Annotated in this window: 47 protein-coding genes (2 of these 47 cut by a window edge); 25 read left to right on the plus strand and 22 right to left on the minus strand. The window is 38.5% G+C overall.

Annotated features, from left to right (window positions below; all coding sequences use genetic code 11):
• Both C1A06_RS05050 and C1A06_RS05055 read left to right on the plus strand, forming a co-directional pair.
• Nucleotides 1-147, plus strand: partial view of a beta-ketoacyl-ACP synthase III gene (locus C1A06_RS05050; protein WP_101689156.1) — the 3' portion only. Its footprint begins 837 nt before the window's first position; only the last 147 of its 984 coding nucleotides appear in the window; its start codon lies off the left edge, out of view; the stop codon is at nucleotides 145-147.
• A 103-nt stretch (nucleotides 148-250) separates the two neighbouring features.
• A complete protein-coding gene (locus C1A06_RS05055) occupies nucleotides 251-916 on the plus strand; it encodes a hypothetical protein (RefSeq protein ID WP_145996344.1) in 666 nt (221 codons plus the stop codon).
• Nucleotides 917-943: 27 nt separating this feature from the next.
• Here C1A06_RS05055 and C1A06_RS05060 read toward each other — a convergent pair whose 3' ends face one another.
• The gene (locus C1A06_RS05060) at nucleotides 944-2983 is read right to left on the minus strand and encodes a DNA topoisomerase 3 (RefSeq protein ID WP_101689158.1); all 2040 of its coding nucleotides are present in this window, start codon (nucleotides 2981-2983) and stop codon (nucleotides 944-946) included.
• A gap of 276 nt (nucleotides 2984-3259) precedes the next feature.
• On the minus strand, nucleotides 3260-4078 hold the full coding sequence (gene panB / locus C1A06_RS05065) for a 3-methyl-2-oxobutanoate hydroxymethyltransferase (protein WP_101689159.1): 819 nt from the start codon (nucleotides 4076-4078) through the stop codon (nucleotides 3260-3262).
• 157 nt (nucleotides 4079-4235) lie between these two features.
• On the opposite strand from panB, the gene mfd reads away from it, so the two are divergent.
• Nucleotides 4236-7580 (plus strand): transcription-repair coupling factor, encoded by a 3345-nt coding sequence (gene mfd, locus C1A06_RS05070; protein WP_370738361.1) that lies wholly within the window; start codon nucleotides 4236-4238, stop codon nucleotides 7578-7580.
• A gap of 32 nt (nucleotides 7581-7612) precedes the next feature.
• Here the strand turns inward: mfd and C1A06_RS05075 are convergent, their stop codons facing one another.
• The 4 genes from C1A06_RS05075 to C1A06_RS05090 are packed head-to-tail and all read right to left on the minus strand — an operon-like array spanning nucleotide 7613 to nucleotide 11223.
• Entirely contained in the window at nucleotides 7613-8332 is a 720-nt protein-coding gene (locus C1A06_RS05075) for an SGNH/GDSL hydrolase family protein (RefSeq protein ID WP_101689160.1), read from the minus strand.
• 27 nt (nucleotides 8333-8359) lie between these two features.
• Entirely contained in the window at nucleotides 8360-9616 is a 1257-nt protein-coding gene (locus tag C1A06_RS05080; RefSeq protein WP_101689161.1) for a nucleoside permease, read from the minus strand.
• A gap of 18 nt (nucleotides 9617-9634) precedes the next feature.
• Nucleotides 9635-10450 carry a bifunctional metallophosphatase/5'-nucleotidase gene (locus C1A06_RS05085; protein WP_101689162.1) on the minus strand — a complete coding sequence of 272 codons (816 nt, stop codon included), beginning with the start codon at nucleotides 10448-10450 and terminating at the stop codon, nucleotides 9635-9637.
• 8 nt (nucleotides 10451-10458) lie between these two features.
• Complete coding sequence (locus C1A06_RS05090; RefSeq protein WP_145996345.1) at nucleotides 10459-11223, minus strand: 5'-nucleotidase C-terminal domain-containing protein; 765 nt, start codon at nucleotides 11221-11223, stop codon at nucleotides 10459-10461.
• A gap of 133 nt (nucleotides 11224-11356) precedes the next feature.
• Here C1A06_RS05090 and C1A06_RS05095 point away from each other — a divergent pair, with 133 nt between their 5' ends.
• Nucleotides 11357-11983 carry a ribonuclease H1 domain-containing protein gene (locus C1A06_RS05095; protein WP_101689353.1) on the plus strand — a complete coding sequence of 209 codons (627 nt, stop codon included), beginning with the start codon at nucleotides 11357-11359 and terminating at the stop codon, nucleotides 11981-11983.
• A 72-nt stretch (nucleotides 11984-12055) separates the two neighbouring features.
• Here the strand turns inward: C1A06_RS05095 and gntK are convergent, their stop codons facing one another.
• The 6 genes from gntK to ilvD form a co-directional block, all read right to left on the minus strand.
• A complete protein-coding gene (gene gntK, locus C1A06_RS05100) occupies nucleotides 12056-12583 on the minus strand; it encodes a gluconokinase (protein ID WP_101689164.1) in 528 nt (175 codons plus the stop codon).
• Nucleotides 12584-12604: 21 nt separating this feature from the next.
• Nucleotides 12605-14254, minus strand: a complete 1650-nt coding sequence (susR, locus tag C1A06_RS05105) for a SusR family glycan utilization regulator (protein ID WP_101689165.1) — start codon at nucleotides 14252-14254, stop codon at nucleotides 12605-12607.
• 100 nt (nucleotides 14255-14354) lie between these two features.
• A complete protein-coding gene (locus C1A06_RS05110; protein ID WP_101689166.1) occupies nucleotides 14355-15659 on the minus strand; it encodes an OprO/OprP family phosphate-selective porin in 1305 nt (434 codons plus the stop codon).
• A 10-nt stretch (nucleotides 15660-15669) separates the two neighbouring features.
• On the minus strand, nucleotides 15670-16992 hold the full coding sequence (locus tag C1A06_RS05115; protein ID WP_101689167.1) for a gluconate:H+ symporter: 1323 nt from the start codon (nucleotides 16990-16992) through the stop codon (nucleotides 15670-15672).
• A 230-nt stretch (nucleotides 16993-17222) separates the two neighbouring features.
• Nucleotides 17223-18122: a phosphogluconate dehydrogenase (NAD(+)-dependent, decarboxylating) gene (gene gnd / locus C1A06_RS05120; protein WP_101689168.1), complete on the minus strand. Its 900-nt coding sequence runs from the start codon at nucleotides 18120-18122 to the stop codon at nucleotides 17223-17225.
• Between the two features lie 37 nt (nucleotides 18123-18159).
• Nucleotides 18160-19884, minus strand: a complete 1725-nt coding sequence (gene ilvD / locus C1A06_RS05125; protein ID WP_101689169.1) for a dihydroxy-acid dehydratase — start codon at nucleotides 19882-19884, stop codon at nucleotides 18160-18162.
• 267 nt (nucleotides 19885-20151) lie between these two features.
• Here ilvD and C1A06_RS05130 point away from each other — a divergent pair, with 267 nt between their 5' ends.
• Nucleotides 20152-21936 (plus strand): ABC transporter ATP-binding protein, encoded by a 1785-nt coding sequence (locus C1A06_RS05130; protein ID WP_101689170.1) that lies wholly within the window; start codon nucleotides 20152-20154, stop codon nucleotides 21934-21936.
• A 146-nt stretch (nucleotides 21937-22082) separates the two neighbouring features.
• Here the strand turns inward: C1A06_RS05130 and C1A06_RS05135 are convergent, their stop codons facing one another.
• From C1A06_RS05135 to C1A06_RS05160, 6 genes are all read right to left on the minus strand, one after another.
• A complete protein-coding gene (locus C1A06_RS05135; protein WP_101689171.1) occupies nucleotides 22083-23306 on the minus strand; it encodes an LL-diaminopimelate aminotransferase in 1224 nt (407 codons plus the stop codon).
• Between the two features lies 1 nt (nucleotide 23307).
• Complete coding sequence (dapF, locus tag C1A06_RS05140) at nucleotides 23308-24150, minus strand: diaminopimelate epimerase (protein ID WP_101689172.1); 843 nt, start codon at nucleotides 24148-24150, stop codon at nucleotides 23308-23310.
• Between the two features lie 8 nt (nucleotides 24151-24158).
• The gene (gene lysA / locus C1A06_RS05145) at nucleotides 24159-25475 is read right to left on the minus strand and encodes a diaminopimelate decarboxylase (RefSeq protein WP_145996347.1); all 1317 of its coding nucleotides are present in this window, start codon (nucleotides 25473-25475) and stop codon (nucleotides 24159-24161) included.
• 155 nt (nucleotides 25476-25630) lie between these two features.
• On the minus strand, nucleotides 25631-26239 hold the full coding sequence (locus C1A06_RS05150) for a response regulator transcription factor (RefSeq protein ID WP_101689174.1): 609 nt from the start codon (nucleotides 26237-26239) through the stop codon (nucleotides 25631-25633).
• Nucleotides 26240-26242: 3 nt separating this feature from the next.
• Nucleotides 26243-26908, minus strand: coding sequence for a hemerythrin domain-containing protein (locus C1A06_RS05155; RefSeq protein ID WP_145996348.1), 666 nt, complete (start codon nucleotides 26906-26908; stop codon nucleotides 26243-26245).
• Between the two features lie 147 nt (nucleotides 26909-27055).
• Complete coding sequence (locus C1A06_RS05160) at nucleotides 27056-28378, minus strand: KamA family radical SAM protein (protein WP_101689176.1); 1323 nt, start codon at nucleotides 28376-28378, stop codon at nucleotides 27056-27058.
• 446 nt (nucleotides 28379-28824) lie between these two features.
• On the opposite strand from C1A06_RS05160, the gene C1A06_RS05165 reads away from it, so the two are divergent.
• From C1A06_RS05165 to C1A06_RS05235, 15 genes are all read left to right on the plus strand, one after another.
• Nucleotides 28825-30393: an L-lactate permease gene (locus tag C1A06_RS05165; protein ID WP_101689177.1), complete on the plus strand. Its 1569-nt coding sequence runs from the start codon at nucleotides 28825-28827 to the stop codon at nucleotides 30391-30393.
• 42 nt (nucleotides 30394-30435) lie between these two features.
• On the plus strand, nucleotides 30436-31176 hold the full coding sequence (locus C1A06_RS05170; RefSeq protein ID WP_101689178.1) for a (Fe-S)-binding protein: 741 nt from the start codon (nucleotides 30436-30438) through the stop codon (nucleotides 31174-31176).
• A complete protein-coding gene (locus C1A06_RS05175) occupies nucleotides 31173-32549 on the plus strand; it encodes a lactate utilization protein B (RefSeq protein WP_101689179.1) in 1377 nt (458 codons plus the stop codon). Before C1A06_RS05170 ends, C1A06_RS05175 begins: the two co-directional genes overlap by 4 nt.
• A gap of 11 nt (nucleotides 32550-32560) precedes the next feature.
• The gene (locus C1A06_RS05180; RefSeq protein ID WP_101689180.1) at nucleotides 32561-33139 is read left to right on the plus strand and encodes a LutC/YkgG family protein; all 579 of its coding nucleotides are present in this window, start codon (nucleotides 32561-32563) and stop codon (nucleotides 33137-33139) included.
• A 296-nt stretch (nucleotides 33140-33435) separates the two neighbouring features.
• On the plus strand, nucleotides 33436-34125 hold the full coding sequence (locus tag C1A06_RS05185) for an NUDIX hydrolase (RefSeq protein WP_101689181.1): 690 nt from the start codon (nucleotides 33436-33438) through the stop codon (nucleotides 34123-34125).
• A gap of 162 nt (nucleotides 34126-34287) precedes the next feature.
• A complete protein-coding gene (locus C1A06_RS05190) occupies nucleotides 34288-35430 on the plus strand; it encodes an aldose epimerase family protein (protein WP_101689182.1) in 1143 nt (380 codons plus the stop codon).
• A gap of 2 nt (nucleotides 35431-35432) precedes the next feature.
• Nucleotides 35433-36113 carry an L-ribulose-5-phosphate 4-epimerase gene (locus C1A06_RS05195; RefSeq protein WP_185116815.1) on the plus strand — a complete coding sequence of 227 codons (681 nt, stop codon included), beginning with the start codon at nucleotides 35433-35435 and terminating at the stop codon, nucleotides 36111-36113.
• A 47-nt stretch (nucleotides 36114-36160) separates the two neighbouring features.
• Nucleotides 36161-37666 (plus strand): L-arabinose isomerase, encoded by a 1506-nt coding sequence (araA, locus tag C1A06_RS05200; protein WP_101689184.1) that lies wholly within the window; start codon nucleotides 36161-36163, stop codon nucleotides 37664-37666.
• Between the two features lie 88 nt (nucleotides 37667-37754).
• On the plus strand, nucleotides 37755-39422 hold the full coding sequence (locus tag C1A06_RS05205; protein WP_101689185.1) for a ribulokinase: 1668 nt from the start codon (nucleotides 37755-37757) through the stop codon (nucleotides 39420-39422).
• A 15-nt stretch (nucleotides 39423-39437) separates the two neighbouring features.
• The gene (locus C1A06_RS05210) at nucleotides 39438-41183 is read left to right on the plus strand and encodes a sodium:solute symporter (protein WP_101689186.1); all 1746 of its coding nucleotides are present in this window, start codon (nucleotides 39438-39440) and stop codon (nucleotides 41181-41183) included.
• A 242-nt stretch (nucleotides 41184-41425) separates the two neighbouring features.
• Nucleotides 41426-42859, plus strand: a complete 1434-nt coding sequence (locus tag C1A06_RS05215; RefSeq protein ID WP_245872005.1) for a purple acid phosphatase family protein — start codon at nucleotides 41426-41428, stop codon at nucleotides 42857-42859.
• Nucleotides 42860-42883: 24 nt separating this feature from the next.
• Complete coding sequence (locus C1A06_RS05220) at nucleotides 42884-44821, plus strand: LTA synthase family protein (protein WP_101689187.1); 1938 nt, start codon at nucleotides 42884-42886, stop codon at nucleotides 44819-44821.
• A 79-nt stretch (nucleotides 44822-44900) separates the two neighbouring features.
• Nucleotides 44901-46517, plus strand: a complete 1617-nt coding sequence (locus tag C1A06_RS05225) for an ABC-F family ATP-binding cassette domain-containing protein (RefSeq protein WP_101689188.1) — start codon at nucleotides 44901-44903, stop codon at nucleotides 46515-46517.
• A 92-nt stretch (nucleotides 46518-46609) separates the two neighbouring features.
• On the plus strand, nucleotides 46610-47236 hold the full coding sequence (locus tag C1A06_RS05230) for a nitroreductase family protein (protein WP_101689189.1): 627 nt from the start codon (nucleotides 46610-46612) through the stop codon (nucleotides 47234-47236).
• Nucleotides 47237-47322: 86 nt separating this feature from the next.
• Entirely contained in the window at nucleotides 47323-47925 is a 603-nt protein-coding gene (locus C1A06_RS05235) for an SRPBCC family protein (protein WP_145996349.1), read from the plus strand.
• Here C1A06_RS05235 and C1A06_RS05240 read toward each other — a convergent pair.
• Nucleotides 47922-48503, minus strand: coding sequence for a DUF2284 domain-containing protein (locus C1A06_RS05240; protein ID WP_101689191.1), 582 nt, complete (start codon nucleotides 48501-48503; stop codon nucleotides 47922-47924). The two genes, C1A06_RS05235 and C1A06_RS05240, sit on opposite strands and share 4 nt — an antisense overlap.
• Before the next feature lie 13 nt (nucleotides 48504-48516).
• On the minus strand, nucleotides 48517-48939 hold the full coding sequence (locus C1A06_RS05245) for a C-GCAxxG-C-C family protein (protein ID WP_159461382.1): 423 nt from the start codon (nucleotides 48937-48939) through the stop codon (nucleotides 48517-48519).
• 260 nt (nucleotides 48940-49199) lie between these two features.
• Here C1A06_RS05245 and C1A06_RS05250 point away from each other — a divergent pair, with 260 nt between their 5' ends.
• The 3 genes from C1A06_RS05250 to C1A06_RS05260 all read left to right on the plus strand — a co-directional run bounded on the left by C1A06_RS05250 (nucleotide 49200) and on the right by C1A06_RS05260 (nucleotide 53992).
• On the plus strand, nucleotides 49200-51719 hold the full coding sequence (locus C1A06_RS05250) for an ATP-dependent Clp protease ATP-binding subunit (RefSeq protein WP_101689193.1): 2520 nt from the start codon (nucleotides 49200-49202) through the stop codon (nucleotides 51717-51719).
• A gap of 218 nt (nucleotides 51720-51937) precedes the next feature.
• Nucleotides 51938-53008 (plus strand): 3-phosphoserine/phosphohydroxythreonine transaminase, encoded by a 1071-nt coding sequence (gene serC, locus C1A06_RS05255; RefSeq protein WP_101689355.1) that lies wholly within the window; start codon nucleotides 51938-51940, stop codon nucleotides 53006-53008.
• A 63-nt stretch (nucleotides 53009-53071) separates the two neighbouring features.
• Nucleotides 53072-53992, plus strand: coding sequence for a 3-phosphoglycerate dehydrogenase (locus tag C1A06_RS05260; protein WP_101689194.1), 921 nt, complete (start codon nucleotides 53072-53074; stop codon nucleotides 53990-53992).
• A gap of 126 nt (nucleotides 53993-54118) precedes the next feature.
• Here C1A06_RS05260 and C1A06_RS05265 read toward each other — a convergent pair whose 3' ends face one another.
• Both C1A06_RS05265 and recO read right to left on the minus strand, forming a co-directional pair.
• Nucleotides 54119-55909: a MutS family DNA mismatch repair protein gene (locus tag C1A06_RS05265; RefSeq protein ID WP_101689195.1), complete on the minus strand. Its 1791-nt coding sequence runs from the start codon at nucleotides 55907-55909 to the stop codon at nucleotides 54119-54121.
• A 12-nt stretch (nucleotides 55910-55921) separates the two neighbouring features.
• Nucleotides 55922-56644, minus strand: coding sequence for a DNA repair protein RecO (gene recO / locus C1A06_RS05270; protein ID WP_101689196.1), 723 nt, complete (start codon nucleotides 56642-56644; stop codon nucleotides 55922-55924).
• Between the two features lie 121 nt (nucleotides 56645-56765).
• Between recO and C1A06_RS05275 the strand changes: the two genes are divergently transcribed.
• Both C1A06_RS05275 and ribF read left to right on the plus strand, forming a co-directional pair.
• Complete coding sequence (locus C1A06_RS05275) at nucleotides 56766-57395, plus strand: HAD family hydrolase (protein WP_101689197.1); 630 nt, start codon at nucleotides 56766-56768, stop codon at nucleotides 57393-57395.
• A gap of 23 nt (nucleotides 57396-57418) precedes the next feature.
• Nucleotides 57419-57671 carry the 5' end (the start) of a riboflavin biosynthesis protein RibF gene (ribF, locus tag C1A06_RS05280; RefSeq protein WP_101689198.1) on the plus strand. The gene runs 674 nt beyond the window's last position, so the window shows 253 of its 927 coding nt (coding positions 1-253); the start codon lies at nucleotides 57419-57421; its stop codon lies beyond the right edge, outside the window.

Genomic DNA, 57671 nt, shown 5'->3' on the forward strand with positions numbered 1-57671 from the left:
GAAAAGTATGGAAATACAAGTGCTGCAACTATCCCAGTATGTTTATGGGAGAACGAATCTAAATTGAAAAAAGGTGATAATATCATCCTGACTGCTTTTGGAGCTGGGTTCACATGGGGATCTGTCTACCTAAAATGGGCATATTGATAGATATTAGCTAAAAAATATTATGAAGAGAGCATTAGATAGATGCTCTCTTTTCGTTTTCGCAAATAAGACTTATCTTTAGAGCAGATTAATAAATAGCTATATGAAAATACTTAAATATATATTATTAGCTGTACTGATTTTGCCATTCGCTTACAGTTGTATGAGTGATAGTGAAAATCGTCTAGTACGTTTTTCTAAAAGTGATTTATCTGACCTAGCGATCTATTACGGATCAAAGGAAGGGGTGAAAACTGTTAATATCGGTGGAGATTCAATTCAAAATATGGATAGTTTGAAACTAGCAATAATGAATAGATATTTTAGAAGTCAGTTTAATGCCGATAAAGATCGCTTCGAAGGAGGAGCTATCAGTTATGAATTTTCTGATAACCATGTGACATATATCAATACGAAAGATACTATTGGACAGCTTGTTACAGAGTATGAGTTCCGAAATGACTCACTCTTTATTGATATTAACGATAATGGAAGCAAAAAACAGTTTTTTGCAGGTTTGGGAACATCGCCGTCAGATATTCATTATCATAGCGGATTTGCATACTATTACTTCTATGAAGATTCGATTATTCTTGCCCCTAAAAAGGATACAGTTAAAGTCCTTAGAGATAGTACTATATTTACAAAAGATAAATTGTTGACTAATAGTCTAATTGCTGAAAAATTCGGCTTTGCTGAAGATTTGAGTGATATGGCAGCTAAGGATACAATTGTATGGTGTAATGTCATATATCGCTTTAGTAAGTAATCTGGTCCTGAATATTTAGTCTGATGTTTAAGACTTCAGACCAACTAGTAGATTGCTTAACTCTTCGTCTGTAAGTTCAGCTTTAGCTTCATCATAAGAGAGACGGAATTGACATCCATTTTTCCACTCTGAGCAGCCATAAGCGGCTTTACCCCTTAATATAGTTCCTTTACCACATATAGGACAAGTCAAATCTATTTTAGGTTTGGCTTTTTTTGTTGTTTTAGTTGCAGGCTTTTTCTTCGGAGCTTTCTTAACCTCTTCTACTACCTGCTCTTGAATACTGATACTTCCTTCTCTATCTAGTTTGACGTTATTCACTATTTGGATAAGCATTTCCTTCAACTCATCAATGAATTGACGAGGTTCGTACTCATTACGCTCTATCTGACGAAGTTTCTTCTCCCAAATACCAGTTAACTCAGCTGATTTGAGTAATTCTTCCTTAATTGTAATAATCAGTTCAACACCGGTTGGTGTTGCATGCAGATTCTTACGTTCCTTGCGGATATAATTACGTTTGAATAGTGTTTCGATAATAGCTGCACGGGTAGAAGGGCGACCAATGCCATTCTCTTTCAGAGCGTCGCGGAGTTCATCGTCGTCGACAAGCTTGCCTGCTGTTTCCATAGCACGAAGCAGCGTTGCTTCGGTATAGTATTTTGGCGGTTGTGTCCACTTTTCTTGAAGGCTGGGATCATGTGGTCCCGATTCTCCTTTTTCGAAAGATGGAAGAACCTTGTCATCATCGTCAACATTTTCGTCTTCTTGAGCAGTTGTATTCTTTTCGAATACAACACGCCATCCAGCATCCAATATTTGTTTACCCGTAGCCTTGAAACCTACTTTGTTTACATCTCCCAATACTGTAGTTGTAGATATCTGGCAGTTGGGATAAAAGGCAGCAATAAAACGGCGTGTTACCAAATCATACACACGGCGTTCGGCTTCGGTTATATTGTTGGCGCGAACTCCCGTAGGAATAATTGCATGGTGATCCGTAACCTTAGCGTTATCAAAAACCTTTTTCGACTTCTTGATCTTAGTAGCCAGAACGGGCTTAACCAGTTCTTCGTATCCTGCTAGACCTCGCATAATTGACGGGATTTTGGGAAATAAATCGTCGCTCAAGAATGTTGTATCTACACGAGGATAGGTAGTTAGCTTCTTTTCGTAAAGTGATTGTATAGTCTTTAGCGTATCTTCGGCCGATAGAGCGAACTTCTTGTTACACTCAACCTGTAAAGCTGTAAGGTCGAATAAGCGGGGAGGAGCTTCTTCTCCTTTTTTGATGGTAACATCAGTTACTTCAAAATCGGACTGTTTGATTTCTTCGAGAAATTGTTCTCCCTCTTCCTGAGTCGAGAAACGTCCTTTAGTAGCCGAGAATGTCGTATCTCGGTAAATAGTTTTCAATTCCCAATAAGCCTCGGGAACAAAGTTCTCTATTTCCAACTGACGATTTACAATCAAAGCGAGGGTAGGAGTCTGCACACGACCAATGGATAGAACTGACCGATTCTGCCCATATTTAACCGTATAAAGGCGTGTTGCATTCATGCCCAACAGCCAGTCGCCAATGGCGCGCGAAAGACCTGCTTCATAAAGCTTGTCGAAGTCGCTTTGCTCACGTAATTTCTGAAAACCTTCGCGGATAGATTCTTCAGTCAAAGACGAAATCCAAAGTCGCTTTACGGGTACTTTGCATTGAGCTTTTTGCATCACCCAACGTTGAATCAATTCGCCTTCTTGCCCGGCATCACCACAATTGATAACTTCTTCAGCCGAAGCAATCAGTTTTTCTATAACTCCGAATTGTTTTGCGACTCCATCGTTCTCAATCAGTTTGATACCGAAACGAGGTGGAATCATAGGTAGCATATTCAGAGACCAACGCTTCCAGTCGGGCGTATATTCGTGAGGCTCTTTTAGTGTACAGAAGTGGCCGAAAGTCCATGTCACCTGATAGCCATTGCCCTCGAAATATCCGTCACGGCGGGCATCAGCCCCCAATACGGTAGCTATTTCACGTGCAACACTTGGTTTTTCGGCTATACAGACTTTCATATTTTGTTGTTTATTTAATTTGTTTTCAGCAAAGGGTTAAACACTAAAAAAGTAACACTTGTGTACAGATTTTAGAGATTATTCGAATCTGTTTCTTTTCTGAAAAACTTGGAGCGAAAATAATTTCGCCCCAAAGATAAATTATACTTGAAAAAGTAACACTTTACTACAAGTTTTCCGTTGTTTTCTATCCTTGTCATTTTCTATATCAGAATATTGTTTATCTTTCAATATTGATAAAGTATTCTGAATTTCTTCAGACTAGGATATCTTATATTAGTAACACTCGTTTTCGTTTGGAAAATCAAGTGTTTTTACATCTTTGATGTAACCTTGCACAGCATCAGTGATGGCTGTATGCAGATCAGCATAACGACGAAGGAATTTAGGGGAGAAATCTTTGTTGATACCCAACATATCGTGCATCACCAAAACTTGTCCGTCAACACCTGCACCTGCACCGATACCAATGATAGGAATTGTAACTTCGGCTGCAACACGTTTAGCTAATTCTGATGGAATTTTTTCAAGAACAATTGCAAAACAACCTGCTTGTTCTAGCATACGAGCATCGCTGATTAGCTTTTCAGCTTCACTTTCTTCCTTTGCACGTACGTTGTATGTTCCGTATTTGTTGATCGATTGAGGCATCAATCCAAGATGTCCCATTACAGGAATACCTGCATCGATAATCTTTTTAATGTCAAAAATCAACTCCTCGCCACCTTCAATTTTTACGGCATCAGCACCCGATTCTTTCATAATACGGATAGCAGCTTCCAACGATTTAATAGGATTTCCCGAGCATGTGCCGAAAGGCATATCAACAACTACCAGCGAGCGTTTTACGGCACGCATGACACATGTTGCATGATAGATCATCTGATCCAAAGTCATAGGCAGTGTAGTCGTATTTCCGGCCATTACATTCGAAGCCGAGTCACCAACTAAGATAACATCCATTCCAGCCTGATCGATAATCGAAGCCATAGAGAAATCATAAGCCGTAAGCATCGAAATTTTTTCACCACGTTGCTTCATCTCTTTGAGACGCTGAGTGGTAACTTTGCGAGTATCTTCTGTATAAGTAGACATTTCTTTATTTTTTTAGTTAAGCGTGTGCAAAGTTAAGAAATTAATATCAGAAAAGACATTATATTACTTTCATCAATCTGATTAATGATTGAGACGATTCGGCATAATGGACTTATTTTATTAATTTTGCAACTCGAAATATTTATCAGCTACTACATTGAAATTATCCGAATTACAACAAGTTTTCGACGCTCATAAAAATATTGTGGCAGCATCTGCCGTAGCGACGAAACATCAGAATATATTTGTCAAAGGTTTGCAAGGTTCGTCCGATGCCATTTTTGCGGCAGGGATGTTCAATAAATTGCCTCAATGCTTTGTATATGTACTCAACGATATTGAAAGCGCAGGTTATTTCTATCAGGACTTGATGCAGATTTTGGGTACTAATAAAGCTTTCTTTTTTCCTTCGGCATACAAACGTGCAATCAAGTACGGTCAGATTGATAGTGCATCAGAAATATTGCGTACAGAGGTTTTAGGAAAGCTTCAATCCGATGATCAACGTTTGATTATTGTTACTTATCCCGATGCTTTGGGCGAAAAGGTAGCTTCGAAAGAATCGCTGGATAAAAATACGATTCATCTTTCAGTCGATAAAATAGCGGATCGTACGACAATTTCCGAGATGCTCGACCTGCTTCAATTCGAATATGTAGACTATGTGTACGAACCAGGGCAATACGCTATTCGTGGTAGTATTTTGGATGTATTCTCATTTTCGTGCGAATATCCATATCGTATCGACTTCTTTGGCGATGAAGTCAGTTCGATCCGTACATTTGATATTGAGACGCAGCTGTCGAAAGAGAAGATGGATGCTATTCAGATAATACCTGATATGCAACGGTCCGATCTGGATCGTGAGTCTTTACTCAGTCTGTTACCTGCAAATACAATTTTCGGATTCAAAGACTTTGCTTGGGTGGCCGAACGGATAGATGCAAATTATACAGAGACTCCAATTTTAGATAACCCCGAATACGATGCCAATTTTCAGGAAAAACTGATTGATAAGGACTTTTTCTTGTCTAAGATGGCCGCATTTCATCAGATTCACTTTGGAGTTAAGACATATGGAACAGCAGATGCTACGATTGAGTTTAAGACAGATTTTCAACCATCATTCCATAAAAACTTTGATCTGATCAGCGAATCATTTAAAGACTTTATCAGCAAAGGTTATAAAATATATATTCTCAGTGATAGTGCTAAGCAACACAAACGTATCGAAGCAATTTTCGAAGATCGTGGCGATAATATTCAGTTTACACCAGTTGAACGAACACTGTCGCAAGGTTTTTATGACGAAACATTGAAGATTTGCTGCTTTACCGATCATCAGATATTTGATCGTTATCACAAGTACAACCTCAAATCGGATAAAGTAAGATCTGGCAAATTTGCCCTTTCACTGAAAGAATTGCAACAATTCCAGATTGGCGATTATATCGTACATATTGATCATGGTATTGGGCAGTTCGGTGGATTGGTTCGCAGCGATATTAACGGTAAAATGCAAGAGCTAATCAAACTAACCTATTTGAATAATGATACGATCTTCGTCTCATTGCATGCTCTGCATAAAATATCGAAATACCGCGGAAAAGAAGGCGAAGCACCTCGCGTAAGCAAACTTGGAAGTGGAGCTTGGGATCGCATCAAAGATAAGGCTAAATCGAAAGTAAAAGATATTGCCCGTGATTTGATTAAGCTATATGCACAACGTCAGCAGGAAGAAGGATTCCAGTTTTCACCAGATTCTTTCTTGCAGCACGAGCTGGAAGCTTCATTTATTTACGAAGATACGCCCGATCAGATGAAAGCTACAGCCGAAGTGAAACAGGATATGGAGAACAGCAAACCAATGGATCGTTTGATTTGTGGTGATGTTGGTTTCGGTAAAACCGAAGTTGCTATCCGTGCTGCATTCAAGGCTGTGACAGATAATAAACAAGTAGCAGTACTGGTTCCTACAACCGTATTGGCATATCAGCATTATCAGACATTCAAAGAGCGTTTGAAAAACTTTCCATGCAAAGTAGAATATATCAGCCGTGCGCGTACAGCTAATCAGATAAAAGATATTCTTAAGAGATTGAAAGAAGGTCAGGTTGATATTTTGATCGGTACACATCGTATTGTTGGAAAGGATGTGGAGTTCAAAGACCTTGGATTGTTGATAATCGACGAAGAGCAGAAATTAGGTGTCGCAGTCAAAGAGAAGCTGAAACAGGTAAAAGCTAATGTCGATACTCTGACAATGACGGCAACGCCTATACCGCGTACACTTCAATTCTCATTGATGGGTGCGCGCGACTTGTCTTCGATAACTACTCCGCCGCCAAACAGATATCCTATTCAGACCGAAGTACATACTTTCGATCCGAAAATCATCAAAGAAGCCATCGAATTTGAAATGAGCCGGAACGGTCAGGTCTTTATGATCAATAACCGTATAAAGAATATTGAAGATATAGCTGAAGTAATCCGAAGAGAAGTCCCAGATGCGCGTATCGTTATAGGACATGGGCAGATGGAACCTGCTAAGTTGGAAAATATAATTGTTGATTTCATCAATTACGAATACGATGTTCTGATTGCAACATCTATCGTTGAATCGGGAATCGATATTCCGAATGCGAATACGATAATCGTCAATAATGCTCAAAATTTCGGGTTGAGCGATTTGCATCAGCTTCGAGGTCGGGTAGGGCGTAGCAATAGAAAAGCATTCGCTTATCTGCTGGCACCTCCATTGAGTTCACTCACGCCGGAAGCACGTCGTCGTTTGCAGGCAATCGAGAATTTCTCGGAGCTTGGACATGGTATTCATATTGCTATGCAGGATTTGGATATTCGCGGTGCAGGTAATATGTTGGGAGCCGAGCAAAGCGGTTTTATAGCCGACCTTGGTTATGAAGTTTATCAGAAGATTTTGAATGAAGCTGTAACTGAACTGAAAAATGAAGAGTTTGTTGACGTTTATCATGCAGCTAAAGAAAATGAAAAAATTGCCGGAGATAACTTTGTGGAAGATGTGCAAATAGAAAGCGACTTGGAACTACTGTTTCCCGCTGCTTATATTCCGAATGATTCGGAGCGGATAACGCTCTATCGCGAATTGGATAATATGGAACGCGAATTGGATGTTATACAGTTTGTAGAGCGTCTTGAAGACCGTTTTGGTGCAATACCTAAAGAAGGACGAGAATTGATTCGTGTTGTACGTCTGCGTATGCTAGCTCGTTCGCTTGGGATCGAGAAAGTTGTCTTGAAAAATCGTAAAATGAGTCTGTTCCTTGTTCCGAATAATGAATCTCCATATTATCAGTCAATAGCTTTTGATAAACTGCTGGGGTATGTACAAGCGCATCATCGTCAGTGTGAATTGAAAGAGAAGAATAACAAGCGTTGGGTTAGTATTGTGAATATCGACTCGGTGGAAATGGCCTGCAATGTGTTGACCGAAATATCAAATATAGAAATAGCCGCTCAGTAATGAACGGCTATTTTATTATTATGTGTTTGGATTTATTTTGTATTCAGAGTAGATAAGATTATTTGTTCCATAAGCGTATAGCACTCGGCATTCGGGTGTACTCCATCATCCCCAAAATGAGCTTTTAGAGCTCCATTACCATCTTCAAGTTCAGAATAATAGTCAATATAAAGAAAATTCATTTCTTCGGCGTAAGCTTTAATCTTTTCATTCAGAGCCTTAATCTTTTCAGGAGCATCTTTGATAGATGGGTTCCATCCAAAAGATTTTGCAGGTAAAACTGAGCTGAGAATTACTTGAATATCATTTGCTCGCGCCATATCTGCCATCGATTTTATGTTTCCGAGAGTGAAGTCCGGATCATATTTCCCCGTATTTTCGGCAACATCGTTCGTCCCTGCATTGATTAATACAGCATTGGGTTTTAGCTCTATTACATCTCTTCTGAATCTGGAGAGCATCTGTGGAGTAGTTTGTCCCCCAATACCTCTACCCAAAAAGTTGTTTTCTGTAAAGAAAGAGGGATGTGTATTGACCCAACCTTCGGTTATTGAGTTGCCCATAAAAATGAGTTTGATTGTATCTTTCATTTCTGCTCTTAATTCTGCATTTGCTTGTTCGTATCTAGCTAGATTAATTTGATCGTTGAACTTAACCTCAATACTACTCTTCTCGACACATGAATAACCAAAAATAAATGTTGAAATAAAAAATAAAGAATATATCAAATTACTGAAAGCAGATTTTTTCATTATCTAGATTGTTTTGATTTACTAATATTATTCTACAACCTTTTCTTCATTAATGGTATGTGTGTCTTTGAATAAGAAAGCGAATGCAATACCAATAACTAGAGCATATGCTGCAAAGCTTAACCAAATATGATACCAGTCTTTTGTTCCATCAACTAAAGTAAAGTAATTCTGAATCAGAATTCCACTAGTCCAGCTACCTATAATTGCACCAAAACCATTTGTCATCATCATAAACAATCCTTGTGCCGAAGAACGGATATGGCTGCTTGTCGATTTTTCGACAAACAAAGATCCGGATATATTGAAGAAGTCGAATGCCATACCATAAACAACGCACGATAGAATGATCATCCATAGATTGTCTGTCGGATTCCCGAAGCCGAACAGTCCGAATCGTAATACCCAAGCGGCCATACTCATCAGCATAACCCGTTTGATCCCGAAGCGGCTTAGGAAAAAAGGTATAGCAAGGATAAACAATGTCTCTGATATTTGAGAAATAGATAGAATAATTGTCGAATATTTCACTACAAATGAGTCGGCATATTCGGGAACTTTAGCGAAGTCGCTCAAATATGTGTCTCCATATGCATTTGTTAATTGTAAAGCAGCTCCTAATAGCATACTGAAGAGGAAGAAAATAGCCATTTGTTTGTGCTTGAACAATTTGAATGCATCAAGACCAAGCAATTGAGAAAGGCTTTTTCCTTCGGTAGATGATTTTGCAGGCGGATTTTTAGGTAAAGCAACTAAAGCATATATACCTAAGAAAACGGCTGCTATACCTGCAATGTAAAACTGATTTTCGGAAGCTTTATTTCCCGAAAGGTTTGTAAACCACATGGCAGCAATGAATCCGACAGTACCCCATACACGGATAGGAGGAAAGTGCTTAACTGTATCCAATTTGTATGAGTCCAATACACTATAAGCGATCGAATTGGATAGTGCTAATGTTGGCATATAGAATATCATAGCCAATAATATAGCCCAGAAGAAAGTAATAGGACTTTCGATAAAAGGAATGCTTAGAAAAGTAAGTCCGCCTAAAATGTGAAGTATTCCGTATAATCTTTCGGAATTAATCCATCTGTCGGCAATGATACCACAAATTGTAGGCATAAATATAGAAGCTATACCCATTGTCGAGAAGATAGCTCCAAACTCGGCGCTGCTCCATTGTTTGGTATCGAACCAATAAACTCCAACGGTAATCATCCATGCTCCCCAAATGAAGAACTGAATGAAGTTCATTATTATTAATCGAAGTTTTACACTCATAGATATGTATTTAAGTTGTTATTTTAAGATGATTTCGGTTTTTCCTATATACGCTCCGTTTTTGCCTACTTGGTAGATATATACATCCTTACCCTCACTGTTTTTTATCAGAGCAGGTTCTTTCATGAAGCTGTGTGAATGTCCTCCAATGATGATGTCTATATTTCTAGATTGTGCTGCAATTTCTTTGTCCGGATTCAAACCATTGTGACTTATGCAAACCACGATATCACATTTTTCTTTATCTTTCAGAATCTGTGCATATTTGTTTACCGCCTCAGCACTCGGTGTGTACTTCATACCTTCGTATTTGTCTTTTTGGATTAATCCCGCGGGATCGCATCCTAGTCCCATAAATCCGACTTTTACTCCATCGATTTCTTTCATGATATAAGGTCTTGTCATACCTTCCATCACTGTACCTGTAAAATCGTAATTACAAACAATAATTGGAAAATCTAAGGTTTGAATTATTTTCTTTAGTGTATCCAAACCATAATCGAACTCATGATTTCCCAAAGTACCTATATCGTAGCGAACCATGTTCATCGATTCGGCTTCTACTTTGCCGTGAAATAGATTGAAATAGGGCGTTCCTTGAACAAAGTCGCCTACATCCAGCAATAGTACATTCTTTTCAACTTGTCGGATACTGTCGACAACAGCTTTACGATTCACTACACCACCCATATTCGGGTTGTTCCGATCGGTTGCCGGTATCGCCTCTATTCTGCTATGTGTATCATTCGTATGTAGAAGAACTATTTTCTTCTGGGCATATATTAATGAAGAAGAGAATAGAAATACCAATAAAAATGTATATTTAAGTTTCATTGTACTGCTTAATTTAAAATAGTTATACGTCCGTCCAATACCGAAGTGATAGGTTTGTTTGCTTTAGCTTGTTTCTCAAAGTTGTCAAGCATATAATCACGAAGCGAGATATTTGTGTTCGTATTCGATTCTGCTTTGGTAAAAGCAGTCATGCCATCGTTACCATCGGCTAGATAGTCGAGCGTAACAATAGTATAGACTTTTTCATCTTCAATGCTCTTGTTGTTAATAAGTACTGAAACGACTTGTTTGTTCTTTGCTTCAATTTTAGCATTATGCGACACACCTACCATACTTTTGGCTACTATGGCATCGAATATTTCTTTCAGATATTTACCCTTTATTTCTAATACATTCAAAGTATTTTCGAATGGAAAAGCAGAAAATACATCGCCCAGAGTAATATCTCCTTGTGCAAATGGAGCGCGTATACCATGTACGTTCATAAATGCCAGATCGACAGTTTTTCCATTGGTGTATTTCGTATCTATTTGAGTCATCGCATCAGTAACCAGATTGGTCAGATAGCTTTCCGGTGCGCCGGTAGTCATGTATTTATCAGTACGTCCTACTATACGGTTCATTTGAGCATCCAGCTGCATTTTATATCCATCAATGTATTGTTTCAGTTCAGGATCGGGATTATTTGTTGCTGTTACTGCAACATATTCACCTTTTATATAAGCAATTTGAGGGGATTGTTTAACTGATTTACATGAAGCTAAATTCCATGCTAATAGCAATGTTAGGGGGATGTATATATGTTTTTTCATTTTATGTTTGATTATCACAGCTAAGGTATAAAATAAATCCTTAGATACGTATGCCTGACGAAATCTGTTTTTGAAATTCTGCAAAAGGCTTAAAGTTGATTATCTTTGTTCTTCAAAAAATGGAATAGCAGCTGTGGCAAAGAAGAAATTTTACGTAGTTTGGAATGGGGTAGTTCCGGGAGTTTATAAAACTTGGGATGAATGTAAAGCACAGATCGACGGATATGATGGTGCGATATACAAGTCTTTTTCGACTAAAGAAGAAGCCGAACGTGCATACAATGATAATCCATGGAGCTATGTAGGTAAAAATGCAGCTGCAACAAAAAAGGTATCGATCAACTCGATTGCCGAAATTGTAAAAGACAGCCTTTCGGTAGATGCTGCATGTAGTGGTAATCCTGGCGATATGGAATATCGTGGAGTTTATGTCAAGACTGGTGAAGAAGTTTTTCGTCAAGGACCATTCGAGATGGGAACAAACAATGTTGGCGAGTTCTTGGCTCTTGTACACGGTCTGGCTTTGCTGAAGCAAAAAGGATTCAACATCCCTATATATTCTGATAGTCGCAATGCAATCAAGTGGGTAAAAGATAAGAAATGTAAAACGAAACTGGAGCGAGTACCCGAAAATGAGTCTTTGTTTTATATGATAGAACGCGCCGAGAAATGGCTTCGCGAAAATACATATACAACACAGATCATAAAATGGGAAACTGATAAGTGGGGCGAAATTCCAGCCGATTTCGGAAGAAAATAAATATATATATATAGATTACTAAAAAGGGTTACTTCGCGAAGTAACCCTTTTATTTTGTGTATAGCTGAAAGATTAATCTTTGTTCAGAACATAATTTATACGTTCAAGGCAATTCTTTACAACTTCATCTAAAGGTTTACTGATGTCAATCTCATGCACATCGTTATGATTGTTCAGAGGCTCTTCTAATGCTTCAAACTGCGATTTTAGCATTTCAGTCTTGAAGAAGTGCCCTTGACGACCTTTCAACCTTTCGGCAATCAGATCGAAGTCTCCTTTCAGATAGATAAAATGCAGGCCTTTGTTATCCTTACGAAGCACATCTCTGTATTTTCGTTTCAATGCCGAACATACAAGTATAGATACATTGTGCGTACGTTGCATAGCATAGATAGCCGAGTTCATGGCTTCTAACCACGGAGCTCTGTCTTCATCATTCAGAGGATGACCGGCTGCCATTTTATTTATATTACTTCTCGGATGGAGAAAATCTCCGTCGAGGAAAGGTACGTCTAATTGTTTTGCTACGGCTTCGGCAACTGCAGATTTACCACTGCCTGAAACACCCATAAATACAAAACTGCATTTTTTCTTGTCCATGGAATTATCAATCTTATATGGTTAACGTTCTATTTGTAAAATATCTTGATCAAATGTGTCTTTATTAATCGCTCTGCTTTTCACTTTCGTTCGGTATGAATAGATAGTGACAGGCGTATAATTCATAAAATCGGCTATCTGCGAACTATCTTTTATACCCAGACGGATAAGAGCAAATATACGCAATTCGGCATTCAGCAGATCTTCTTTTTTTAGTGAGAATTGCTGATCTTCACGAAGCAGCTTGTTAAACTCGTCAACGAAATTTGGAAAAATATTGAGAAATGCTTTGTCAAACTCACGATAGAAATCTTTAAATTCATTGGCTAACTGAGTATTCGACAAAGTCATGTTGTGAAGATCTTCGAATTGTCCGGCTTTGACTTTTCTGTTGACCAGCTTCTTGTAATCACCGATACTTTGAATATAAGTCGAGCATAGTTTTAGGAAGTGACCTATATATTTTTCTTTGATCTGATCCGATTCTTTCAGCTTTGTTGCAAGTTGTTGCAACTCACTGTTTTTTTTGTTTATTTCTTTGTTAATACTTGTTAGGCTTTCATTGCTAAGCAATAACTCTTTGCGGGCTACGGCCAGTTCTTTTCTTTTCTTACGTAGATAAATGCTAAACAACAAGATTATTACGAAAAGAGTAGCAATGATAAGAAGACCAACTTTCAGCCTGAATTCTTGCTCATTACGTTGTATCTGGTAATCTTTCTCAATTATTGGCATTGCCTCTGCTACCTGTGTATTCCGCAATCGTGTATTGTAAAAATTAGCATCATTAAGCGATATCTGAAGATATTTATATGCTCTTTTGATATCACCTCCATCATATAAAATTTGAGCTAGAACACGCATCGAACGATTCTGTTTCACTGCACTTCTGATATCAGCATTTACCGATTTAATAAGGTATTGCAACTCTTTCGACTTATCGCCTTCGGCACGATATATTTCCGAAAGATGATAATATCCACGTGCAGCATCATTCGATAAAGTATCGATTTTGAGAATAAAGTTCTTGATGCTACTTTTAGACTTCTCTAAATCTTTGTCATAAAATGCATTTTTGAAGCTGTATAGATCGTAATATTCCGAATCAGGATTGGTAAACATCAGTATAGAATCGGTATACTGATAGGCCTTTTGTCTATAGAAGTCTTCTAAATGTGTCTTTTGAGTGAATTCTGCCAGATTCATGTATAATCTTTCACAATGTTTGTAATATTCAGATTTCTGGCTGGGAGAGAATTGTGGAAGTTGAGATTGTAATGACTTTAATACATATTCGGATTCGTTGAGCAAACCTGATTGTGCCGTAACGAAAGCATACTGAAGTCTGTTGCTAAGTATTTGATCCTTACTATTATTTTTTTGAGCTAGTAGCCTATTTAGTGCTATGTATTTGAAAGCCGAATCAGCCTGAAAATTGCTATACTCTTCGATTATCTGATATCTGATATTGTAGATTCTATTCGAGTTGGACTCAACCTTTAGAATTTGCTTTAGATAGTTTATCTTATCATATTTCTGGTTAATATATAATAGGCTGTTATCTATGGTTTTATCCAATTCTTTTAACTGACTGTTATTATCCAATTGTTGAGCACTTAACGAAAAAGCGCTCAACAATAAGACTGTGTATATGATAAGTTTGTAATACATATTCAGATCGGAAAGGTTACTATTAAAGATATAAATATAATAAATATTTCTCTAAAAGTTATTTGTCAATCTATGGATGAACTAATCGCCTTCAAATGTTTTAGAATCTCAATTGAAATCTAAAATTAAAACTACTGTAGTTATTTTTAGGTTTACCTTTCGAAAGATCTACATCGGCTGGCGAATATGCTAAATTACCTTCTGCGTCATATCCTATAGCTGCAGTACCAGCTCCATTTGCATATTTGTCGTGTGTGATGTATGAATAATTGAATTGTAGTTTTAAATTTTCGTTGAGGTAGTAGTTGAAACCTGCAGTATATTGGTTGGACGAACCACCTTTGATATTCGTGCCATTTAGATCAATGCGGTCGAAACGTGCTACCAATTCCAGATCGCCTTTGTTGCTTACGATAGGTGAGTTGAATGCCCCTCGGGAATTGTTATAATCTTGTTTCCCTCCAAACAATAAGCTCGAAGCCTGAACATAGAATCCCGAGAAGCTTTCACTCTTCAAATCATTTTTACGCTCAACACCATTATGAATATATTCAGCCTGGAACTTTGCAGGACCATAATATCCTGCTATTTCTGCTCCGGCTAACAAACTATAGTCTACATCGTTAATAATACCAGTATCCAAGAATTTGATTTTATTTATTGTCGATTCTGATGCATTGTAGCGAACAATATTCGGTTCTGCATCTTTCGATACATCAGTTTTAGGAGTACGATATGATCCTGCTACTCCCAGATGGATTCCTCTGTCTTTGCTTTCAGTTTGAGGCATCCAAACGGCACGTGCTGTATATGACATACCCTCGTTTTGTCCTTTCTTATAATTGCTTTCGTAGTTGTCTTTTTGACTGCTATTCATCGAACGCTGGAAGTGTACGCCTGCATTCAATAACCATTGTTTATTTTCGAATACAGCTTGTAAACCAAGATGATGACCAGGAGCAAATGCATTGACAACCTGAGCGCGGTTCATCATCGATAGGTCTTTGAATGAATTGAGTAAATCCATCGAAAATGATTCCTGAATATTACCTCCTCGCAGACCAAATTCGTTTGTGAATTTGTACGTGACAAAGTTATCGAGTAGGGTAATCGATCCGTTCGAGAAGTCTAATTCGAACTTACCTTCTATTCTTTCGCCGAATGAGAAGATACCCCCAAAGGCTAATTGCGAGATTGTTGTACCATTACCCACTTTCTGATAGTCTGTCCCTTTGTAAAATGTTCCGTCGGCCGATATACGCCCAAAGAACTTTAGCTTGTATTTATTGTCGTAAGTAAGGTGCCATTTCGATTTTGGCTTACTTTCCTCTGCAGTATTTGCTTGTGCCCAAGCGCTAGTTGATGCTAATAGGCTGATAGCTGATATTAATATTAATTTTTTCATAGTAATAGTATTAGATAAACATATTAAGAATTAAAACACCTGCTAGTCCAACAACACCGACGATGACCTCCATGGCCGACCACGAACGAAGTGTATCTTTGATACTCAGGTTGAAATATTCTTTGAATAGCCAGAAGCCTGAGTCATTAACGTGTGAGAACATCAAACTACCTGCTCCAAGTGCAAGAACCATCAGGTTCGGGTTTACACCTGCTTGCATAGCCAATGGCATAATAACACCTGCCGCTGTAAGACCTGCTACTGTTGCCGATCCCACACATGCTCTAAGAATACCAGCGATCAACCAACCTAGGATAAGTGGATGAATTGAAAGTCCTTCCATAGCGCTGGCAAGCTCAAGGCTTACTCCACTTGTTTCCATTACTTGCTTGAAGATACCCGAACCGGCAATGATCAATAGGATAGAGGCGATATCTTTTACTGCATCACCATAGATATGCATAATATTGCTCATCGAGCGACCTTGACGAAGTCCTAACGAATATGTAGCAAAGATCAAAGCAATGAACATCACTACAGATGGAGCTCCAACCAATTTAAATAAACTGCTTGCACCTTCACTCATGTTAGGGAATACGTATGGTATTGCAGTTACGATGATCAACAAGAATACTGGAATAGTTGCACTGACAAAGCTATTTGCTTTACCTGGAGCTGAATATTCGTCGCTAACTATTTCGTCTTTATTGAATAATTTTAGCGGACCATGTTTAATGTTTTTCAGTGTCTTACTGTAGATCGGTCCTGCTATGATGATAGCCGGAATAGCAATAATAATTCCGAGAATAAGTACGATCCCTATATTTGCATGGAACATGGCTGTCAATGCAACTGGAGATGGATGAGGAGGTAAGAATCCGTGTGCTACCGAAAGAGCGGCAAGCATTGGAAGTCCGATATATACAGTAGGTAATTTGTATTGATATGCAACAGAGAAGATAATAGGAACAAGTAGAACGAATCCTACGCCATAAAACAATGGTATACCAACAATGAAACCGGTTAACATCAATCCCCATTGGATATGTTTAGTACCGAAAAGATGAACCATTACATCTGCAATTTTCTTAGCTGCACCACTAGCCGCAACAAGTTTACCGAGCATGGCTCCGAGGACAATAATAAGGGTCAATTCACCGAGGATATTACCTACACCTTGATCAACAACTTTAGGTATATCTCCAAGAGGAATTCCTAAACAGATGGCGGCAATAATAGATATGGCTATAAAGCCAAGAAAAGCATCTACTTTGAAGTAGGATATGAGTACTACGAGCAGTAGTAAGCATAAAGCGATAATTAGAAAACTCATGATATTAAAATTTAGATTTATGTGTTTCGAAAGACTTTCGAGGATAAGCTAAAATCCCCTTAAAGGTTATTTGTAAAGGTATATTTCACAAAGATGTTTTAAGGGGACTACCTAGATCTTTACCTAGAATTTTATTTGCTTATTCTGAATTCTTATTGTTGTTTATCAGTGTTTTATGTTTGTATTAAAACGAGGAATAATCTAGATTGTGTAATTTAATACTAATCATATTAATCTACTTTTTTGATCTCGTGACCACCAAATTGATTACGCATCGCAGCAATTAGCTTCATTGCATATGATTCTTTTTGGCGCGATTCGAAACGAGTAAATAAAGATGCCGTAATAACATGTGCCGGAACATCAAAATCGATAGCAGTTTGTACAGTCCAACGGCCTTCGCCACTATCAGCTACGTAATCTTTGATCCCTTCCAACTCTTCGTTACCTTCCAAGGCATTACCTATCAGATCCAATAACCACGAACGAACAACCGATCCGTGCATCCAAGTGCGTGATATTTTCTCCAAATCAATATCGTATGGTGAATTCTTCATTATTTCGAATCCTTCGGCATAAGCTTGCATCATACCATACTCAATTCCGTTATGAACCATCTTAGCCATATGTCCGGCTCCGCTTTCACCGCAATATATGTATCCGTTATCAGGAGCTAATGATCTGAAAATTGGTTCGGTGTATTCGCAAGCTTCTTTGTTGCCACCATACATCAGGCAGTATCCGTTTTGCAACCCCCATACACCTCCGCTTGTTCCGCAATCGAGGTAATAGATTCCCTTTTCTTGTACTTTTTTATTGCGGTCAACAGTCTCACGCCAATAGCTATTTCCTCCGTCAATGATGATATCTTTTGGATTCAATAAGCCAAGTAACTCATCTATATTATCTTCTACTGGTTTTCCGGCAGGAACCATTAGCCAGACGATCTTGCGACCTTCCAGTTTGCTGACAAGATCTTTCAACCCGCTAGCAGCAATTGCTCCCTTCGATTGAGCTTCTGCAATCATCGATTGCGACAGATCGGTAACTACTACTTCATGACCTTTAGTAAGGAGTCTCTCGACCATTTTACCGCCCATTTTGCCTAATCCTACAAATCCTATTTTCATGTTTGCGACGTTTTTTTAATTGTGTATATGTAGTTTGTTATTTAAAAGATTCCATATAACCGCCTTTCATCGGCGAAACGCAATTGCGTGTATATATACTCAGGATACCGTTATTGTATCTTGATTGTGGTTTTACCCACTTACTGCGGCGTTCCGTTAGTATTTTATCGATTTCTTCGGGAGTTTTCACTTCTTCTGCGGTTCCGACAATATCTATCCTGCGAGCAGGTATGTCAATACGAATTAAGTCTCCGTCTTCTACCAATGCTATGGGACCACCTTCGCTGGCTTCGGGCGATACATGACCTATTGCAGGGCCACGTGTCGCTCCAGAAAAGCGTCCATCGGTAATAAGTGCGATAGATTCGACTAATTCAGGATCTGAAGCGATGGCTTCTGTTGTATAGAACATCTCGGGCATACCACTTCCGCGTGGGCCTTCGTAACGAATAAATAGAGCTTCGCCAGGTTGAACTATACGTTGCATAACAGCATGCATTGCATCTTCTTCGAGATCGTAAACTCTAGCTTTCAGTGTTACTTGCATCAATTTCGGTGATACTGCAGAGTGTTTTACGACAGCACCGTCGGGTGCAAGATTACCTTTCAGAATAGCAATTGCACCTTCTTGTTTAATCGGATTTTTGGCTGATTTTATAATGTCGCCTTTGGCAACCTTATTGTATGCAAGGAATTTATCACAGTTTGCGTAGAAGTCGCTTTCTTCGATGTCTTTTAAGTTCTGACCGACAGTTTTACCCGTAACAGTCATAGCATCCAGATGAAGGAAATCTTTGATTTCTTCCATGATAGCAGGAACACCACCGGCATACCAGAAATATTCTCCCGGCCAATAGCCACTAGGACGTATATTCAGTATAAATGGAATCTTACGATGAATTCGATCAAAAAGATCAGGAGATAGCTCCATACCCAATTCGTGAGCGATGGCAGGCAAATGCAAAAGACTATTACTTGATCCGGCAATTGCAGCATGAACCATTATTGCATTTTCGAATGCTTCAGGTGTCAGAATATCCGAAGGCTTGATATCTTCGGCAACGAGGTCACCAATACGCAGACCTACTTTTTGTGCTGCTTTTTCAAGTTCTCCAGTATGAGTAGGAATCAAAGCTGTACCCGGTAAAGCTAATCCGAGAGCTTCGGCCATGATCTGCATTGTAGATGCAGTTCCCATAAACGAGCATGCTCCACACGATGGACAAGCATCGCGTTTATATTCCATATATTGTTCTTCGCTGATTTCCTTACGCTCGTACATTGCACTGTACTTCCCGATTTGTTCAAGTGTTAATAGGTTGGGCCCTGCTTTCATAATTCCTCCCGGAACAAATATCGCAGGCATATTGAGACGAGCTATTGCCATGAGATGAGCCGGAACAGACTTGTCACAGCTTGCGATGAATATACCTCCATCGAAAGGGGTTGCTTTGACCTGAATTTCGATCATAGCAGTCATTATTTCGCGCGAAACAAGCGAATAATTCATGCCATCATGACCTTGTGCTTCGCCGTCGCAAATATCAGTTACATAATAATTAGCTGGGAATCCGCCTTTCAGCCGAACAGCATCATCAGCTTCTTTCACTAATCTATCCAGATGGGCACTTCCGGGGTGGCTATTACCAAAACTACTTTGAATAAAAATCTGGGCTTTTTTCAAATCCTCGATGTTCCAACCACTACCTAGACGTAGTGAGTCGATTTCGGGCGCTACTTTGCGTAATTCTTGACTTTTCATGGTAAATGTTTTTGTTTTTCGGTTTTGAACAAAATTAGATAGCATCGAAAATAAAAATACCAGCTGCCTAGTGCATTACCTAGATATTTATCTTAATGCATTTTGATTAGTTGCTTGTTTTGTAGTTTGTTACACGTTTTTAGCAAAGGGTCGATACCTTGATGATTTGATATCGAGGTAGATTCATTTTCTGCAGATTTCGAAAGGAATATTTTTGATAATAAGCAAATAAGAATAAATTTGCTGCATCATTACGACAAATAATATATGAATTTAATACAACTCTTTAGAAATATATGGCCTTATGTTCGCCCGTATAAGTGGCTAGTCATCTTAGCTCTGATTTTGACTTTTGTAGGATCGCTTGCAGCTCAGGTTAATGCTTGGGTACTGCGTTATACAGTGGATGCCATAAATGGCTTGGTGGAGCAGGGAAGAGGTTTGAAAGAAGGGATAGAAATACTTCTTACGATTACAGTTATATTATTCGGAAAAGAGATTGTAAATACTTTTATTCAGTTCGGACAAAAATATTATGGCGAGAAGCTCCGAATATTTATTTCCCGAGACTTGGCACAATTAGTTATAGAGAAGATTCTGACTTACCAGATGGCGTTTTTCTCTACTAGTAATAATCAGGCTGGTAAATTACAGACGCGTATTGATCGCGGCGTGGAGAGTTTAACTCGCTTAGTGCAAAACTTTTTTATTGATATACTCCCTCTATTTGCGAACTCGTTAGTTGCTCTGATAATGATGTTCAATGCCAACTTTTACGTTGGAATGGTTGGTCTGTGTATCACGCCGATTTATTATTATGTAAGTCAGAAACAAGCATCTAAGCTGAAAGGTGCTCGACTAAATATTAAGGATTTGCGCGAGAATAAGAGTCAGGGTATTCTGGGAATAATTGAGTCGATACCGGTAATCAAATCTTTTAATAGAGAGCGGATTGAAGAATCGAAACAGATGGAACTCCAAACCAGTCTGACTGATACGCAAATGAAAACCCGTAAGACAAGCTTTTTCTTCGATGGATTGAAAAGCTTTATCGAGCAGATAGGTGTTGTTATCATTATTATTTTGACGGCTTATTTTGTGTTAATCGGCGAAATGACAATTGGTGCAATCATGTTCCACATCATGCTTTTCAATAACGTATCGGCTCCAATTCGGCAATTACATCGTATTTATGATCAGATGAATGATGCTCTTATCTATTCGGAAGGATTCTTTGATATATTGCATGCCGAAGATCAGAAAGAAAGTACGGGGAATTATCGTCCTGAAAAAATTATTGGTCATTTCGAAGTTAAAGGTGTAAATTTTACATATCCAGGTAATGAAAGTCCGACTTTGCATGATATTAATATGAATATTGATCCGGATAAGATAACAGCTTTAGTCGGATTGTCGGGAGCAGGAAAAAGCACGTTGATCAATCTTTTAGATAAATTCTATTCTCCTGATTCGGGAGTCATTCTATTGGATGGAGTTCCTTTGAATGAGTATGATACAACTTATCTTCGCGAGAATATCGGTCTGGTACTACAGAAGAATCATATTTTTAACGGTTCCATCGAAGATAATATACGTTATGGAAATCCGAATGCTACGCATGAGGAGGTTGTTGAGGCGGCACGTAGCTCGTATATCCATGATCAGATAATGGCTCTTCCGCATCAATACGAGACTTCAGCTTTAGCTTTGTCGGGTGGTCAGCAGCAGAAGATTGCTATTGCACGTATGTTCTTGAAAAATCCTCCAATTATTTTCCTTGACGAACCAACAGCTAGTTTGGATGCTGTTTCAACCGAACAAATCAAAAACAGTCTTGACGCTATAAAAAGAGGGCGTACGGTAATTATTATTTCGCATAGTATCTCTCAGATAATTGATTCTGATTGTATCTATGCAATGAAGGAAGGACGTGTTGTTGAGTCAGGCAATCATGATGAAATATACCATATTGGTGGTGTATATAAAGATATTTTCGATGCTATGGCTCGCAGTTTGAATATTGATAAGATTTCTCAAAGTCTCGATAACTAATTGGCTAATTATAAAAATAAGGCTGATACGAATATCAACCTTATCCACTTCGAAAGAATCCACTTGTTTTCAGTTGTAAACTGATCTGTCTAGCTTGTTTTGTATATTCAGAATAAAAGGATCCGAAGTTTATATTCTCAGAATTTTTATAATTCTTGTAAACGTTTTACAGCTTCTTCGGTATCTTCTCTTTTTCCGAATGCTGTTAGTCTTAAATAACCTTCTCCATTTGGACCGAAGCCTACACCTGGGGTAGAAACGATATTCAATTTATGCAGAAGTGTATCGAAGAATTGCCATGAGCTTACACCCTCAGGTGCTTTTACCCATATGTATGGAGCATTTACACCACCATAAACACTGAATCCTTGGCTGATAAGCCCTTCACGTATGATTCGGGCATTTTCCATATAATATTGGACTGTTTCTTTGATCTCATGTCTCCCTTCTTCCGAATAGCAAGCTTCGGCTGCACGTTGTACAATATATGGCACTCCATTGAACTTGGTTGTATGTCTGCGATTCCATAATTTATTCAGTGATACTTGTTCTCCAGTCGATGCGTATCCCATCAATGTATCGGGAATGACAGTATAAGCGCATCTTAAACCCGTAAATCCGGCAGTTTTGGAAAAGCTACGGAATTCAATTGCTACTTCTCGTGCACCTTCTATCTCGTATATGCTATGAGGAACATCTTCTTCCGAAATGTAAGCTTCGTAAGCAGCATCGAACAGAATCAACGATTTGTTTTCTTTTGCATAATCAACCCATGTTTTTAGTTGATCACGAGTCAAGGTTGTTCCCGTAGGATTGTTTGGCAAACACAAATAGATTATATCCACTCGTTTTTCGGGCAGAGCAGGAATAAAATTATTCTCGGCCGAACACGGTAGATAGGTAATTTTATCCCATATTCCATTTGCATTATTTCCCGAGCGTCCGGCCATTATGTTCGTATCTACATAAACCGGATATACCGGATCGGTTATAGCAACAATATTGTCAACACCCAGAATATCTCCGATATTTCCCGTATCGCTTTTCGATCCGTCTGAAACGAAAATTTCGTTTGCTTTAATATCTATATTGCGATCCTGATACTCATGTTTAACGATTGTATTGATCAGAAAATCATATCCTTGTTCGGGGCCATATCCTTTGAAGTTCTCCGATGTTGCCATTTCGTCAACAGCCGTGTGCATCGCCTTAATACAAGCTTGCGGAAGTGGACGTGTAACATCGCCAATTCCCAATCTGATGAGTTTAGCATCAGGATTAGCTGATTTATATTCATTTACTTTACGTGCAATTTCCGAAAAAAGATAATTAGCACCTAGTTTCAAATAGTTCTCGTTTATTTTAATCATATTATATGTATATTTTTCCGTTAAAGACTGTTACCGCTTCGCCAGTCATATAGACATGGTTATTGGTTTCGTCCCATTCTATTTCAAGTTTGCCTCCTAGTAGATTGATCGTTACTTTTCGATCGCAATATCCATTCAAAATTGCAGCTACGGCGGCAGCGCAAGCTCCAGTTCCGCAGGCTAGAGTTTCACCAGCACCGCGTTCCCATACACGCATATTCATATTCGAACGATCGATGATTTGAATAAAGTCAGTATTAATTTTTTTAGGAAATAGGGGATGAGTTTCGAATTTAGGCCCTATGATTGGCAGTTGTAAATCATATATATCGTCAAGGAAAAGCACGGCGTGCGGATTTCCCATCGATACGCATGATACTCTCCATTCTTTATTGTCAACTGTAATTGGCTGATTTAATACCGGATTTGCATCAATATTTACGGGTATCAATTCAGGCTCAAGGATTGGCTCACCCATATCTACTTTGACGAGACGACTAATTTCGTTGCCTTGAAGCAAAGAGATGTATTTTATTCCGGCTTTGGTTTCCAGCGAGATCTCTTTCTTCGTAGTCAGTTTATTATCATATACCCATTTGCCTACACAGCGTGAAGCGTTGCCACACATTTCGGCTTCCGAACCATCGGAGTTGAACATCTGCATTCTGAAATCGCAAGTATCAGACGGCAGGATAAAAACTAATCCATCCGATCCTATTCCGAAATTGCGATTACTCAATCGAATTGCCAGTTCCGAAGGATTCTCTATTGTCTGAGAGAAGCCGTTGACATAAATATAATCGTTTCCAGCTCCTTGCATTTTTGTAAATTTCAAGCTTCTCATTGTATGTTTTATAATATTTCCGGAGATTCAACTTCTAGAGCTACTAAATCGGCATAAGTTTCACGCCTTCTGATAACTCGTGCCGTATCATCTGACACCAGTATCTCGGCAGGGCGGGGGATTGAGTTGTATTGACTAGCCATCGACATAGCGTACGATCCTGCTGTAAATACTGCAAGAAGATCTCCTTGCTCAACTGCTGGCAATGCTCTGTCTTTTGCCAAGAAGTCGCTTGATTCGCAAATAGGGCCTACAACATCGTATTTGTCAAGTGTTTCTTCTAATTGTGCAGAAACCACTCGGTTTTGTCCCAATTGGTATTCTGAATTTGTAGAAACCGGCCAAATAAAATGATATGCGTCATAAAATGCTGGTCGTATCAGATGACTCATACCCGTATCAACGATAATAAACTTTTTATGTACGCCTTGTTTACGATATTGCACCTTCGTTACGAGAATTCCCGCATTAGCAGCTATGGAACGTCCAGGCTCAAGGACTACTTGTCCGCCTTGATTGACGAAATTTTGTAAGAGTGGTACTATCTGATCAGAATATTCATCCCAGCTATCTACCGATTCATTGCCATGATATTTTGCTAAGAATCCACCGCCTATGTCAATCATATTGATGGCAACACCTTCAGATCGAAGTTCGTCTATGAAATCAAAGACCTTTGTAATTGCTTTCTGATACGGATCGCCCGAATAGATAGGTGAACCAATATGAATGTGCAATCCAGTAAGCTTGACATATTCATTGTTCAGGAAATCGATATATAGTCTCTTTGCCTGAAGCATATCGATTCCGAATTTCGAATCTTGAATACCCGTTGCTGTTTTTTGATGTGTACGCGGATCGTATACGTTTGGATTGATTCGGATAGCTACATTTATGCTCTTTTTTAGCTCCGAAGCAATTCTGTTGATATTAAGTAGTTCTTCTTCCGATTCGATATTTATCCAGCCGATACCTCTTTCAATTGCAGTTCTTATCTCATCACTGCTTTTGCCTACACCGGCAAAAACAATCTTTGAAGGATTAACTCCGACTTGGATAGCTCTGAATAATTCGCCTTTACTCACTACATCCATCCCAGCTCCCATGTCGGCAAGGAGTTTCAGTACATGAAGGTTACTGCAGTTTTTTATCGAATAGCATATTAAAGGATTCAATTTCGAAAATGCTTCGGATAACCCCGAATAATGATTCTGTATTGTTCGTTGAGAATATAAATAGAAAGGTGTTTCAACTTTTTTTGCCAGTTCGTTTACATTTACTTCTTCGCAGTAGAGTTGCCCATCTTTATATCTGAAATAATCCATTTTGTTTAGTTGTTGATTTTTATCTTTTTTACTGAATACAAAATTCAGACAAATTGACAAAGAGATCAATCCCGTGATTTGGTTAAAATGAGGTCGGCTATCCCCAAATTTAGGGATAGATAATCTTAAGAATAGTTATAGAATGGGTTATATTGTTATTGTATATCGTTTTCAGATATCAGGTTGTTGAAAATAGCATAGATTGTAAGTCCCGATACAGATTTAATACCAATCTTACGGGATATGTTCTTACGATGCGAAATAACTGTATGGACAGATATATTGTGTTTTTCTGCTATTTCTTTGTTTGTCAAGCCTATTGCAGCCGAAATAAGAATTTCTTTCTCTCTGTCAGATAATCCGACGTTGTCTGTTGTCGTTTTATGATTGTCTACAGCAGATTCCGAAATCTTTAATAATTTTTTGATCATCTGCGCTCCGGAACAATAAATGTCTAATGATCCATCGAAGCTTTCTAATACCTCCGAGGATATATAGTTATAGATAAGAGCTACTATGAGTGCATCGGGATGTTTCGGAAATTGGTTTTTAGCCGAAAAATGACTAAAAACACTTATCGTGTGCGGATTAATTAGTATAAACTGAATATTATCCTTCAGAAAAGTATTCTCATATGACTGAAAATCGCTGAAGGTGTGAGTTACGGCAAAACGAGGATCAGCACTGAGTAGTGTTTTAATTCCTTGCTGTATAACCGGTGAAGGTTCGATCAGGATGATATTGTATTTTTCGGATTGAGGCACTGTCTATTTTTTGTTTTCAATATGTTTGACCAAAGACGTTAGTATTCTGCTCTCTAATCGCGTATGCGCATTTATATCAGCCTCGAACAAAAAAAGATATATCAGAACATTGGTTCTGGTTTGTTCAATGGTACTGTTCTGAGGAATATATTTTATAATAATATTTTTCAGATCATGAAGCGCAGTTTCCAGATTGTGTTGCTCATTATGCTCTCTTTCTACCTTGCTAGACAAACTTTTAATGCCCTTTTGCAAATCGCCTATATGCGGATATACAAATTCTTCTTCGTGACGAAAATGTGACGTCACATCCTCACGGTATTTCTTGCAGAATTCGACAAGCATGTCGCCATGACTTTTAGGTATGAAACTAACTAGTTCATACACATGATCAATGATATGAGGAATCCGATTATTTATATAGTCCTGATGCGATCTTCGCAGATATGTAATCAATTCTTCGGTCGGTATTCTTTTCAAGATATTTTCGCTCGGGATATAATCGGCATAGGTATAAACATTGCATACCAAGAGAAAGAAATCGGTAGAAATCTTACGCTCATCGCATGCTTGTTTTACAGTTGTCTCTCCGAATCCAAGAGATATATCGAAATATGGGAAAACATATAGCAACCTATAATTATGTAATAATAGGTCTGCTAATTTCATGTTTTCCGTAAATAAGCTATGGCTCATAGTTCATTCGTTAGTTTGCGACAAAGATATAAACATCCCAATAAAAACGATTATCATGACTTAATAATTTAATTAGTCATAATAATATACCTTATTGATATTTTAATCTTGTAGTTTATGTCATTCGAATAAAAAAGGTTTGACCTTTGATATTTTGCCTCTTTCCGATTCGAAGAAGAACTTCTCTTCGCCAAATGCCGGCTTTAGCTGATCGAACCAAGTAGCCTTCGGATCATATTCGGCAAAGAATGGGATATCAGCCCATTTCGGATTGCGTCCTTGCAAGAATCTTAATACGAATACTTTTTTTCCTTGCACTTCCGAAATTCCTAATACTTGTATTTTTCCTGCATGATCGCTCATACTTGGCCCCCTCACAGTACGGCATATCCCGCTGACTTGACGATAGGCACGGCGGAATATATTCCAGCATTTTTCTAGAGGAATTTCAAAATATTGTTTAGCTCCGGTATCGCGGGCAACAAACATATAATAAGGTATACATCCCAAATCAACTTGCTTGCGCCACATTTTTGCCCATAAGGCGGGATCATCATTGATGTGTTTTAATAATGGTGATTGCGTACGAATTTGTACTCCGGTCTTTTTTATTCTCTCAATGGCTTGTTTGACAGCATCTGTCGACAATTCGCGAGGATGATTGAAGTGCGCCTGAAATGATATATTTTTTCCAGAAGCAATAACTTTAGCAAAGAGATCAAGAAGTTGATCGCTATCGTGATCTGTAATAAATCTGTATGGCCAATATGCTAAAGACTTGCTACCTATACGTATTGTATGTATATGATCAAACTCCGGATTTAGCAAAGGTAGAATATAGCTCTCGAGAATAGAAGTACTCATAACCATCGGATCGCCACCAGTAAAGAGAACATCTGTAACATCTTTCTTTGTCCGTAGATATTGCAACAGCAGATCCGATTCCTTCATTGCAAATTTCAAATCCGAAATACCAGAAAACTGAGGCCACCTGAAACAGAAAGTACAATATGCATGACATGTTTGTCCCTGGCTGGGAAAGAATAATACAGTTTCTCTGTACTTATGCTGAACTCCTTTAAGTTTTATCTCTCCTAATAAAGGTACATTGTGTTCTTGACCTGCCGGATTGGGATTCAGGCTGAGGCGTATCTTCATTATAGCGTCATCAATTGTTTTTTTATCGGCGTTTGAACTTATGAGACGATCAATCGTATTGTAATGTTTCGGAGCAAGCATTTCCTTACGTGGAAAGTTGAGTGTGAAAATGGGATCCGTCTCGACATTATTCCAATCAATTAATTCGTCGACTACATAATTATTTGTTTTGAAAGGTAAAACTCGTCCCACAATCTCAATGTCCTTCTTGATTTCTTCGCTCACTGCATCCATTTGTGGAATAGTTCTGAAATTGTGTAAAGTGTAAGTGTGAATTTTCTTCATTCGTTTTATTGATTTGTTTTAAAATAGATATATTCTATCAATATAGTTTTTTATTTGACAAAGTGAAACTCTTTTTTGATTTTTTTTGATTTTTTCTGTTAATCTGGATGTCTTTAAGTTATTGAGATATATTGTTTTTTTAGTCTTTGTAAATAGTCTTATCCTGTGTAAGTGATTGTTATATAGATCATTTTGTTTGCTGTTAGTGCTTTTGTAAATGGCTAAAAACCGCTAGCAATAAGGCTTTGAGATTTTTTTTATTTTAAATTGATCGGAAATAATTGTCTGTTTTTATCAAAAAACTGTAACTTTAGTAGCCAATACATCAGAATACATTGGAAATCTATTATACTCTCTACACAAGTACATTTTTTTTAAAGACTTTAATCTTATAACATGACACAATTATGAATTCGACCGCGTTATTTGTACTCCTTCAAAATCAAATGTTGGATGTCGAGTGGTGGCAAGTCCTATTGGCCGCTACTCCAGTATTAACTCTCATAATCTTGATGGGATTTTTAAAAATGGCAGGAGACAAGAGCGCTCTGATTACGTTGGCGACTACGGTCGTCATTGGTTTGTTTGCATTTCATTTTCCGATTGCCGATACCGGTTTATCCATCGTTTATGGAATGCTAAAAGCTATTTTTCCGATATTGATTATTATCATAATGGCTATTTTTAGCTATAATGTACTAGTCCATACCGGTAAAATGGAGATCCTTAAAGAGCAGTTTTCTTCAATCTCGTCAGACAAGTGTATTCAAGTCCTATTGCTAACATGGGGTTTTGGTGGACTTTTAGAGGGTATGGCTGGATTTGGAACAGCTGTAGCTATTCCGGCTGCAATACTTATCAGTTTGGGTTTCAAACCGGTATTCTCTGCCGTAGTAAGTCTTATTGCCAATAGTGTGGCTACTGGCTTTGGTGCAGTTGGTACACCGGTAAAAGTGTTAGCCGAACAAGCCGGAGTAGAAAATATTCAGGTATTGAGTACTCAGGTAGTAATACAACTATCCCCACTGATGATTCTTATTCCATTTGTTTTGGTATTTATGACTGATCCTCAGATCAAATCATTGCCGAAGCACATCGTTCTAAGTCTAATTGTGGGTATTGTATCATTAGTGACACAATATGTAGCCGCAAGATATATGGGGGCTGAAACACCTGCCATATTAGGTAGTTTAGCATCTATCATAGCTATTATATTGTATGCTAAGATAACCGAGACCGAAAAAGACAGAGAATTAAGAGCTCAGTATCCTAAACATAGTATAGGCGAAATAATAAAAGCTTGGAGCGTTTACGGGATGATTCTTATTTTGGTAATTCTTACCAGCCCGCTATTGCCGTTACGCGACGTGTTAGCTCCAATACTGACAACAACGTTCAATTTTAATATTATGGATGCCGTTACTAATGCAGAAGTAGTTAGATCCATCAAGATATCATGGCTAATCGATGCCGGAGTATTATTGTTCTTAGGCTCAATCATTGGTGGTCTGATACAAGGAGCTAATATAGGAGGACTATTTAAAGTCTTAGGAAAAGTATTGAAAATGCAATATAAAACAATCATTACAGTTTGTTCACTTATTGCATTATCATCCGTAATGGACTTTGCGGGTATGATCAGTATTTTAGGTATAGCATTAGCTACAACAACCGGAGCATTCTATCCATTGTTTGCACCTACAATCGGTTGTTTGGGTACATTCCTTACTGGTAGTGATACTTCTTCGAATATTTTGTTCGGTAAATTACAAACATCTGTAGCATCTGTTACAGGAGCAGATCCTAGTTGGCTGGCAGCAGCAAATACAGCAGGAGCAACCGGAGGTAAGATTATCTCGCCTCAAAGTATTGCAGTTGCAACCTCGGCTTGTGGTCAACAAGGTCAGGAAGGTACAATCATGAAGAAAGCGTTGCCTTTTGCTCTAGGATATATAGTTATTGCCGGACTAATGGTATACTTTGTTCCACGCATTATGGGCAGCTTATTATTCTAAAACTTAAATAATACTTGAAAACTAAACTAAAAATATTAAAAAATGAAAGTAGGACTATTCATCCCCTGTTATGTTAATACAATCTACCCCGAAGTTGGCGTAGCTTCATATAAGCTACTGACTAGTTTGGGAGTAGATGTCGATTATCCAATCGATCAAACATGCTGCGGACAACCGATGGCGAACGCCGGATTTGAAGATAAAGCAATTCCTTTGGCTGTCCACTTTGAATCAATATTCGATAAATTTGACTATGTAGTTGCTCCATCAGCAAGTTGTGCAGCTTTTGTCAAAGAAAATTATCCTAGATTGTTAGAAAAAGAAGAACATCTTTGTCAAACCAGTGGTAAGATTCACGATATATGCGAATTTATACATGATGTTCTGAAAGTAGAAAGTTTACCTAGCCGTTTTCCTCACAAAGTGAGTGTTCATAATAGTTGTCATGGTGTACGTGAATTACATTTGTCATCGGCCAGCGAATTAAATATACCACGTTATTCGAAGATCAAAAAGTTATTATCTCTCGTTAATGGTATCGAAGTATTCGAACCTCAGAAGGTAGATGAATGTTGTGGCTTCGGAGGTATGTTCTCGATCGAAGAAACAGATGTTTCGGTATGTATGGGGCAAGATAAATTGAAGAATCACATAGCTACTGGAGCCGAGTATATTACCGGAGCCGATAGCTCGTGTCTGATGCACATGCAAGGTATTGTAAATAGGGAGAAATTACCGATTAAATTTATTCATGTTGTTCAAATTTTAGCTGCCGGATTATGAGTACAAAACATTCAATAGCGGCAAGCCGCTTTATAGCCAATAAAGAACGAGAAACATGGCACAATGAAACACTTTGGTTCGTGCGCGAAAAACGCGACCGTTTGGCCATGGGAATCCCTGAATGGGAACAATTGAGAGAGTTATCAAGTCAGATAAAGATGCATACAGTTTCGCATCTTGATAAATATGTAGAACAATTTGCCTCGAATGCTGAAGCTAATGGAGTAATTGTCCATTGGGCAAAAGATGCTAAGGAGCATAACGAGATTGTCTATAAAATACTGAAAGATAGAGATGCAAAGAAGCTTGTAAAGAGTAAATCGATGCTGACTGAAGAATGTCATCTGAATGACTATCTGATAGAACGTGGTATCGATGTTGTAGAAAGTGACTTGGGCGAGAGAATCCTTCAATTGAAGAACGAACCACCTAGCCATATTGTACTTCCTGCTATTCACCTTACCCGTCAACAAGTAGGAACGCTTTTTGAAGAAAAATTGCATACCGAACCAGGAAATAGTGATCCGACTTACCTGACACGTGCTGCTCGTCAACATCTTCGTAATGAATTTTTGACAGCTGATGCAGGTATGACCGGTTGTAACTTTGGTGTTGCCGAAACTGGTGATGTAGTGGTTTGTACAAATGAAGGAAATGCCGATATGGGAACTTCTCTTCCAAAGATTCATATTGTATCAATGGGACTTGAGAAAATAATTCCTAACCATAAATCTCTTGCAGTTTATACCCGTCTACTAGCACGTTCGGCTACTGGACAACCGGTTACATCATATACATCGCATTTCCGAAAACCTCGTAAAGGTTGTGAAATGCATATCGTTCTTGTTGATAATGGAAGAACGGATATAATGAGTAACAAAGATCATATTCAGTCTCTGAAATGTATCCGTTGCGGTGCTTGTATGAATACTTGTCCGGTGTATCGCCGTTCGGGAGGATATTCTTATACTTACTTTATTCCTGGTCCGATTGGTATCAATTTGGGAATGTTGAAGTCGGAAGATAAATACTATGACAATGTATCGGCTTGTTCACTTTGCTATTCATGTAACAATGTATGTCCTGCTAAGATCGACCTTGCTGATCAGATCTATCGCTGGCGTCAAGGTCTCGATTCTATCGACAAGGCTGACCCGATGAAAAAGATGATGTCTTTAGGTATGAGAATGCTGTTTGTACGTCCTAAGTTGTATAATACATCACTCAAATTTGCGCCATTAGTAAATCATATGCCTCGCTTTATGCTTTACAACGGATTGAACGAATGGGGTAAAGGACGTGAATTGCCTACTTTTGCTAAAGAGTCGTTCACTTCTATGTGGAAAAAGGGCAAAATACAGAATAAAAAATAAAACAAAAAATTATGAGTAGTAAACAAGCTATACTAGATAATATAAAAACTCATATTCAGGATAAATATGATATGCCCGATCTAAATATCGATGCAATAAAATATCCTGATAAGATGAAAGCATTTGAAGAAGTGTCGGCCTCGGTAGGAGGTAGTGCTGCTGTTTTGGGTGAAGGCGAAGATATCAACGACTTGATAAAAAAACTTTATCCTGAAGCTAAATCTATTGCATCTAATCTGAAGGAAATTACAATTGCTACATTGAATCCAGATGATGTTGCAAGACCCCATGATCTGAATGGAACAGATCTTGCAGTGATTCAAGGCGAAGTAGGTGTGGCCGAAAATGGTTGTGTCTGGATTCCTCAGAATGTGAAAGAAAAAGTACTTTATTTTATTTCAGAATATCTGGTTATCATCCTCGATAGAAAAAATTTGGTAAACAATATGCACGAAGCATATGAAAAAATTAAATTTAGTGATGCAGGCTTTGGAGTTTTTATCTCAGGACCTTCAAAGACTGCCGATATCGAGCAAGCTCTGGTTGTCGGTGCACATGGAGCTAAGGGTGTTACAGTGATACTAAAATAAAATTTATTACAAAATGTGTATTACAGAGTAATTTACTCTAAAATAATCTCGACTAAGAATGCCCTGATTCTTGAAATGATAGAATCAGGGTATTTCTTTATGAAGATATGAATGACGATTTTAGCCTTTACGAGGTATGTGTACCTTTAAAGAATTAATCTGATTTTGGCTAAAATAATGGTATTGTCTTTTTATTAAAAGAAGTTTATTATATCTTTGCTCATTATTCAAGTGTAAAATATACACCAATTGAGTAAAGTGTTGGATTGTAGTTATATAACTTTATTGAATTTCAGATGTCTCCATTTTATATAGAGGAAGAAAAGTTTTTTATCTCAGTTGACTGTATTATCTTGGGATTTAAAGAAGATAAGCTTTATCTATTAATTTCGAAGCGTAAATTTGATCCACTCAAAGGACAAGATACTTTGATGGGGGGATTCTTGCGTCCCAACGAGAGCTTGTCAGAGACTGTGTCGAGGGTTGTTCTGGAATATACAGGTATTGATAATGTATATATGGAGCAAATTGGAGCTTATAGTGCTATCGACCGTGATGAGGGCGAGCGTGTAGTCTCGATAGCTTATTATGCGCTGATAGATATGGAGATGTTTGATGAAGAACTTTGTAAGACGCATAATGCTCGCTGGGAAGATGTCTCTAAGTTAGATAAACTTATTTTTGACCACAATCAGATGGTTGATGATGCAATTGGTATTCTGAGAAGAAAAGCAGCAACATTACCAGTCGGTTTTAATCTACTACCCGAAAAATTTACACTTCCGCAATTACAATCGCTGTATGAAGCGATTTACCAGACGACTTTGGATAAACGAAATTTTAGAAAAAAAATCCTTGAAATGGATATCCTTGAGAAACAAGAGGATAAAGATAAGTCGAGCTCGAAACGTGGTGCTTTTTACTACAAATACGATAAAGATAAGTATGAAGAGCTATTGAAAAAAGGTTATTACTTTTTTCTGTAATATTCAGATTACCAATTTACTGTAATTATTTTAGTTAAATATGTTGTACAACATATCGTTGATAAGTGTATAATTGGACACTTATTGTTAATATTGCAAGTGTAGAATCTACACTTATGTGTGTTCGTGCTTGAATTAATGTAACCTTGATTATATCAAAAAATGAAAAAATTATTACTACCAGTTCTAGTCTGCATGGGCTTGTTTGTTGCATCATGTAGCAATCCGAAAGAAGTGAAAGAGCCAATGCTCAAAGTAGAAGATTTCAAAACAACTATTGACGGTAAAGATGTGTCGCTGTATACTCTGGAATCGGGTAATGGTCTGACAATGCAGGTTACTAACTATGGCGGTCGTATAGCCTCGCTATGGGTTCCGGATAAAAACGGTGTAAGAGAAGATGTTGTTTTTGGTTTCGAGACAATTGACAAATATATAAACAACGAAGGTGAGCGATATTTAGGGCCTGTAATTGGGCGTTTCGGAAATCGTATAGCTAAAGCTAAGTTTGAACTTGACGGAGTTGAGTATCAATTGCCTGCAAATGATAATGGAAATTGTTTGCATGGAGGATTGAAAGGCTTCGATAGCCAGGTTTGGAATGTAGATAGCGTTGCAACTAACTTGATCGTACTTTCTTATGTTTCTCCTGATGGGGACGAAGGCTTCCCTGGTGAAGTGAAAGTGAAGATGACATACGAATTGTCAAAAAATAATGAGCTAATCATAAAATATTCAGCAACGACGGATAAACCGACTCACATTAATCTGACTAACCACTCTCAATTCAACCTGAAAGGTGCTGGTAATGGAACAATCCTAGATCATGTGATGACTGTAAATGCAAGCAAATTCACGCCAGTTGACAGCCTGTTGATTCCTACCGGAGAATTAGCTTCACTAGATGGATCTCCACTTGATTTCAGACAACCTACAGTTATTGGAGAAAGAATTGATGCAGACAATGACCAGCTGAAGATCGGTAAAGGATATGACCATAACTGGGTCGTAGACAAAAAAACAGTATCGGATGTTGAATATGTTGCAACAGTTATGGAACCGGTTAGCGGACGTGTAATGGAAGTGTGGTCTGATCAGCCGGGAGTTCAAATCTATTCAGGTAACTTCTTTACTGGTAAAGTGATGGGTAAATATGGAAAACCACTACATCATAGAGGTGCTATAGCTCTGGAAGTACAAAAATTCCCTGATACACCAAATCAACCTAATTTCCCGACAACAAGAGTAAATCCGGGTGAAACATACACTCAGACTTGTATCTATAAATTTTCTGTAAACAAATAATAATGGACGCATTAAAGCAAAAGGTATTTCAAGCTAATCTTGATTTGGTAAAACATGGACTAGTGATCTTCACTTGGGGAAATGTAAGTGCCATTGATCGAGAAAAGGGCTTGGTTGTTATAAAGCCTTCAGGAGTTTCATACGAAACAATGACTGCTGAAGATATGGTTGTGTTAGATTTAGATGGAAACGTAGTTGAAGGGAAACTAAAACCATCATCCGATACGGCAACACATTTAGTATTATATAAAGCTTTCCCAAACATCGGTGGGGTAGTGCATACTCATTCAACGTATGCAACATCATGGGCACAAGCAGGTTGTGATATCCCTAATATTGGTACAACACACGCCGATTATTTTAAAAATGCAATTCCTTGTACAAGAATGATGACAGTAGAGGAAGTTCAATGCAATTATGAATTGGAAACGGGAAATGTAATCGTTGAAAGATTTAAAGATCTTGATGCCGATTATACACCGGGTGTATTAGTGAATAATCACGGCCCATTTGCATGGGGGAAAGACGCTGATAATGCTGTTTACAATGCAGTAGTAATGGAGCAGGTAGCAAAAATGGCAATGTTTGCACTTAACATCAATCCAAATCTTAAAATGAATGAAGAACTGATTAAAAAACATTTCTTCCGCAAACATGGCCCGAACGCCTATTACGGACAATAACAAATAATAAAACAGAATTAGTATTAATAATAAAAAAATAAAGAGATATGGGACTTTTCAAAGATTTAGAAGTATGGTTTGTAACCGGAGCACAATTGCTTTACGGAGGAGATGCTGTAGTAGCTGTTGATGCACACTCAACAGAAATGGTTAAAGGTTTGAACGATTCAGGTGTTCTCCCTTTCAAAGTTGTTTATAAAGGAACGGCTAACTCTTCGGCAGAGATTTCTGAAATTATGCGTGCAGCAAATGGCGATACAAAATGTGTTGGTCTGATTACTTGGATGCATACATTCTCGCCTGCTAAAATGTGGATTCATGGTTTGAGAGATTACAAAAAACCATTACTACACCTACATACTCAATACAACAAAGAGATTCCATGGAATGAAATCGATATGGATTTCATGAACTTGAACCAATCAGCTCACGGAGACCGTGAATTTGGTCACATCACAAGCCGTCTTCGTATGCCTCGCAAGGTAGTTGTTGGATATTGGAAAGACGAAGATACTCAAAAGAAAATTGCAGGCTGGATGCGTGTCTGTGCAGGATGGGCAGATTCACAAGATATGCTTATCATCCGTTTCGGCGACAACATGAACAATGTTGCTGTAACTGATGGTGATAAAGTTGAAGCTGAAATCCGTTTAGGATATCACGTAGACAATGCTCCTATTGCAACACTTGTTCCATACGTAGAAGCTGTTACTGAAGCTGAAATTGATGCATTGATCGCTGAATACGAAAAAATATATGACTTTGCAGACGATTGCAAAAAAGGTGCAGAAAAACACCAGTTTGTTCGCGATGCTGCAGCTCAAGAAATAGGTCTACGCCGTTTCTTAGAAGCTAAAGGTGCTAAAGCCTTTACTACTAGCTTCAACGAACTTGAAGGTATGAAACAGTTAATGGGATTTGCTTCTCAACGTTTGATGGCTGAAGGCTATGGTTTCGGTGCAGAAGGTGACTGGAAAACAGCTGCTCTGGTTCGTACAATGTGGGTTATGGGACATGGTTTGCCAGGTGGACAATCATTCCTTGAAGATTACACATTGAACTTCGATGGCGAAAACAGCACTATTCTTCAATCACATATGTTGGAAATCAATCCAGATATCACAGGAGTTAAACCTCGTATGGAAGTACACTTCTTAGGAATTGGAGACGCTCGTACTTGTGCTCGTCTTGTATTCCAAGCTCACAAAGGTGAAGGTGTTGCTGCAACTATCGTAGATATGGGTAACCGTTTCCGTATGATTGTAAACGAAGTAGTTGTTGAAGAACCAAAAGCATTGCCTAAACTTCCGGTAGCATGTGCATTGTGGAAACCAATGCCAAACTTCGAAGTAGGTGCAGGAGCATGGATATTGGCAGGTGGTACTCACCATTCAAGCTTCTCATTCTCAGTTACAACTGAAATGCTGGAAGATTATGCTGAAATAGCTGACATCGAAATGTTGATTATCGATAAAGATACTAACATTCGTCAGTTCCGTCAGGATCTTCGTAACAACGAAGTATACTATATGTTAAATAAAGCTTTGAGATAATCGAAGTATAGAATATAGACTAAGTATCGGAGGCCTTAATAAAGCTTCCGCTACTTGGTTAAAAAAACAAATAATAAAAAAGTTTACCATGAAATATACTATTGGTCTTGATTACGGTTCGGACTCTTGTCGCGCTGTAATTATTGACGTTAATAACGGTACTGAAATAGCATCTTCGGTAAAATATTATCCGAGATGGAAAGAAGGTAAATATTGCGATCCTCTGAAAAACCGCTATCGTCAGCATCCACTTGATTATATTGAGTGTCTTGAAGCATCGGTAAAAGAAGCTTTGAGTAAAGCTCCTGCTGGAACTGCAGAGAAAGTAGTGGGTATGTCGTTCGATACAACCGGATCAACTCCTGCTCTTATAGATAAAGATGGTCAGGTATTAGCACTTAAACCTGAATTTGCTGAAAATCCGAATGCGATGTTCGTACTTTGGAAAGATCATACTGCAATCGAAGAAGCTGCTTTGATCAACAAACTTGCCAAAGAATCTGCAGTTGACTATACTGCTTACGAAGGTGGAATCTATTCGAGTGAGTGGGTATGGGCTAAAGTAGCTCATGTATTGGGCGAAGATAGTGCTGTTGCTGCAGATGCATATAGCTGGGTTGAACATTGCGATTGGATGTCATCTCTGATCACGGGTACAACTAAGCCGGGCGATATCATCCGTAGCCGTTGTGCTGCAGGTCATAAAGCAATGTGGCATGAAAGCTGGGGTGGTCTTCCTCCTGAAGAATTTCTGGTTTCTATCTCTCCACTATTGAAAGGATACAGAGATAGATTATTTAAAGATACATACACAAGTGATATTAAGGTGGGTAATCTTACGCAAGAATGGGCAGATCGTTTAGGTCTTACTACAAACGTAGCTGTTGGTGTTGGCGCATTTGACTGCCATATGGGAGCAGTCGGAGCAGAAATCAAACCTAAAACATTCGTACGTGTTATCGGAACATCTACTTGCGATATCATGGTGGCTCCTTATGCAGACATGGATAATAAACTGATTCCGGGAATCTGTGGTCAGGTTGACGGATCTGTTATTCCTGGTATGATTGGTCTTGAAGCAGGACAGTCAGGCTTCGGAGATATCTATGCTTGGTTCAAATCAGTATTGGCTTGGCCACTAGAGAAACTTGTTGCTTCATCGTCATTGATTGATGCTGAAACAAAAGAAAAACTAATTGATGAAGCGTTGGATAAAATTATCCCAGAATTGTCGAAAGAAGCTGCTACCGTACCAGTAGGAGAGAGTTCAGTATTAGCAATCGACTGGATGAACGGACGTCGTACTCCTGATGCTAATCAGTTAGTGAAAGGAACGATAACTGGATTGAATCTTGCAAGTTCTGCTCCGCTTATTTTCCGTGCATTGGTAGAAGCTACTGCATTTGGTTCGAAAGCTATTGTTGATCGTTTCCTTGAAAATGGAATTGAAATTGATAGTGTGATTGGTATTGGAGGTATTTCCTTGAAATCGCCATTTGTGATGCAAACACTGGCCGATGTATTGGGTATGCCTATCAAAGTTGCGAAGTCTGAACAAGCTTGTGCTTTTGGTGCAGCTATGTTTGCTGCTGTTGCTGCCGGAGTTTACACAGATGTAACTCAAGCTCAGGATGCAATGGGACAAGGTTTCGCTAACGAATATCAGCCGAATGCCGAAAACCATAAGATATATTTGTCATTATACAAAAAATATCAAGCGTTAGGACAGTTTACCGAAAAAGAACTATTTTCTTAAAATCATAGAAAGAATATGAATTGGAATTCACATGAATTTATATGGCTCGACTGGCTTATTCTAGGAGTCGGCATATTGGCTGTAACGTGGGCTGTATGGCGTTCGGTACAAAAAGATAAAAAATTGCAACAAGGAGCTAATAGTGAAGACTATTTGTTCGGTAAAGGTGAGCCTTGGTACATTATCGGAGCTGCCATTTTTGCTGCAAATATTGGATCTGAACACTTGGTGGGTCTTGCCGGAACCGGTGCAAAATCGGGAGTAGGTATGGCACACTGGGAGATGCAAGGTTGGATGATTCTTATTTTAGGATGGTTGTTTGTGCCATTCTATCAGTTGATGAACAACAAAATGGGTAAAATCATTACGATGCCCGACTTCCTGAAGTATCGTTATACTCCCAGAACCGGATCATGGTTGTCTATCATCACGCTAATTGCATACGTATTGACCAAAGTGAGTGTTACGGCATTTACCGGAGGTATCTTTATGGAAAGTCTTCTTGGATTACCATTCTGGTATGGTGCGATCGGTTTGATCTTCTTGACAGGTATATTTACCGTTCTTGGAGGTATGAAGGGTGTAATGACGTTATCAGCAATTCAGACTCCGATCCTTATCATTGGTTCATTCCTTGTACTGTTTTTAGGATTAAGTGCATTGGGAGGTGGAAGTATTGCTGAAGGTTGGACTGCAATGATCGATTATTCTAAGACATTGAATGTGGGTGCTGATGGTGTTGCTTATGGAACAAATCATATGTTCCACTTCAGTACTGGTGACCCTTTGTATGACGATTATCCGGGTTTTTGGGTATTCATCGGAGCATCTATCATTGGTTTTTGGTATTGGTGTACAGACCAACATATCGTTCAACGTGTACTAGGTCAGCAAAAAGGTGAATCGAATGAAGTCGTTATGAAACGTGCACGTAGAGGTTCTATTGCAGCAGGTTATTTCAAAATATTACCGGTATTCATGTTCTTGATTCCGGGAATGGTTGCAGCAGCACTAGCTGCTCGTCCTGATAGCGGATTCACATTGGACGATCCGGATACAGCTTTTGGCTCTATGGTTAAATTCGTGTTACCGGCAGGTGTTAAAGGTATTGTTACTATCGGTTTCATTTCTGCTTTGGTTGCTTCTTTAGCTGCCTTCTTCAACTCTTGCGCAACGCTGTTTACAGAAGACTTCTACAAACCGAAGTTTAAAGATAAAAGTGAAAGTACATACGTTTTGGTAGGTCGTATTGCTACGATTGTAGTCGTAATTCTAGGTATCGTATGGATTCCTATTATGATGAGTCTGGGTAGCCTTTATGACTATCTGCAAGGTATCCAATCTTTACTAGCTCCGGCAATGGTTGCTGTATTCGCTTTAGGTATTTTCTCGAAAAGAATTACTCCTAAAGCAGGTGAGGTAGGTATGATTGTAGGTTTCCTAGTTGGTATGCTACGTTTGGTTACTAATATCTTTACTAATTCGGGCAAGGATGTTATGTCTGGCTGGTATTGGGAATATACAAGCTGGTTCTGGCAAACTAACTGGCTTATATTCGAAATCTGGTTGTTAGTATTCATCATGGGGCTGATGGTTGTTGTGTCATTCTTCACACCGAAGCCAACAGCTCAGCAAATTGATGCAATCACATTTACTGGGGATTATAAAAAACAAATCAGAAACAGCTGGGATAAATGGGATGTTATCGCTTCGTTAGGAGTAGTTCTACTTTGCGGTTTATTCTACTGGTATTTCTGGTAAAAATATATCTGTACAAATAATATTAAGTATTCTAATGAAAGGCGTTATGGTCGGGAAAGACTATAACGCTTTTCTCTTATTTGTGTGTCATTGACATTTTTTATAATAATACGAATGGAACTATGGATAAATAGATTAATCGTAAAATAAAATAGTATAACTTTGCGCCAATCTATTCTATATGTACTTCTTATTATTTTATAGAAGAGAAAAGAACACATATTTATAAAAAATATATGGTTATGAATTCAAAGTCTGTCAAAGAAGATAAAAATAAAGCTCGTAAGAAAAAGGGATGTTTCTTTATTTTTTCTATAGTTCTTACCATTGTTATTCTAGCACTTAGCATTTTATTGTTTATTCGTTATGATGCTTGGTTTTCTAATATTCCAGAAGATCCATATATAACTCCTAAGAAAATAGAACGAATCACACTTACTCCCGGTATGGACTTTACAAAGGAAAGAGTAATAAGTTGGCGATACGACTCGATAGAACATAAATCATTTGTAGAATATTATAAAATTGACTCAACAAAGATTGAATTAGAAACAAACTTAATTCCGGCTACAAGCCAATCAGTTGAGACACGGGCAGGACATGCGTATTATTATCATGCGAATTTATCGGATTTGGAATGTGGAAATAGATATACTTACCGTGTAATATCGGATAATGATACTTCGACATGGAGGACTTTCAATGTTCCGTTTGTGAATGATACCTTACGCTTTTTATATGTTGGTGATGTTCAAGATCCAAAAGGAGATGAATCAGATTCACTGTTTATGGTTTTACGACAGAAGCTTCTGAAGTTTGATTTTATCGCATTTGCCGGTGATCAGATTGAGCGTCCGATGGATAAATATTGGAATTTATGGTATAAATCATTGAGCGACTGGGCTGGAACTATTCCTTTAGTAAATGTGGCAGGCAATCATGAATATATTAAAGGTCTGAATAAAACTTTGGATGAACGTTGGGTGGCTCAGCATAATTATCCGCAGAATGGACCTGCCGATTTTAAAGGTAAATCATATTATGTTGATTTCCCTTTGATGCGAATTATCGTTATCGACAGTAATGTAATTCAGTGGCCTGATGCAGTTCTTCAGCATCGAAATTGGTTAGAGGAAACATTAAAGGATGCGACTCAGCCATGGAAAGTAGTAATGTTCCATCATGGCGTATATTCTGTCAGAGAGGGTAGAATGAATGTTATGATGCGTTATTTGTTCCTACCTGTATTAAATGATAATGGAGCCGATCTAGTATTGCAAGGGCATGATCATGCATATTCAAGGATTACGACAAAAGCTGATGGAGATACTATTCCTCCAGTATTTGTGATAAGTAGCGCTTCACCTAAATTTTATCGAAATGGATTCGATCCGATTCATGACCGTCTAGGTTCGGGGCTAGCTCTATATCAAAGTATTGAAGTGACTAAAGAAAATCTGGAGTTTAAATCTTATCTTTTTGATGGAACTCTATACGATGATTTAACTATTCAAATAGGGAAAGACGGTAAAAAAAATATTATCGATAGAGCACGTAATTTAGACGAAATTTTCAAATTTGACGGCTTTGGAGATAGCAAGAAAGGACGTGCCAAACGCGATAAATACCTTGAGGCTGTACGGGAATGGGAGTCGCGAAAGAATAAAAACAACTAACTATAAAATATTTTATTGAGTTTTATGAGAAATTACAGATGGGTATATAATACCTTTTTAGCCGCATTTTATAATATAATTTTAGCAATGCTTAGTTTTATGCTTTGCCGTGTTATTTTTATTATCGTCAACAATGATTTTTTCACTCATCTGTCCTTTTCAAGATTGCTGAAGATGTTTCAAGGTGGATTTGCATTCGATCTGTCAGCTGTCCTTTATACAAACGTGCTATATTTAGCCTTAATGCTTTTTCCTATTCATTATAAGGAAACACCATTATATCAGAAAATTGCTAAAATAATATTCCTTGTAGGCAATATTACTGCGATAATAGTAAACCTGATGGATACAGTATTCTTCCAATATACCAAACGAAGAACAACAGCTACTATTTTTACGGAATTCAAGAACGAAGATAATTTGTTGGGAATTATCGGGATTGAGTTCGTAAATAATTGGTACTTAGTATTGATTGCCATTGCGATGGGGTATTTGTTATACAAACTTTACAGAAAACCGAAGACTGATATATTGTTTCCGGGTTTAGGCTATTATTATTTAGTTCATCTTGTTATACTAGGAATTGCAGGCTTTTTCATTGTAAGTGGTATGCGTGGAGGAATAGGCAAGGGGATGCGTCCGATAACAATTAGTAATGCCAGTAAATATGTAGACAATCCGGTTGAAACTGCTATTGTTCTGAATACACCATTTTCGATGTACAGAACATTCGGAAAAGAAGCTTTTGTAGTACCTAAATATTTCTCGGATAGAGATGAAATGCTGCAATATTATTCGCCTATACATACACCTAAAGATAGTGTAGAATTTAAGCCAACGAATGTTGTTATTCTGATTATCGAAAGCTTCGGAAAAGAGCATTCCGGATACTTGAATCCACATCTGGATAATGGTACCTATAAGGGCTATACACCTTTCTTAGATTCGTTGATGAAAGAAAGTCTTACTTTCGAATATTCGTATGCCAATGGGTTGAAGAGTATCGATGCGATGCCTTCTATATTGACAAGTATTCCTAGATTTCAAGAGCCATTTATTTTGACTCCGGCATCACTGAATGAATTGTCAGGAGTAGCCGGTGAATTGGAAAAGAAAGGTTATTATACATCGTTCTTTCATGGAGCAAGAAGTGGATCGATGGGATTTGATTCGTTTGCTTTTTCAACAGGTTTCACAGACTATTTCGGACAAGAAGAGTTTAAAGATAAAAATGACTATGACGGACACTGGGGTATTTGGGATGAGCCATTTTTGCAATATTTTGGTAAGAAATTGAGTACTTTCAAAGAACCATTTATGAGTGCTACATTCACTCTGTCGTCACATCATCCGTTCAGAGTGCCTGAAGAATATGAAGGTAAATTTCCGAAAGGAACTCTTCCTATTCATCAGTGTGTAGGTTATACCGATCATGCCTTGAAGCGTTTCTTCGAATCGATCGCGGATAAAGAATGGTTTAAAAATACACTTTTCGTTATTACAGCCGATCATACTAATGGTAGTGCGCACGAAGAGTATCAAACATCGCAAGGTGTATTCTCTGTTCCAATTGTATTCTATCGTCCTGACGGATCGTTGAAAAATATGGATAAAGAGCGGGTAGCTTCCCAAATTGATATTATGCCAAGTGTACTAGGGTATTTGGGATATGATAGCCCATATATTGCATTCGGTACAGACTTGTTTAATACAAAAACAGAAGATACTTTTACTGTAAATAATTTGAACGGAACTTATCAGATCTTCCAAGGGGATTACATGTTACAGTTTGATGGAGAAAAAACAATTGCTTTGTATAAATTCAAGACTGACATTTTTTTGGAGCATAATCTGCTATCGACTACCGATAAAGCTGTTTATCTGCCTCTGGAAATGAAACTGAAATCGATGATTCAGCAATATATGGAGCGCATGACCCAAAATGAATTGATCGTAAAATAGTGGTCTCTATCAATCTGTGACTCTTTTATGTAGAGGTAATTTTATTACCTTTGCAGCTTCGAAAAAATAAAGATTAGAAATGTTAATAGTAGAAAGTCTGAAAGTTGAACTAGGGGATCGTCTCTTGTTCGATAATATAAGTTTTATAATCAACGATAAAGATCGTATTGCTCTAGTGGGAAAGAATGGTGCCGGAAAGAGTACCATGCTGAAAATCCTTGCAGGAGTTAATACCCATCATAAAGGAACTGTCAGCTGTACTGATGGTACTACAGTCGGGTATCTACCTCAGATAATGAAGATTGTAGACGGGCGAACAGTACGTGAAGAAGCATCACAAGCTTTCGTTCATATTTTCGAACTTCAGGAGAAAATAGAAGAAATGAACCGTCAGCTCGAAACTCGTACCGATTACGAATCGGACGATTATGCGAAGCTGATTGACGATTTCTCGCATGCTCATGAAGAATTGGCCATGACAGAAGGTGTCAACTTCGATGGAGAGGTAGAGAAAGCTTTGCTTGGACTAGGCTTCAAGCGTAGCGATCTGGATCGTCCGACCAGCGAATTCAGTGGAGGATGGCGTATGCGTATCGAACTTGCCAAATTATTGCTTCGCAATCCGGATGTTCTATTATTGGATGAGCCTACTAATCACTTGGATATCGAATCTATTGAATGGCTCGAAGAATTTATCAAGACACAAGCAAAAGCTGTTGTGCTTATCTCGCACGACCGTGCATTTATAGATGCTGTAACTAATCGTACAATCGAACTTGTATTGGGTAAAATATACGATTATAAAGTCAATTATTCGAAATATCTAGAGCTGCGTCAAGAACGCCGCCAGCAACAAATACATGCTTACGAAGCTCAGCAAAAACAGATTGCCGAGATGGAAGAATTTATCGAACGATTTCGTGCTCAGGCAGCAAAAGCCGTATTGGTTCAGAGCCGTGTTCGTCAGCTAGAAAAGATGGAGCGTGTAGAGATTGACGAAGAAGATAAATCGCGTATCCGTATCTATTTCCAACAAGGTATTCGTCCGGGTAATTATCCGTTGACAGTGGATAGTGTGACAAAGAAATACGATGATTATATGGTCTTCCAAAATGCCAATATGATGATCGAACGAGGTGAGAAAGTTGCTTTAGCCGGTAAAAATGGAGAGGGTAAATCTACTTTCATCAAATGTGTGATGGGACAAACTCCATACGATGGTTCCATCATGTTAGGACATAATGTACAAGTTGGATACTTCGCTCAGAATCAGGCTGAATTGCTAGATGAAGATTTGACAGTGTTCGAAACGATCGATCGTGTAGCTGAAGGTGATATCCGTACACAGATAAGAAATATTCTTGGAGCATTCATGTTCAATCGCGACGATTCGGATAAAAAAGTACGTGTGCTTTCAGGAGGAGAGAAGACTCGTTTGGCGATGGTTAAATTATTGCTCGAACCTGTAAACTTTCTGATTCTGGATGAGCCAACCAATCACTTGGACCTACGTACGAAAGAAATTCTAAAACAAGCTTTGATTGATTACGACGGAACTGTAGTTGTAGTATCGCACGACCGTGATTTCTTAGACGGACTTGTTTCGAAAGTATATGAGTTTACAGATAAGAAGTTGATAGAACATATAGGTGGCGTTCGTGAATTCTTAGCAAAGAAGCGTGCACTGTCTTCATAAACTGCAATTTATAAGTCTTTAAGATTTTAGAATTCTGTTTTTTATTACTTTTTTATATCTTTCTATTCGAAACTTAAAATTGTAATCAGGATATGAAAAAACTATTTTTTATAGCTTTTGCTTCGTTGGTAGCTACAATTCTGTATGCTCAAGACATCAATCTGCCCACTCCAGTTAAAACCGGAGGATTATCGGTTATGGAAGCTCTGAATAAGCGTCAGTCGACAGATAATTTCAAGGAAACCGATCTGACAGATCAGCAATTGTCAAATCTGTTATGGGCAGCAAACGGAATCAATCGAGATAATGGAAAACGTACAGCACCATCGGCATTGAATAGTCAGGATGTAGATATTTATGTAGCATTGGCTAATGGTGTTTACAAGTATGATGCTGCTAATTTGAAATTGATTTTCGTGTCGTCCGAAGATTGCAGGAAGTTAGCTCAAAGTCCTAAAAACTCGACCTTACCTCCGTGTATGCTTTATCTAGTAGCTGATGGATCGAAATATCCAAGTAATATTCCTGCGGAACATACTGCCGATATGGGACGAATTGACGTGGGAATCGTATCACAGAATATCTCTATTTTCTGTGCTGCAACCGGATTGGGAACCAGACCGCGTGCTAGTATGAAACAAGAAGAACTTCGACAGATTCTGAAGTTGAACGAACGGCAACTATTATTATTGAATCATCCAATCGGATATCCATTGTAATGACAAAATGAATTAATATATAAGAGGCAGATGTGAGAATATTGCATCTGCTTTGTTTTTAGCATAAAACTAGAATAAATACACTTATGAAATTAAAATCTATTATTATTTGTGCATGTGTGGCAATAATGATGACCATGTGTACTGTAAATACGAAGGACGAGTCTCAATCGGACAACGACAGTCAGGTTCAGAGTGAGATGAATTATTCATCAGGAGGCTTTGCGTCTATTGTGATCGATCGACCGGCAGATGTTGTCTTCAAAATGCTGACAGATGTGAATATATGGCCTCAGATCAATTTAGGAGTTACAATGTCTATCACACCCGAAAATGTTGTACTCGAAAAAGGAACTAAGTTTAACGAAACTATCGCAAGTCCGATACCGGGTATCGAAAACTGGACTAATGAATGGACCGTAGAAGAGATCGAAACTGACAAAGTTTACATTATGTCGGGCAGAGAAAACTTTTCGAAAGCTCCAATTCATTCACGAATTACTTATCAGTTTACGAAGCTTGAAGATAATAAAACCTTGTTCAAACGTACAATCGAAGTAACGTTGGATGACAAGTTTACACAAAATGCCAGTCCTCAGGAAATAGAAGCTCTTTATCGCTTCTTGGGTAGCCAATGGGAAATGACTTCGCATCTTAAGAAATACGTAGAAGCAAATTCTTCGAATTAAATCTTTAGACTGATATTTCTGTCATTGGATAATAAAGCACTGACAAGTGTCAGGTATTGGGGCAAAGATCCGTCTTTGCTCCATTTCAATTCTATGCCGAGCAGTTGACTTGTTGTTTTTCCGATATCGAATCCGAAAGATTCGAGCGAATAACGTATCTTGTCGGGAAATCGACAGGGTTGGCCAATTATACGGGTACAAGTATCTACATCGCAAACATGACAAGTTCCGGCAAAAAACACCTTACTGTCAGAATGCTGTGTCTCAATCTCAATTAGTCTTTTATCTAAATTTTTTCTCACATCACTGATTAGCTGTTTACCTATTCTTATACTATCTTCTAGCGAGTGACATTGATCGGACAGAGATTTGGACGGAATGATCTTAGTTCCGATTATATATGCGTATTTATAATGACTTAGAAATTCATCGGTGCTGAAATCATAGGGAGGACACGACCAGCAATTACCATATTTATTGCAAGCCTTACAGAAACCTATAAATTTATCTGTGTCTCTATAATCATTTATATACTCTGAAATAGAAATACTAGCAACAGCGTTTTGGATTGAGTACATTTTTAGGCGTAATTTATTTTAAAAGGTGCTGTTCTATCAATTCAGCACAAGTGCGGATATATTTCGAACAAGGTTTTTCGTTCGGATTGGTAGCCGTTGCTGCAGCTTCATTTCGCAAAGTGCTGCATAATAACGAACCGTGTTGTTTATTAAACTCACCCGCAAGGAATTGCACTTTCTCGTAGTTTCGATGTTTCCCTTCCTGATCGTCGGGAGAAGTTGTCCCATTAACCAAGCCCGAAACCATAAACATGCCAATAGTAGCACCACAAGTCTCGCCCAAGCCTCCGATACCTCCGCCAAAAGGGACAGACAGTTTCAAAGCGTCTTCTTTTTTCAAGCCTAATAAATCGGCATAGACCACAAATAAGGATTGAGAACAATTATATCCTCTGTTGAATAGCTCTACGGCTTTTTCTACTCTGCTTTTATCCATATTCATTCAGTTTGAATTGTTCGGTAAATATAAGTAATATCAAAGGTATAAATCTAAAACACAATAATAAGAATGTTCGTGCATTTCTTCGAAAAAATGATTATAATTCACAATGAATCTAAAATTGACAGAAAGTGCAAAAACATTGTGGCATTGTTTTTGTTTAGCTATTATAAGGTTCGCTGAATAAAGCGAAATGTAAATAAAGTCTTATTTTTGTAAGAGATTACACATTATAAACATCAAAGGAAGGAGATAAAATGGAAAATAATTTCACACAACAGGTTCGTAAAATCATGGCTTATAGCCGTGAGGAAGCCGGACGACTCCAAAACAATTATTTGGCTCCCGAACATTTGATGCTAGGTATCATTCGTAACGGAGAAGGTCTGGCTATACAGACATTGCTAGACTTCGGGATAGACATTCTAAAACTTAAAGAAGAATTAGATTCATCTGTTGAAGGTCAGCAGGATTCAACTTATAGTATCAATGAAATTGTATTGGCAAAAGCAACAGAAAAAATATTAAAAATCAGTATGCTCGAATCACGTTTGACAAAAAGCAAAGAAACAGATTCGGAACATTTGCTACTGGCAATATTAAAAGAACATAACAATATGGCAGCATCAATATTAGAACATAATAATTTGGAATACGGTACTGCATTCAAGTATATAAAAAGCGTAACAGAGATCAACGGTGCATCTTTGGAATCTGAGCAACCACGTATGGGTGCTGACTTCACAGACGATGACGAGGAAGAAGATGCGATGACTGGTAATGACAAATCGAATGTAGGTACACAACAACCACGACAAGCTACTGATACACCGGTATTGGATAACTTTGGTGTGGACATGACAAAAGCGGCATTGGAAGGAAAACTTGACCCGATAATCGGTCGTGAGCAAGAAATAGAGCGTGTAGCTCAAATTCTAAGCCGTCGTAAGAAAAACAATCCTATACTAATAGGAGAACCGGGTGTCGGTAAATCGGCTATTGTCGAAGGATTGGCATTGCGTATTATCGAGAAAAAAGTATCGCGTACTTTGTTCGATAAACGTGTCATAGCACTTGATATGGCTTCGGTAGTAGCAGGAACAAAATATCGCGGACAGTTCGAGGAACGTATCAAAGCCATTCTTAACGAATTGGCTAAGAATCCGAATGTAATTCTGTTTATCGACGAAATTCATACTATAGTAGGAGCGGGTGGAGCTACAGGTTCGCTGGATGCGGCAAATATGCTGAAACCAGCACTAGCGCGTGGCGAAATACAATGTATAGGTGCAACAACGCTTGACGAATATCGTAAGAATATAGAAAAAGATGGTGCTCTTGAACGCCGTTTCCAGAAGATTGTAGTACAGCCTACTACAGCCGAAGAAACGCTTCAGATATTGAAAAATATCAAAGGACGTTACGAAGAACATCACAACGTGAAATATACTGACGATGCGTTAGAAGCTTGTGTGAAACTGACAGATCGTTACATTACCGATCGTAATTTCCCAGATAAGGCAATCGATGCTTTGGACGAAGCGGGATCTCGTATGCACATTGTGAATATTGAGACACCTCAGAATATAATCGATCTTGAAGAAGAATTGAGATTGATGATCGAAAAGAAAACCGGAGCAGTCAAAGCACAGCAGTACGAATTGGCAGCAAGTTTCCGTGACGAACAACGCAAGATCATGGAAAAACTGGAAGCCGAAGAAGCTGCTTGGAAAGATCAATTGAAGGAACAACCAGAGATTGTGGATGCCGAAAAAGTTTCGGAGGTAGTATCTATGATGTCGGGAGTTCCCGTACAGCGAATAGGTGAATCGGAAGGCTTGAAACTAGTTGGTATGAAAGACAGCATCAAAGCTTCGGTTATTGGTCAGGACAATGCAGTTACGAAGATTGTGAAAGCTATTCAACGTAATCGTATAGGATTGAAAGATCCTAACCGACCTATCGGAACATTCATGTTCTTAGGCCCTACGGGAGTTGGTAAGACTCACTTGGCTAAGAAAATAGCAGAAGAATTGTTCGACTCGGCCGATTCATTGATTCGTATAGATATGAGCGAATACATGGAGAAATTCAATGTGTCGCGCTTGGTCGGAGCACCTCCGGGATACGTAGGATATGAAGAAGGTGGATTGATGACCGAAAAAGTTCGTCGTCGCCCATATTCGGTAGTTTTACTTGACGAGATCGAGAAAGCTCATCCTGATGTATTTAACTTGCTATTGCAAGTGATGGATGAAGGCCATCTGACAGATAGTCTTGGACGAAAGATCGACTTCAAGAATACAATTCTGATAATGACCTCTAATGTGGGTACACGCCAGTTGAAAGACTTTGGTCGTGGAATAGGATTCAATGTCGAATCATCTATCGATAAAGAATATTCGAGAGGAGTTTTACAGAAGGCTTTGAACAAAACTTTCTCGCCCGAATTCCTAAATCGTGTTGACGATATCATTATTTTCGACCAATTAGAGAAAGATTCTATCGAAAAAATCATCGCTATCGAGCTGAAAAGTTTCTATAAACGTATCGAAGAGTTAGGATATCGTGTCGAAATGTCACAAAAAGCAATCGACTTCTTAGCCGATAAAGGCTATGATGTTCAGTTCGGAGCACGTCCGTTGAAACGTGCTATACAGAACTACGTCGAAGATGAAATATCAGAACTTATTCTGTCGGGCGAAGTAAGTGAAGGAGCGACAATTATATTCGATATTGATAAAGAAAATGATAAATTGAAAGCCTCGGTGAAGTGATATTTTTGCTAATAGATTCTAAATGATGCAACTTCATTAATTAGCTATTATCAATTTTAATAATAAGAAAGCGCAATTCTGACATAATGTTAGGATTGCGTTTTTATTTACATTTTATTGATGGAAAATGTTGTTTTGTTTATAAAATTAGTAAATTTGTAGCTTGTTTTTGTATTAAAGGAATAAATAAAGGATTAAAAATTCAACTTACTATCTTAATGAAAAAGTTTAATTTCAGTGCAGGACCTTCAATGTTACCTCAAGAGACCTATGAGGCAACTGCTAAAGCTATCCTTGACTTCGACAATAGCTTCTCGCTAATGCAAGTGAGTCATCGTAGCAAGGCTTTCCAGGTTGTCATGGACGAGACAATCGAGTTATTCAAAGAATTGCTAGATATACCATCGGGGTATTCGGTGCTTTTCCTTGGGGGTGGGGCAAGTCTTCAGTTCTGCATGGTACCATTCAATTTGCTAGAGAAAAAAGCTGCATATTTGAATACGGGAACATGGGCTAGTAAAGCTGAAAAAGAAGCGAAACTGTTTGGAGAGGTTGTACAAGTTGCATCATCAAAAGATGGAAACTACTCGTATATACCTAAAAAATACAACATTCCGCTAGATGCCGACTACTTTCACATAACAACTAACAACACTATTTTCGGTACAGAGTTACATGAAGATTTGGATTCGCCAATTTCAGTGGTAGCAGATATGTCGTCCGACATATTCTCAAGACCAGTTGACGTTTCGAAATACGGCCTAATTTATGGTGGTGCACAAAAAAATCTAGGACCATCGGGCGTTTCGTTTGTTGTAGTAAAAGATGATATCTTAGGAAAAGTGAATCGTAAAATTCCTTCGATGCTTGATTATAGAATTCACATCGAAAACGAATCGATGTTCAATACGCCTCCGGTAGTGCCTATCTATGCAATGCTACAAACTCTTAAATGGTTGAAAGCCAAAGGTGGTGTGTCGGCTATGCATAAACTTAATAAAGAAAAAGCTGCAGTATTGTATAATGAAATAGATCGCAGTTCGGTATTCAAAGGAACAGCAGCTGTCGAAGATCGTTCGTTGATGAATGTATGCTTCGTTATGGCACCGGGATATGAAGGATACGATGCAGAGTTCCTAGACTTTGCTAAAGAACGTGGACTTTATGACCTGAAAGGTCACCGCTCGGTAGGAGGTTTCCGTGCATCAATATACAATGCAATGCCTCTGGAAGGAGTCCAACAACTGGTGGATGCAATGCAGGAATTCGAAAAGAAAATCGCAAAATAAAACAATAACCAGTAAGAGCAAAGTGTGAATTTTGCTCTTATTCGTTTATAATTCAAATATACAATGAAAGTACTAATTGCAACAGATAAGCCTTTTGCTGCTCAGGCTGTGAAAGGTATAAAAGATATAGTAGAACAAGCAGGTTTCGAATTGGCTTTGCTTGAAAAATATACAGAAAAACAACAATTGTTGGATGCAGTTTCCACAGCAGATGCAGCTATCATCCGAAGCGATATTTTCGACAAAGAAGTACTGGATGCAGCAAAGCAGTTGAAAATAGTAGTTCGTGCCGGAGCTGGTTTCGATAATATTGATTTGGAGGCAGCTACTGCAAACAACATCTGTGTGATGAACACACCCGGACAAAATGCTAACGCAGTTGCCGAGTTGGTTTTCGGAATGGCAGTTTATGCTATCCGTAATTTCTATAATGGAACGGCCGGATCGGAATTGTATGGCAAAAAGCTGGGAATACACGCTTATGGTAATGTTGGACGAAATGTTGCTCGTATAGCGAAAGGATTTGGTATGGATGTATATGCATTTGATCCGTTCTTGACAAAAGAGCAAATCGAAAGCGAAGGCATAAAATATGTAGCAAATGTTGAAGATTTATATACGACTTGCCAATATGTATCATTACACATTCCGGCAACACGCGAAACAGTCAACTCCATCAATTACGATCTGCTGAAACGCATGCCTCAGAATGGTATGCTGATCAATACAGCTCGCAAAGAAGTAATCAACGAAGAAGAGTTGGTTAAGCTGTTGAGAGATCGTACCGATATCAAATATATTACCGATATTATTCCAAGCAACTATAGTCTTCTGAAAGAAGAATTCCCTACACGTTACTACTCAACGCCAAAGAAAATGGGAGCGCAGACTGCCGAAGCAAACGTAAATGCAGGGCTTGCAGCTGCAAATCAAATAGTTGATTTCTTGAAGAATGGAAACGAACGTTTCCGCGTAAATAAGTAAGCTGATAGATAAATTTATAGTCAATTAATTTTATCGAAAACAGGCTGTTCCTCAATTGGGGCAGTCTGTTTGTCTTTTAATAGTATACATAAAAAAGGCGAAGTGCGTAACTATTATATTACGCATTCAATCCAATCCGGCAATACCCATTTTTTTCATCAGAAAACAAGCATTCATATTTCGTGCAACACCCGGTTGCATACGATAAGAGAACGTCAGTTCGTTGTCTGTAATATCGGCTTCGAAGCGATAATTTCGGACTGCCTCAGGAAATTCGGTTTCCAGATTTCCGAGTTCCAGATCGTGCGTAGCAATAATTCCGTTGCCATTCATCGCAACAAGCTGTTTCATCAGAGCCAACGATCCACGTTGCTTGTCTTCCGAGTTCGTCCCTTTCAGAATCTCGTCGAGAATGATAAATAATTCTTCTCCTGATTCCAAGCGATCGATTATCATTTTCAGACGCTTCAATTCGGCAAAGAAATAAGATTCATTATCGTTCAGCGAATCACTTGTACGCAGATTAGTAACCAGTTGGAAAGGATAGAAATTCATCTGCTCGGCACAAACAACCGAACCAGCAGAAGCCAATGTGAGATTGATACCAACTGTACGCAGATAGGTACTCTTTCCCGCCATATTGGCACCCGTAACGACCATGAAATTCGGACGCGAGGTGATATCTATATCATTGCGTACGCATACATTGCGATTAATGAGCGGATGGCCCATTGCTTGTGCCTGATAGGCGAAGTTTGTTGATATTTGAGGAAAAACATAGTCGGGATGATTGTATTTGAATCGGGCAAAAGATAACAAACTGTCGAATCGGCCGATTGTGTCAGTCCAATTACTGAATGACAGAGAGCGTTTTTTTATCCAGTTTTCGATGCGTATTGCATACATCACGTTCCACGACAGAACGGGATTGAAGAACAGTAGCCCGAGAAATGTCAGCGAAAGTCCGGCATTGTGTACCAGTTTGTTCAATACTTTGATACTCTGATATGCTGATTCGGGTTCGCGAATATTCTTTTGAAGATCATTCAGATATTTACTCTTGAATTGACGATCTTCGACAATTTGCAGTAGTTTGGTGTACGAATCTATTGTCTGCTGCTTTTTGGTTAACGAGTCCAATTTTTGATTGATCTTGTTGGTTGGAATCAGCGAGATAGGAATCATAGCCATCCAAAATATAATAAACAAAGCGGAAGGAATTATTTCGCAAGCGCAGAAAACAATCATCGACACAAATAGGATAGGGTAGAGAACAGGTGTAATTCGCCAGAAAGTAGATCGCAGCGGTTGGTCAGACAGTTGTCCGATAGCTATATTTTCGGTGTTTAGACTTTCGGCCATTTGCCCCGTTGCACGGAAATGATCTATCAGATGCTGATCTTGCGAAAGCTCGTCGATGGCTTCCTGCCGTTCGCCGATCGAATCCTTTTCACTCAGCGGATCGAGTAAAGATTGTGCCAGATGTTTTTTGCCCGATAATGTGACTGTGCGGTTTAGCGATTGAAACAACGATCGTTTGCCAAACAGATCAAGATCGTTCGCATAGCTGTGCGTAGCCGAAGCAAACTCATTACCTGCATCGAAAGCCGAAAAGTCGTAGCCCAATGCTTTCAGCTCGTTGCAAGTATTATCTATCTTCAGTTCGAAATACTGTTTTTTGCGAAACAACCGGTCGTGAAATTTTGCCAGAATAAGAAAAAGAGCCAATCCGGCAACGAATATGATACCTGCCAACTGCATATCGTTCCACACCCAGTAAATTCCCATAGCTGTGGCTAAAGCAATGGCAAGACGTATTGTGCCGATGGTGAATATCTGTTTCTTCAGAGCAGTTAGTCTGGTATTATCTTCTACAATAAGATGTTCGTATTGTTCTTTTATTTCGTGGTAATTCATGGTTGGTTCATTTTAAAATAGCTCGTGCAATACGTCCAGCGATTTGAGATTCGGAAAATCGTAGAGATGCAAGCGGTAATATTCGAGAATACGGTTTATGATCGTCACACGATCTTGCTGACGGAATACAAAAAAGTGCATATTTTCGTAAGTGATGCGTGCCAATCTTGCCAAAACTTCGCTGTCGGCTACAGTCAGAACATGCGGATGTGACGGATGACGACCAACAAATTCGCCATTCAGCATGTCGAACAATTCGCCACGATTGTAATCTTCCAGATTCGGACTAAATCCCAAAAATTGTGTCAGCTTGAGCATAAATACCAAGTGATAATTTGCAATGCTTTGATGGGTCATTTCTAAGATGTTTATCGATTGGTAGATGAAATCGAAAATGAGCCGTGTATCATTTATATCGCGTAATACCCGCGTCAGAAACTCGGACAAGAAAAATGCCATCGATGTTTTACCAATATGCGAAGTGATAGACAGATAGTGCATATCGGGGCGAGCTTCGCGAATACGCTGAATATCGCGCAGTGGCTGATGATCTACTTCCAGATCCAAAACAGCAAGTGGAGTAAAGAGCGATCGCGGAACTTTGGTCGAACGACTCTTCGTTTTCGAAACCATATAGGTAACCTGCCCAGCTACTTCGGTAAATATCTGGACAAGATTATACTTTTCGCTGTAATTGATGTTATTCAGTACAATACCTTTGGTTTTGAGAAGCATCTTCGACGGACGTTTTTTTGATCTGTACAAAAGTACAAATAATAAGAATAGGCTGTACGTGTCGGAATAATTAACTAACTTCGTGTTTTGATAAAAAATACGTAATAGATCGAAATAAAATATGTACAAGAACGTAAAGAATCTGCTGTTTGACTTTGGTGGCGTCATCATGAATCTGGATAAAGAACGTGCCGTATCGCGATTCAAAGAGATAGGAGTAGCTAATATAAACGATTACCTGACATCGTACCGCCACAAAGGTATTTTTTTGGATTATGAAATAGGTAAACTTGATCGTCCACAATTTGCAGCTGCATTGCGCGAATTGACTGGTAACGATAAGATTACCGAAGCCGATGTAGACTATGCATGGCAAGGTTTTCTGATCGGTATTCCTGAATATAAATTTCAGATGCTGAAAGACTTGCGCAAGGACTATAAAGTATATCTGCTGAGCAATATCAATCCTTCGGCTATCGACTGGGCATACACTCCGGCATTCTCGCCTACGGGTGAACCAATAGATGCTTTTTTCGACAAATGTTATATGTCATACAAAGTAGGTTATGCAAAACCCGACAGAGAGATATTCGAGTATATTATTCGCGATTCGGGAATGATACCGCAAGAAACTTTGTTCTTTGACGATGCTCAGAAAAATATTGATGCAGGTATTGAATTTGGCTTCCAAACATACCTGACCGATCAGAATGAGGATCTATTGAAAGTAGTATCTCAGATCAATAAATAACTATCAATTTTAGCACGTACTATATGAGAGTAGTTGAATCTCCGAATACTTTAGATGGTCAGCCAATAGTAGCCACTATCGGTTTTTTCGATGGTGTACATCTTGGACATCGTTATCTGATAGATCAGGTAAAACACGTTGCCGGTGAACGAGGTTTGGCTTCGGCTGCAATAACATTCCCAATCCATCCGCGCAAAGTGATGCAGACCGACTATCAACCGGCTTTGTTGTGCGGGTATGATGAACGTATAGAACGCCTTTCAACTACGGGTTTGG

It is taken from the genome of Dysgonomonas massiliensis (assembly GCF_900240225.1).
GTDB classification, from domain to species: domain Bacteria; phylum Bacteroidota; class Bacteroidia; order Bacteroidales; family Dysgonomonadaceae; genus Dysgonomonas; species Dysgonomonas massiliensis.

Coding starts and splice junctions, on each gene's coding strand:
- C1A06_RS05195 (WP_185116815.1), top strand. CDS start 35,433: ATGGACGCATTAAAGCAAAAGGTATTTCAAGCTAATCTTGATTTGGTA.
- C1A06_RS05205 (WP_101689185.1), top strand. CDS start 37,755: ATGAAATATACTATTGGTCTTGATTACGGTTCGGACTCTTGTCGCGCT.
- C1A06_RS05060 (WP_101689158.1), bottom strand. CDS start 2,983: ATGAAAGTCTGTATAGCCGAAAAACCAAGTGTTGCACGTGAAATAGCT.
- C1A06_RS05260 (WP_101689194.1), top strand. CDS start 53,072: ATGAAAGTACTAATTGCAACAGATAAGCCTTTTGCTGCTCAGGCTGTG.
- C1A06_RS05170 (WP_101689178.1), top strand. CDS start 30,436: ATGAAAGTAGGACTATTCATCCCCTGTTATGTTAATACAATCTACCCC.
- C1A06_RS05275 (WP_101689197.1), top strand. CDS start 56,766: ATGTACAAGAACGTAAAGAATCTGCTGTTTGACTTTGGTGGCGTCATC.
- ilvD (WP_101689169.1), bottom strand. CDS start 19,884: ATGAAAAGTCAAGAATTACGCAAAGTAGCGCCCGAAATCGACTCACTA.
- C1A06_RS05180 (WP_101689180.1), top strand. CDS start 32,561: ATGAGTAGTAAACAAGCTATACTAGATAATATAAAAACTCATATTCAG.
- C1A06_RS05055 (WP_145996344.1), top strand. CDS start 251: ATGAAAATACTTAAATATATATTATTAGCTGTACTGATTTTGCCATTC.
- C1A06_RS05160 (WP_101689176.1), bottom strand. CDS start 28,378: ATGAAGAAAATTCACACTTACACTTTACACAATTTCAGAACTATTCCA.
- C1A06_RS05175 (WP_101689179.1), top strand. CDS start 31,173: ATGAGTACAAAACATTCAATAGCGGCAAGCCGCTTTATAGCCAATAAA.
- C1A06_RS05235 (WP_145996349.1), top strand. CDS start 47,323: ATGAAATTAAAATCTATTATTATTTGTGCATGTGTGGCAATAATGATG.
- C1A06_RS05090 (WP_145996345.1), bottom strand. CDS start 11,223: ATGAAAAAACATATATACATCCCCCTAACATTGCTATTAGCATGGAAT.
- C1A06_RS05130 (WP_101689170.1), top strand. CDS start 20,152: ATGAATTTAATACAACTCTTTAGAAATATATGGCCTTATGTTCGCCCG.
- C1A06_RS05185 (WP_101689181.1), top strand. CDS start 33,436: ATGTCTCCATTTTATATAGAGGAAGAAAAGTTTTTTATCTCAGTTGAC.
- C1A06_RS05210 (WP_101689186.1), top strand. CDS start 39,438: ATGAATTGGAATTCACATGAATTTATATGGCTCGACTGGCTTATTCTA.
- C1A06_RS05080 (WP_101689161.1), bottom strand. CDS start 9,616: ATGAGTGTAAAACTTCGATTAATAATAATGAACTTCATTCAGTTCTTC.
- C1A06_RS05230 (WP_101689189.1), top strand. CDS start 46,610: ATGAAAAAACTATTTTTTATAGCTTTTGCTTCGTTGGTAGCTACAATT.
- dapF (WP_101689172.1), bottom strand. CDS start 24,150: ATGAGAAGCTTGAAATTTACAAAAATGCAAGGAGCTGGAAACGATTAT.
- C1A06_RS05245 (WP_159461382.1), bottom strand. CDS start 48,939: ATGGATAAAAGCAGAGTAGAAAAAGCCGTAGAGCTATTCAACAGAGGA.
- lysA (WP_145996347.1), bottom strand. CDS start 25,475: ATGGATTATTTCAGATATAAAGATGGGCAACTCTACTGCGAAGAAGTA.
- C1A06_RS05110 (WP_101689166.1), bottom strand. CDS start 15,659: ATGAAAAAATTAATATTAATATCAGCTATCAGCCTATTAGCATCAACT.
- susR (WP_101689165.1), bottom strand. CDS start 14,254: ATGTATTACAAACTTATCATATACACAGTCTTATTGTTGAGCGCTTTT.
- C1A06_RS05115 (WP_101689167.1), bottom strand. CDS start 16,992: ATGAGTTTTCTAATTATCGCTTTATGCTTACTACTGCTCGTAGTACTC.
- gntK (WP_101689164.1), bottom strand. CDS start 12,583: ATGGACAAGAAAAAATGCAGTTTTGTATTTATGGGTGTTTCAGGCAGT.
- C1A06_RS05155 (WP_145996348.1), bottom strand. CDS start 26,908: ATGAAATTAGCAGACCTATTATTACATAATTATAGGTTGCTATATGTT.
- C1A06_RS05220 (WP_101689187.1), top strand. CDS start 42,884: ATGAGAAATTACAGATGGGTATATAATACCTTTTTAGCCGCATTTTAT.
- C1A06_RS05085 (WP_101689162.1), bottom strand. CDS start 10,450: ATGAAACTTAAATATACATTTTTATTGGTATTTCTATTCTCTTCTTCA.
- gnd (WP_101689168.1), bottom strand. CDS start 18,122: ATGAAAATAGGATTTGTAGGATTAGGCAAAATGGGCGGTAAAATGGTC.
- C1A06_RS05135 (WP_101689171.1), bottom strand. CDS start 23,306: ATGATTAAAATAAACGAGAACTATTTGAAACTAGGTGCTAATTATCTT.
- panB (WP_101689159.1), bottom strand. CDS start 4,078: ATGTCTACTTATACAGAAGATACTCGCAAAGTTACCACTCAGCGTCTC.
- C1A06_RS05075 (WP_101689160.1), bottom strand. CDS start 8,332: ATGAAAAAATCTGCTTTCAGTAATTTGATATATTCTTTATTTTTTATT.
- C1A06_RS05265 (WP_101689195.1), bottom strand. CDS start 55,909: ATGAATTACCACGAAATAAAAGAACAATACGAACATCTTATTGTAGAA.
- C1A06_RS05225 (WP_101689188.1), top strand. CDS start 44,901: ATGTTAATAGTAGAAAGTCTGAAAGTTGAACTAGGGGATCGTCTCTTG.
- C1A06_RS05215 (WP_245872005.1), top strand. CDS start 41,426: ATGAATTCAAAGTCTGTCAAAGAAGATAAAAATAAAGCTCGTAAGAAA.
- C1A06_RS05165 (WP_101689177.1), top strand. CDS start 28,825: ATGTTGGATGTCGAGTGGTGGCAAGTCCTATTGGCCGCTACTCCAGTA.
- araA (WP_101689184.1), top strand. CDS start 36,161: ATGGGACTTTTCAAAGATTTAGAAGTATGGTTTGTAACCGGAGCACAA.
- C1A06_RS05240 (WP_101689191.1), bottom strand. CDS start 48,503: ATGTACTCAATCCAAAACGCTGTTGCTAGTATTTCTATTTCAGAGTAT.
- C1A06_RS05250 (WP_101689193.1), top strand. CDS start 49,200: ATGGAAAATAATTTCACACAACAGGTTCGTAAAATCATGGCTTATAGC.
- recO (WP_101689196.1), bottom strand. CDS start 56,644: ATGCTTCTCAAAACCAAAGGTATTGTACTGAATAACATCAATTACAGC.
- C1A06_RS05190 (WP_101689182.1), top strand. CDS start 34,288: ATGAAAAAATTATTACTACCAGTTCTAGTCTGCATGGGCTTGTTTGTT.
- serC (WP_101689355.1), top strand. CDS start 51,938: ATGAAAAAGTTTAATTTCAGTGCAGGACCTTCAATGTTACCTCAAGAG.